This is a genomic window from Ralstonia sp. SET104 (genome assembly GCF_003851545.1).
In the GTDB taxonomy this organism is placed as follows: Bacteria; Pseudomonadota; Gammaproteobacteria; order Burkholderiales; family Burkholderiaceae; genus Ralstonia.
In genome coordinates, this window is the sequence record NZ_BHVX01000021.1 from 1 (window position 1) to 57671 (window position 57671).

A 57671-nucleotide genomic window follows, 5' to 3' on the forward strand; every position below is an offset into this window, starting at 1 on the left:
TGAACGCGAGCTGCAACTTCACACCCTTGATGGCCTTGTTGCCCAAATTCTTGACGCCGATCTCGACGGAGAAGCGGCCGTCGAGTCGACCCGCATCGAAGTTCCGTGGGACGTAGCGTTGCCCCATGAAGGTGAGCACGACCGTCTTGCTGAGTTCGGCAGCCGTGGCCGCCTGCTTGGCCTCAAGCTCGACTTTGAGTCGCTGCGCTGCTACCTTCTTGGCGTCCTGTTCAGCCATCCACTGGCGCTGCGCATCAATGGCCTGCCCAACGGTTGTGCCGACTGGCATGCCTTGCTTGCCGAAGACTTCGCCCAACTGGGTGCGTAGCAAGTAGGCGGCAAGGAGGCCTTTGTCAGCCTCGCTGAGGCTCTTGATCTTCTGTGCAAATTCGCCGTCCCACTGTTTGGGGTCGGTGGGCACGACGGCATCGGTCGGCTTCGAGCACCCGGCAAACGCGGTGCAGAGCACTACCGCCGCGGCCATGGTTCGCCCCCAATGTGTGAGGCCCCTGCGGCTCTTCGTGGGGGCGGAGGTGGTCGCGGCCGCAGCAGCGGGACGGCAGGCCTCGGGCGTAGCAAATTCGGTCATGATGCGCTCCTGGTGGTGTCGCCACGCCAGCCGTGGCGGTGACACCAGTAACGCTCTGAAGTTGAGGCACATCAAGGAGCTTGTGAAGGCGCGCCTCCAACTCGCAGCTCTGCGGGTCCGGTTGCGCACTGAAACACCGCGGCCGCCATCGTCGCTCGCCAGCGGTCAATGCAAACCGCCTATTCCGTCTATGGAAGGCAGGCTCCCTCGGGTGCCCGCCTTCCTTCATTCTCCGCGCCTGAGCCGCTCTTCGCACTTCATGCGGTAGAAACCCGTGATGCCGGGCTCGGGTGGGTTATCCTGAATCCACCCCAACGCCTGCGCCACCGAATCGGCCTGGTCGTCATAGCGCCCGTTCGGGAAGATCGTCAGCTCGTAGATGAATTCGTCCAGCCAGGGCGCGTCGCGCGGGATGCGCACGCGGCCCGTTTCGAACAGACCGGTGATGGCCGCAAAGCGCACCACCTTGTCGCCCTTGGGCTTCCAGGGCTTGACCGTCAGGCCGTAGGCGGCGAGTTCCTGAATGAGCTGGATGCCGCTGGACTGATCCTCCACCAGCACCACCCGTGGACGGTACTGCTCGGCCAGCCGGATCGCGGCGCGCCGCAGATCGGGGAAATCCACCTTGATGCGTTCGACATCGAGCAGGTAGAACAGCTCACCTTTGAGGCCCCAGGTCGTGCAGACGGAGTAGTCGGCCAACTCCGTCGCCTTCGCCGCGGTATCCCAGCTCTGTACGATGTGATCGAACTCGCCGGGCCGCTCGTAGGGCTCGTAATAGCGCATCCAGGGTTGCTTCAACAGCCCGCCATCGCGCGGCGCCGGCCTTTGCTGGTATTGCCCTGCGAAGTGATACTCACCTTGTGCTGCGCGGATCCACGCGAGCGTTTCCAGCGATTCCCTCGCCGGATGCAGCGCTTCACCGGCCCGGCGTCCGAACGTTCGCTGACCGACGGGCGTCTCGACCACATGGGATTCATCCTCTTCCGCAATCGCCGGCAGCCGCACAACTTCCCAGTCGTGCTGCTCGAGCACGTGGCCGACCAGGTCATCTTCGTGCAGCCGCTGCATGATGACCAGCACACCGCCTTTCGCCTTGTCGTTCAGGCGCGAAATCGCGGTGCCGTCGTACCACTCGTTGCAGCGATTGCGCAGCGTGTCCGACAGCGCGTCTTCGGGCTTGAGCGGATCGTCGATGATCATGAAATCGCCGCCCTTGCCGGTCAAGGTGCCACCGACGGACGTCGCCAGCCGCATGCCTTGTTGAGTGGTAAAGAATTCCGCGATCGCCGGCCGGCTGGCGCTCAACTGCGTATGCGGAAACAGGTCGCGGTAGAGCGGCGACTGCATCAGCGCAAGGCAGGCACGCGCGTGGGCATCGGCTAGATCCTGCGAGTAGCTCGCGCACATCACCCGGCAGGCCGGATTCATCGCCAGCAGCCAGGCCGGCAGGCAGATGCTCGCGCAGTGGGACTTAAGACTGCGCGGCGGCATCATGATGACCAGGCGCGTGGTCTTGCCCATCGCAAAATCCGTCAGCTTGGCGGCGAGCAGCTCGATGTGCCAATTGTGCCGGTAGGTTGTGCCCGGATTGAGCACATCGAACGCCGCGGCGATAAAGCTGGCGAAATCGTGGCGTATCAGGCGCAACATGTCCTTATAAGGCAGTTGTGGAGGCGGGCGCTTCATGGTGTGGTCTCCGGTTCGGGAGGGTCCTGCAGTGTCGACAGCCGCGCAAGGAGCGCTTGTGCCAGGCTGCGTTCAAGCTGGGGGTCCGGCGGCGCTTCCCGCTGGGCTTGATCGGCCTCCATCGCGTCGGCCTGACTGATCAGCGGCAGCAAAAGCCGCAGGGCGGCCAGATCGCCCGCCGCCGAACGGTTGGCGAGCTGGCGGCAGATCACGGCGCGTTTGGTTAACCGCAGGCGCTTGCCGTTCTCGACCACCGAAACTTCCTCGTTCAGCGCGAGATGCACTTCGGTGAGCAGGTTGCGCCGCCCCTTGGGGCGCCCCCTCGGATTGCCCGATTCGCCCTTGCGGAACTGGTGTGCCCTGGGCGGCTTGCCGTAGCCGATCTCATACGGCGCCGCGATATCCGGTGCCGGAGGCTCGCGTTTGGAGCGTTTAGCCATGACTTACCCTCCTGGCCGACGTGGTGGCCATCTTTGACTTCCTGGTGCTTGCCGTTCTGCGTTTGCGCTGACAAGCGGCGAAGGTCTGGCCGCTGGCGACGTGGATGGCCGCCTCGCCCGTGTCGCGCTGCCAGCGGCGGATGGCGGCATCGACGTAGCGCGGATCGAGTTCCATACCACGGCAGCGCCGCCCGACGCGTTGGCAGGCCATCAGCGTGGTGCCGCTCCCCAAGAAAGGGTCCAGCACCACATCGCCGCGCGCGGACGCATCCAGGATGGCGTCGGCCACCAGCCGGATCGGTTTGACGGTAGGGTGGAGGGCCAGCAAATCGCCTTCTTCTCCTTTGCGATCGCTGACGATGCTGGGGTAGTGCCAGACGTTGGAGCGGTCACGGCCGTGGCGGCCCAGTTCGACGTTGTTGCGGTGTCGACCTTTGCCGTGCTTGAAGATGAAGATCAGCTCGTGCTGGCTGCGGTAGAGGCTGCCCATGCCGGCGCGATCCTTGACCCAGACGGCCAGGTTCTTGAGGGCATAGGGCTGTTCGGCCGCGGCCAGCAGCTCGTGGGCATGGCGCCAGTCCATGCAGAGGTAGTGGAGAGCGCCGTCCACGCTGTGCGCTGCCATGTACCCAACCACCGTTGCCAGGAAAGCTTGGAACTCACCAGAACTCATCTCGCCAACCGCCATGGCGAATTCCCGGTGCCGGATCCTGCCCTTGCCACCGACGAAACCGTCGATCGGGACGTTGTAGGGTGGATCGGAAAAGACCATCGTGGCCTTGTCGCTGGCCATGAGGGTGCGATAGGACGCTTCCTCCAGCGCGTTCCCACACAGGATGCGATGCTCGCCCAGTTGCCACAGGTCGCCGACCACCGATACGGTTTGTGCCTCCAGCTCGGGCAGGGAGTCGGCGGGATCAGTCGCTTCTGTCTCCGCCAAGCCCTCGATCCGCAGGTCGATTTCGCCCATCGAGAAGCCAGTGGCTTCGATGTTGAATTCGAGATCGACAGCGGCAAGCTCCTGCAACTGCTCGGCGAGGAGTCGCTCGTCCCAGGTGCTGAGGTCGGTTAACCGGTTGTCGGCGATCTGGAAGGCGCGGGCTTGCTCAGGCGACAGGTGCTCCAGGCGAACGGTGGGGACCTGCCGCAGCCCGAGTTCCCGGGCAGCCAGCAGGCGGGCGTGACCGGCCAGGACGCGGTCGTCGGCGTCGATCAGGATCGGGACGTTGAAGCCAAAGGACCGAATGCTCTCGGTCAGGTGCCGGAGCTGGCGCGGGTTGTGCAGCCGTGCGTTGCGTGGGTCACCGCGCAAGGCCTCGGGAGGCCGGTAGCTAATGTCAAGCGGATGCCGTCTGGCGCTCCTCGGGGGCAGCGCCTTGCGAGTGGTGGTTGCCATGTGTCGCTCCTGACGAAGCGTCCGGACAATTCCGGATCACGTGGCAAGCAGTAGGCCTGCATTTTCCGCCCTCGGGCGGGCAGATCATTTTTGGAAATTAGACCGCATCCGAGCGAGGATTCTTCGGAGCGTGCGCTCATCGGGGCAGGGCTTGGTTCGATCTCGTTGCAGGTCAGCAAGCACCGTGGAGACCAATTTTCTAGGAGGGACGCCCTGGTCGAGCAGCGCTAAGAACAGGCGCTCGATTTCTTCGTGGTTGAGGGTCCTTTTGCCAGTACGTAGTACTGGTAACCTAACAAGACGAAAGTACAGGGCCCGCCGCCGTTCGTAGGCTTCGTCGTATTGGGTGCGGAGCGTTTTACGTTTCCTGCCGCGCTTCTTTTGCGTGGACGTGGGTACACCCATGTACACCTGGTCTAGCTTCTCGAGGAGCGCGACCGCTTCGCGCACTGTGAGTGCTCTTCGGCCTCTGGCGTGAATGGCTTTGATCTGCAGGGTAATCACGTCCAGCTTTGCGCCCCTGTTCATGGCGTCGTCTCATCCCAGTAGTGACCTGCCCCGGTAACAGGGCCAGAGGGCTTCTAGTAAAACGGACTCTACTAGCTTCCCGGTGGACCGATTTATTGGGGGCAGGTCAGTAGTTCCCCGGAGCGCAACTCGGGCATTCCAAGTATGCCGTCGCGAGCTACTACCGGGCTCACCATCGCCCTTGCGGATTTACTGCGGCGGGCTCTCCGAGCCGCAGCAAATCACGCAAGCTCTCGCCAGGTTGTCAGCCCAACAGCGCGCTGCGCACCTTTGTGTAGCCGCTGGCTCGCTCATAGGCATAACCAACTTGAAGTACCGAAAGGTCTGCTTGAGCCCGACCCATCACCTGAAGGCCCATGGGCAAGCCAGTGGAACCGAATCCAGCCGGTATGTTGAGAATGGGCAGGCCGGCGAGGGTGCCGCCAACGACGACCTCCATCCAGCGGTGATACGTGTCCATGGTGCCATTGATTTCCTTAGGCCAATGGAGCTTCGCGTCAAACGGAAACACTGGGGTCGAGGATGGAGTCTTCGAAAAGCGCCGATGGTTATAGCACGGGTACTGTTTCTGACCGTGCAGGCCGGATCGGCCCGCGGACTCACTTGTAGTCCCACTGCATCTGCGCGGTAATCGATACGCCTTTCGACGTGTCCATGCAGCGGTCAAGGTAGCAGAGCAGGGAGCGAGGCTGGAAGCCCGTCTCCTTCACTAGCCGCGCGTTGTCGAACACGTAGCTCATGCTGGCGAATTTGGCGTACAGGTGGATGGCACGCGCCACCAGCCGCACGTTGCCGTCACCGGACAGTCGCAGGAACTTACGCGCCAGCGCCTTCTCTTCGATTGTCGGCTGGAAGTGATAGCTTGCTAGTGCCTGGGCATCCTCTTCCGGACCAGCGCACCCCTTGATGCGCGGGTAGAGCGTCTCGATCTGTTCGGAATGCGGGTCGCCCGCGCTGATGTGATACAGGTCGTGCGCGAGCGCAGGTTTGAGCGCCAACTCAACGATGGCCTGTGCGCAGTCGTCGACCGAGAGGATATCTACGCGGTCGCTCAGCCGACAACTGAAGGTCTCCAGCATGGCGACCATGCGCAGCATCCAGAAGATGCTGCCCGAAGGCGCGCAACCCAGCCGGCTATGGCCAACCACAATGGACGGTCGAGCCACTACCAGCGGCAATTCTGGAAGCGCCTCGCGCAGCTTCAGCTCGGCCATGCCCTTGGAATAGGTGTACTTCACCGCATGCTGCTCCAGCGGCGGTACGGTCCAGCTTTCGTGCACGTGGCGATCGGCCAGTTGACCACACGACATGGCCGTGCCGACGTGCAGAAAACGCTTCAACTGCTTGCCCTGGCTGGCCTGTCGGCCCAGCGCCAGCAATCCGTCCACGTTAGTTTGCCATAGCGACGGGTGGTTGGAAAACGTCGCCAGCGCGGCGCAGTTGATGATGATGTCCGGGTCGCCAAGCTTGGCTTCGGCTGCATTGCGCAGGTCAAACGGCACGATCTGGGCTTCGGTGATGCCATCCAGCGTCGATTGGGGCAATTGAAAACGGGCCAGGTTGATCCGCAGGCGAGTGAGCGCCTCGGCAACGGTTGTGCCGCGGATTGCAAAGCGGGTATCGCCCAACAAGCCCTTGTCTGCCAGATTGGCGGCAATCGCGCCGCCGAGAAAACCGGTCGCCCCGGTCAACAGGATGCTCATACCTGGACTCACTAGTTGTCTTGTCTGCGATAGCGCATCCGCGTGGCTGCCAAGTGTGCCGGCAACCAGGATGAGCAACGCCTGCCATCTTTTATCGATTCGAAGCCAAGCTCCCGGTACAGTGCCGCTGCGCGCCGGTTCGTGTTCAGCACATCGAGCACAAGCATCTGGCCGGCTCTGGCGGGAAGCAGTTGGCGTGTCATCGCATGGGCAAAGAGCGAGCGAAAAATGCCGCGGCCCCGCAGGTCGGGGTGTGTAGCACAGTAGGCGATCAGGGTCTGGCGTCGTGTCGGCGCGGGGATTTCGTTTTCAAGGATCAGGCCGCGACGAATAATGCCAGGCACACGGCGTAGGCCAAAATGCTTCAGGAAGTCTCTGACCGCGTAGAAATCATCCAGCCAGTTGTGGCGGCCATCCTGGATCGCGAGGGCTGCGACCGGCTGGTCGTCGAGCGTGGCGATCAGATGGCGAGTCCAAGAAAAGCGGCCGTGTGGGGCGGCAATGGCATGGCGCAAGAAATCCTCGCACGCGTCGGGTGGGGCATTCAGCAGCCAGGCAAATTCCTCGCTGCCCGACGCGAGTACCAGTGGCGCTAGCACTGCGGCATCGTTGGCGTTGGCGCGGCGGAACATAAGCGCTGACAGATCTGCGGATGGGGCAGTCGTCCACGCGGGCAAGGCCATGCACGCCGATTCCGATCTCACACCTTGTCGCGGCTCCATATGCACCTCAACTGCGCGCCAGTTGCGCGACGGATTGCACCGTATACGCAATCTGTTCGGGCGTGTGGGTGGAGCAGATGAAGAAGCGCAGCCGCGCGGCTTTCTCTTCCACCGCCGGGTAGAAGATCGGCTGCGTGTTGATACCTTTTTCGAAGAGCGCATTGGCCCATTGCGCGGCCTTCAGCGAGCTGCCCGTAAGGACAGGTACAACCGAATAACCGGCGCTGAGGCCAATATCGAGGCCCGCCTCGCGCGCGGCGTCAACGAACTGACGCCCGCGTTCGCGCAGAGTGGCCACGCGCTCAGGTTCGTCAAGCATGCGCCGCAATGCAGCCAGCGAGGCGGCAGCCAGCACCGGTGAGATGCCGACGCTGTACAAAAATCCTGGAGCCAGGTGACGCAGGATATCGATCAGCGCCTGCTCCCCGGCGATATAGCCGCCACAGCCCGCCAGCGTCTTGCTGAAGGTTCCCATCCAGATATCGACATCACGACCGGCCAGCCCGAAATGTTCTCGTATGCCCTTGCCGGTGTCGCCCAGCACGCCGAATGAATGCGCTTCGTCAACCATTAGAAAGGCGCCATGGCGGCGCTTAATATCGATGAAGCGTTCCAGCTCAGGGAGGTCTCCATCCATGCTGTAGATGCCTTCCACGGCGATCAGCACGCGTTTGTAGTCGCGCCGCACACGTGTGAGCAGGGCGTCGAGCGCTACCCAGTCGTTGTGCGGGAAGTTCAGTCGTTTGGCACCGCTGAGCTGCGCTCCCTGCACGATACTGTTGTGCGCCAGCGAGTCGTGCACGATCAGGTCGCCTGGGCCAAACAGGCAGCCGATGACGGTGACGTTGGTGGCGTGCCCACTGACAAAGGCGACACAATCGTCGACCTCATAAACGCTTGCCAGTGCCCGCTCCAGCTCGCGCTGGACTGGGCGCTCGCCCGCCACCATGCGGCTTGCCGAGGCAGAGGTGCCGTATTGGTCGATCGCGGCCTTGGCGCTGGCCGATATCTCGGGGTCTCCGGACAACCCGAGGTAGTTGTAGTTGGCGAAGTTGATATACGTATGGCCGTTGATCTGTGTGGTGGCGCCGGCCACGCCCTCGTGGACACGGAAGAAGGGCGAGGCAATGCGCAAGCGCCCGCTCATCTCGCGGATGATCGAGACCTGCTGGTACGCGGGCAGGGTATCGAAGCGGCACAGCGCAGCATAGTCCGCCGGATCGGCCAGGTGTGCCGCCGACGCTGTGCCGGCATGCGCTGCGGCGACAGCCCCTTCGTCTCCCACCTCCATTTCCCTTGTGACCCGATCGAGTTGCCGCTTCAGGGCCTTGGCAGCAAGCTGCTGCCGCAACTGGTCTCCCAGTTTCATACTGCATATTCCTTCGTCAGGTTGTGATGGTTGCCCATTCCCACGCATCGGGTTGTGCGAGCAGGGCGGCGCAGAGCCGGTAATTCATTTCATGGCTGGGGCGCAAGGCCGTGACCTTGCCAAGCAGCGGTGCGCCCAGCAGGGCAAGGTCGCCTACCAGGTCGAGCACGCGGTGCCGCACGAATTCCACAGGCAGGCGCATGCCGCCGATCACGCTGGAGCCGACAATGGCAGCGGTGCATGACGGCCTTGCACCGCGCAAGATCGGTTTGCCGCGCAGATACCCGGACAGGATGGCTGGCAGCGCCCAGCGCAGGCGCCCATAGGAGCGTGCGGGCGCAATGTCGGTGGCGAACGACGCAGGATCAATGATGCCCTGCCAGTTCATTTGACCAAACCCTTTGAGGTCGTTGGTGACGGACACTATGTAGTGGTCGGCCGGTTCGATGGTCGTGCGGTGCATGTGGCCGTCTTCCACCGTGACCGTCTTGCGAATCCGCAGGAAGTGCTTGGGTGCATCCAGCGGGAGACGACCACACGCCTCGATCGCTCGCAGCCAGGGCAGCGCGCTGCCATCCAGGATCGGCACTTCTTCGGCGTCGAGTTCAACGGTGGCGTGGTCGATCTGGCACGCCAGCAAAGCTGCCAGCAGGTGCTCGATTGTGCGTACGCGCCAGCCGTCGGCGTCTTGCAACGCGGTACACAGCGGCTGCCCCAGGTGCAGCGTTACGGACGCGGGCAGCGATGCAAGTGCCCGGCCGCCGCGCATGCGCCGGAACACGATGCCGTGCCCGGCGCTCTCTGGATGCACGCGCACATTGACGCGTCGGCCGGTGTGCAACCCATGGCCGGAGAGTCGCAGTTCGCGCGCCAGCGTTCCCTGGTGATTTGCCCAGCCCGGCTCGGCCGTCATTGCGTAGGCTCCGTGACAACGCTGGCGGCGACTGGACGGGTGGCGGCCATTTCGCCGGCGATCCGGTGCAATTCATCGCGGCTGATTTCGGTGCCGTGGATGGCCGACAGGGAGGTCAACTGCTGTGCGATATCGCTCGCAGCGCCTGTCTCCTGCCCCTCGCTGGCGCCCGCACGTACCGATTCCGCGATTTTCTGCGCCAGCGAGCGGACGGTCGCGCCTTCGGCCAGCATCATGACCGGCAGCTTGACCTCGAAGCATTCCTCGACCGCCATGCCGAGTTCCATGCCCATCAACGAGTCCATGCCCAGGTCGGTCACCGAGCGGTCAGCATCGATCTTGGCGGCAGACAGGTGGAGGATCCGGGCGATCTGTGCCTGAAGGGTCTCGATCACCAATTGCACGGCTTCCGCTGGTGCAAGGGCGCGAATCTCGACCTGCAAGCAGGCGCCATCGGCACGTTGGGATTCTTGTCCGATACCGCCCTGCATTTCCAGATAGCGCAGCGAGCGTGCCGCCGGCATGACGCGCGAGATGGCTTTCCAGTCTAGCCACAGCACCGCTTCGCCAGCGTCGCCGCGCTGCAGCGCTTGTTCGAGCGCGGCCATCGCCTGTGCCGAGGTGATCGCGCGGCCGCCAATGCGGCCTTGCAGCGCTTCGAGCGTCTGGCTGTTGCGGGCGAGGAAGCCCACATCCTCGAGTGGGCCCCAAGCCATATAGGTACCCGGCAGGCCGTGCGCGCGGCGCTTGTGAATCAGCGCTTCGAGAAAGGCATTGGCGGCAACGTAGTTGGACTGACCTGGGTTACCAAGCAAGGTCGTGGCCGATGAATACACCACGAAGAAGTCCAGGGCGAGTTCACGCGTGGCCCGATGCAGGTTCCAGGCCCCAGCGACCTTGGGCGCCAGCACGTCGCGCATCCTGGCGTCGTCCAGGTTGGCGATCAGGCCGTCGGCGATGGACATCGCCGAATGCACGACGCCCTTGAGCGGTGTGCTGCGGCTGGTCAGTCCGTCGACCAGAGCCCGCACCGCCACGTCATCAATGAGGTCGCAGGACATCACCGTTGTATCCACATGCAGTGTGTCACGCCAATGCGCAGCTTCCTCGGCCAGTTCGGGTGCGAGCGTGCCGCGCCGGCTTGCAAGCACAAGATGGCGTGCACCGCACTCGACCAGCCAGCGTGCTGTGGCAAAGCCCAGGCCGCCGGTGCCCCCCGCAATGAGATACGCGGCTGACGGATCCAGCGCGAGACGCGGCGTGCTGGCTGCCTGCGGCGCGGGCACACCGCCCGTAAAGGTGACCACAATCTTGCCGATCTGGCGCGCCTGCTGCATGTAGCGGAAAGCTTCCTCGATACGCGAGGCGGGAAAGGCTCGGTATGGCAGCGGATCGAGCACGCCTTGCTCGAGCAGGGCCATCACCTGCTCGAACAGCGATGCCGTGAGTTGCGGTGACGCATCCATCAACTGGTCTGCATCGATGCCGAAGTAGCTGATGTTGTTGCGGAACGGGCGCAGGCCGATGCGGCTGTTCTCGTAGAAATCGCGCTTGCCGAGTTCGAGGAAGCGGCCGAAGGGGCGCAGTACGTCGATGCTGCGCACCATCGCTTCACCGGCAAGCGAGTTGAGCACGATGTCCACACCTTCGCCTGCCGTCACACGCCGGATCTCATCGGCGAATGCCAGGCTACGCGAGTCGAATACGCGGCTCGCGCCGAGCAGACGCACAAACTCCCGCTTTTCATTGTTGCTTGCCGTGGCGAATACCTCGGCGCCCAAGTGGCGTGCCAACTGGATTGCAGCGATGCCGACGCCGCCGGCCGCGCCGTGCACCAGCACGCGCTCGCCCTTGCGGACACGCGCCAGTTCGTTCAATGCGTAATAGGCGGTGAAGAACGTGCTCGGGATCGTGGCGGCTTCCTCGAAGCTCAGCCGAGCGGGCTTGTGCGCCAGCGCTGTCACGCGGGTACGCAGCCGACTCGCAAAGCAGGCGGGGGCAAAGCCGAGCACCAGATCGCCGTTGGTGAAGTTCGTGACTGCGCTGCCCACGCGTGTGACGCGGCCGGAGAACTCCATGCCGATGGTCGGACCGGCAAAGCCGTTCTCGACGGCTTCGTCGGACAACAGGCCCATCGCGTACATCACGTCGCGGAAATTCAGGCCCACGGCCATCGGCTCCACTTCGACTTCGTCGGGCGCCAGCTGGAACGCGGGCAACGGGAACCACTGCAGATGGCTCAGTGAACCTGATGACTCAAAGCCCAGCACGGCGGGTGCGGCCTGCTCGCCTGCTGCGGCCTGCACGGCGCGTTCGCGCAGTTCGCTGACTTCAGCGGACAGCATGCGCGACACGTAGCGCTCCTCAAGGCCGAGCACCACTTCATCTTCCGCATCGCCGGACAGCAACTCTTGCACGAGCGCCGGCACAGGTTGTGCCTGGCGCGGGTCGATATCGATCAGCCTGCAATGCAATTCGGCATGCTCGTTCATCAGCACACGGCCAAGACCCCACAGCGTGGCCTGCGGCGGCTGCAATGCCATTGCGGGCGTGCCCGGTGCGGCCACTGGCGCGCCACCGCGGGTGACGATCGTCAGGCGCACGTTGGCGCGCTTGCGGCCTAGACCGCGCACCAGCCGCGCGAGCGCGACCGAGGTGGAGTCCTGTGCCGCCATCAGCGTAGCCGCGTTGGCGCTATCGTCCAGCAGCGGGGCGTCAGCGGCCAGGAAGACGATGTGGCATGCCGTACCGGCCGCGTCCAGCGCCGTATGTGCCAGCGCCGCCTCGGGAGACTCCACCACCGCGACACGCGGTGTGCGCTCGCCCGGGCCAATGCTGGCGCACGCCTCGTCGAGCGCGGCTGCCAGCCGGGTGGCAAGCGCCGCCGGCGTATCAGGACATACCACCAGCCAGTTTGTGGCCTGGGCGCCAACCGTGCCGCCGATTTCGTCTCCAATGGCTTGGTCAAGATCGCGTGAATCGGCCGGGCGCCCGGCCTCACGGCGCGCCAGCAAGAGTACCGGTGCGCCTTCGATCTGCAGGTCGGCTTCAACGTGGCGCGCCTGTGTCTGGAAACCCTGGGCGAGCAGCATCGTTTCGATGGCCGGGGCGGGCAGCATGTCGCCGCGGCTTGTGATCCACCATTCGGGCGACAAGCCGAACACGATGTCCGAGAAACGGCTGGCTTGGCTATCGCTCAGCACCAGCAAGGCACCGGGGCTCATCCACATGCGCACGGCGGCCAGCAGCCGGTCCGGCTTGCCCGATGTGCGCAGCAGGTTGTTGATCACCACCACATCGAACGTGTGGCTGCGGCCCGCTTCAACCGTCAGTTCAGGCTGGTCGCCCAGCTGCAGCGCCGCAGTGCGGATCAGCGGATGACGGCCGGTATCGAACGCACCAAGCTGCTCGGCACTGCCAGCGATGGTGTAGTCGCACCGGCCTTGCAGATGTGTGCCGATCGGCTGGAACAGATTGGCGCCGGGCGTGATGACCTCCAGCACGCGCATGCGGCGGCGCTCTCCCCAGCCTTCGATGGCGGCTGCCAGGCAGGCACTGGCCATCGCATTGACATGGGACCATGTTGGCGAGGCCTCGAACAGATGGTCCAGCAGGCTGCTGCGCCCTGGCGGCAGGACATCGTTCGCCTCCCGTTCTCCGCTCAAGATGGCAGGCAGCGAAGCCCCGCAATGGGCCAGGAGCGTGAGTTCGGCAACATGGCCAGGCGACAGCGATAGCAGGCCACGCCAGATGCTCTCGATGGACGGCGGCGCTTCTTCGCCGCGCACCAGCAGACCGTCGTGGCGCGCCAGCACGCCGTCTTCCAGCAGCATGTCGACCAGTCGCGCGAGTAGCGCCGGATTCGCACAAGCCGGCAACTCGGCCTTGCCAAGAAGCTGCAGCGATTCGACGGCGCGCAACGCGTAGGCCGCGGCCAGCACGTCGATCAGCGGCATCACTTCGGCGAGGTGTGTATGGCGATGCGCGGCATCCTCGGTGCCGGCGACGCTTGCGGCTGCCTTGGCTAGCAGGCTGGCCGGCGACGGCGCCGCCGAGATGGCTTCGCTTGCCGGCGTCGCTTCCAATGCGAAGACATAGCGGCCAGGGCCACCGTGGCGTCGGCCGAGCAGATCGACGCGGCGGAATCGACAGGTGGAGAGCTTCAGCACCGTACCGCCCGCGCTATCCAGATAATGGAAACTGGCCACCAGCGAATGGGGGCTGCGGCGTTCGACCCGTGCCACAACGCGCGCGGGCATGCCGCCGTAATAGTCCATGCGGCCGAACTGCACCGGCACATAGGCGGCTTGGTCAGTGCCGGGCTGGCCGGCGGCCATCAGTGCCAGCAGCGGATGCAGGCCACTGTCGAGCGCGCCCGGATGCATCGCATAGCGCCCGAGCCGGTCTTGCTGCGAGGCGGGCGCCGCAAGCTCGGCTAATGCAACGTCGCCATCAATGCGGACCGATTGCACCCAGCGGAACGCATCACCAAACTCCAGGCCGATCTCGCGCGCCGCCTTGTACAGCGTATTGCCGGCAATGAGGGGCTGGGCTTCCAGCGCGGCCAGGGTTTGCGGCTCGACTGCCGGCCTTGTCTGCGGCGGGCCGCCAACCAGCAGGCGGCCAACAACGTTGATGGTCCAGGGATCATCGCTTACGCGTGGCCGCGTCTCAATCACAAAGCCTGCTGTGCGGGGGTCCAGCGTGAAGCGGAACAGGCGGCCTTGCTGCGCCTGGAACACCACCGGGGTGCGGATCTCCAGGTTCTCCACCGCGCAACTTGTGGTGCCGTAGTAGCTGTGTGCCGCGGCCAGCGCCATTTCGGCATAACCGGCACCAGGGAACGTGATCGCGCCATCCACCACATGGCTGGCGAGTTCCGGGAGCTTGACGGGGTCGACCTGGTTTTCCCAGGCGGCCGCGCATTCTTTCAACCGGTAGCCCAGCAGCGGATGCTCGCGGCTGCGGTGCACCAGGTCATAGCCCTCGGCGGTGATGGGCGCCCAGTATGGCGTGCGCTGCCACGGATAGGTCGGCAGCACGACATCGCGGTGGGCATCGGGATAGACGGCATCGAGGTCCAGCCGCGCGCCATGCGCGAGCGCCGCACAGAAGGCATTGCGCAGTTGGCTGGCCTGGTCGTGGTTGCGTTTGAGCGTGGGCAGGGCAACGCCGCTCGCGTGCGCCTTCTCCAGCGATTGCGACACATAGGTGCGCAGGATCGAGTGCGGCCCGATTTCCAAGAAGAGCCGCATGCCCTCTCCGATCAACTGGCGCGTGGCCGCCTCGAAGCTGACCGGCTCGCGGATATTGCGCCACCAGTAGCTTGCATCCAACTGCGTGCCGGAGAGCGGCGTGCCAGTCACCGTGGAGACGAAGGTGCCGTGCGAGGCCCGCGGTTGCAGACCGCGCAGACCTCCGACCACCACATCGCGGATGGCCTCCATGTGTCGGCTGTGGAAGGCGTAGTCGAGGTCCAGCATCTGGAAGAACTGGCCTGCCTGTACCGCGCGGGCCTGGATGGCTTCCAGTGCCGCAGCGGGGCCGGCCAGTGTGACGGCACCTGGGCTGTTGATGCCAGCAATTTCCAGCGCATCGCTCAGCCCCAGCTCGGCGATGAGGCTGCGCGCAGTGGCTTCATCCATGCCTGCGGCGGCCATCTTGCCCTTGCCGGCAGTCAGCGCCTGCGCGCGGCTGCGCACCTTGATGACAAGCACGGCCTGCTCGAGCGACAACGCTCCGGCGGCATACGCCGCTGCCACTTCGCCCACGCTATGGCCGTAGCACGCATCAAAACGCAAGCCCTGTGCGAGCAGCGATTGGACGATGCCCGCCTGCATGGCAAAAAGCAGCGGCTGCGCGTTCTCGGTGCGATTCAGCCATTCGGCCGTGGCGCCGGCGCGCATCACATCGAGCAGCGATGCACTGCCGTCGGCGCACCACAAGGCATCAATCTGCTCCATGGTTTCCCGGAAGACGCGGTCCTCCTGCACCAGGCGTTGTCCCATGCCAGCCCACTGGGAGCCGTTGCCCGAGAAGACCAGCGCGAGCTTGCCGTCGTTGGCAACAGCTTCGCCGGTCACTACAGCGGGACAGGTTTCGCCTTGCGCCAGCGCCGCCAGCGCCGCGGCACCTTCTGTGGCAAGCGCCGCAGCGTCGGCCGGGGCAATGACGGCGCGGTAGCGCAGGGGCTGGCGACGATGGGCAGTCGCCCCCGCCAGCGCCTGCCATGACACGCCCGCGCTGAGGTGTTCCCGATACGCAGCGGCCAGCGCCTGCAGTGCTTGCGTTGAGCGTGCGCTGAGCATCAGCGGGACAGGGTGGTCTTGCCCTGCGCGGGGCACCTTGTCGGCGTTCGCGGCTTTGGGCGCTGGCGCCGCTTCGCGCAGCAGCACATGCGCATTGGTGCCACCAAAACCAAACGAATTCACGCCGATTAGCAGGGGCTCGCCCTTGGCCGGCAACGGCATGTAGCGATCCACCACGCGCAGGTTGCCGCCCTTGAAGTCGATATTGGGATTCGGTGTGCGGAAGTGAATCGACGCCGGCACGGCACGATGCTTCAGGCACAGGATTGCCTTGAGCAAGCCGGCCATGCCGGAGGCGGTTTCCAGATGCCCCACGTTGGTTTTGGCCGAGCCGATCAGCAATGGCGCATCTGGCCGGCGCAACTTTCCAATGACATCGATCAGCGCGCGCGTCTCGATCGGGTCGCCGACCGCGGTGCCGGTGCCGTGCGCCTCCACATAGTCCAGTTCGCGCGGATCGATGCCGGCGCGGGCGTAAACGTTCTCCAGCAGGGCAGCTTGCGTGGCCGACGCCGGCACGTTAATGCCGCCTTGCGAGTGGCCATCGGAGTTGACGCCCGACGATGCGATCACAGCGTGGATGGTGTCGCCATCGGCCAGCGCTTTGGATAGCGGCTTGAGCAGCACCAGCGCGCCGCCTTCGGCTCGCACGTAGCCGTCACCCGAGGCATCAAAGGCCCGGCAGCGGCCGGTGGGCGACAGCATCGATGCCTTGGCGAAGCTGACAAACGGAAACGGGTGCAGCAGCAGATTGACGCCACCTGCCAGCGCCGTACCCACTTCCCCGGCGCGGATCGCGTTGCATGCCTGGTGCAAAGCCACCAGCGACGACGAACACGCCGTGTCGATCGACATGCTGGGCCCGCGCAGGTCGAACAAATAGGAGATGCGGTTGGAGGCAATGCTCAGCGTATTGCCCGTGGCCGAATACGCGTCCACCACGCTGAGGTCATCGACACCCCGGTCGCCATAGTCTTGCGCCGCCACGCCCACGAACACCGCGCAGTCCTGGCCGGCCATCTTCTGGGGGTGGTGTCCTGCGTGCTCGAAGGCTTCCCAGGCCAGTTCAAGCAGCAGGCGCTGCTGAGGATCCATCTGCTGCGCTTCGCGCGGCGAGATGCCGAAGAAATCTGCGTCGAAGCCGGCAACGTCGTCCATGACGCCGGCTGCGAAGGTATAGCTCTTACCGGGTTCGCGCTTGGAGGGGTGTTGGTAAAACTCGGTGCTGAAGCGGTCGGGCGGCACTTCGGTCACGGCATCGGTTTCTGCAACCAGCAGTTTCCAATAATCTTCCGGACTACGGACGCCCCCCGGAAACCGACACGACATCCCGACAACGGCTATTGCATCTTTCATGTAGTTACACCTGCTCGATTTCTTCTCTGCTCGCGACTTCACTTGCGGCCTCTGCGCATGCCCAAAGCTGGCCCTGGGCTACTGCTGCTGTTGGCGCTCAGTGTTTGCTGCGGTTGTTTCAGTCATTTTTGCTTGCGTGGCCAGTTGCTGCGCGCTGACGCAATCGACCAGCAACTGGCCCAGTGATTCGGCCCGCACCCGTACGGGCTCCTGTTGGCGTGACGACGCTATTGCAGTATCGCTACGCCAAAGCAGGTAGTCGCTATGGACGGGTAGGTGGCCGGTCTGCCCGTAGACGGCCGGCAACGCGGGCACGTGGTCGCCATAGAAGCACAGGATCGCGGGGCGGTTGCGCGCAGCCAGATAACGCGTCAACTGGCCGATCATGGCGTCTGCGTTTGCCAGATGGCGCAGGTAGGCAGTCAGGTCATCCCACGGCTTGCCTTCGCCAAACGCATGGTAGGCGGCCGCCTCACCGGGTGCTACGCGTTCCAGGTGCAGCGGCCCGTGGTTCTCGATGGTCATCGCCATGATGAATGCCGGCGCGTCGCCGGCGGCTTCCAGTTCAGTCTGAATGGCATCGGCCACGGCAACATCGGCCACGTACGGGCCGGCACGCTGCGCGCTGCTGAAATGGCGGATATCGAGGAAGCGATCGAAATGCATCAGTCGGAGAACGCGGTGTCTGCCGAAGAAGTCACCGTAGTACGGATGCATGGCGACTGTACGGTAGCCCGCGCGGCGGAACCACCCCGCCAACGTGGTACATGGCTTGCGTACATACGCGTAGGGATAGAACTGGGCGTAGCCTTGCGCGTCGGAATCCAGCCCAGAGAGCACGGCAAATTCCGTGCGCATGGTGTTGGCACCCCAGGCGGGCACTTCCAACTGGCCGTACTGCATTGCCCCGGCGCAGGCTGCGTCGAAGTTTGCAAGCAGATCCGCATGCACCTCGGGCCCGAGCCGCCGGGCATCGAAGAACGATTCGCTCTGGATGACGATGACGTCTGGCCGCACGGTTGGTTCTGCCTGGCGCGAGAACGGCCCGCGGCTCATCGCGGCGCGCAGCACCGCCGCCGTTGCGGGCCGCAGGCCGTTCATCAGATATGCCACGAACACGGTGTAGAAACCATGCCGGCGCTGATCGGCCTCGGGTTGCATTGCAAGTGGCAGGACGCGCGCGGCAGCCATATTCAGGAGGGCGCAGGCCGCCGCGCCAACCAAAAGCAGCTCTCGCGGCGCATCGGGCAACGGCGCGCTCAGCGCGATGACGCCAGCAAAGAGCGCCGCACCGGCGCAAAGCGCCAGCGTATTGGCGGGGCTGAGGTACGGCAGATACATCCGCGGATGCCGGAAGAGCTGGCTGAACAGGCTCAGATCCGTAAAGACCAGCGGCTCGCGCAACGACGCATATTTGGCATTGCTGACCACGGCCAGCAGCCCTGCGAGCGATACGGCCACGAAACCTGCGAACAGCGGGCGTGCCGATACCGCCAGCGTCAGGAGGAATACGGTCACCACCGAAGACACGTGGGTGGCAAGCGCCGCTGCGCTGCGCCGCCACGGCGGCGCGGAATGCGGCACAGCGATGGCGTCCGGCAGGAGCGACATCACCAGAGCGGCGAAGAAACAGGTCGCGACCGACACGCTGCGCTACCGCTCCGCCCGGGGCAGATAAGACAGCCGATCAAGAATCTGGTCGCCCAACCGCGGTGGCAGCAAGGCCAGAAGCCGCATCCCCAACGCCAGCAACGCCGGAAAGGCAATCTCGGCACGCCCGGATGTCAGCTTCGCCTGGATATGGCGCGCGGCTTTCTCGGCCGACCACAGGAAGGGCTTATCACCCGGGAACACATCGCTCATCGCTGTTTTGACGAAGCCGGGAAACACCAGCGACAAACGCACGCCGTCCGCCGCCAGCAAGGGCCGCACCGATTCGCCGTAGGCCTTGATTGCTGACTTGCTTGCACAGTAGGCCGGTGAGATTGCCATGCCGCGAATGGCCGCCAGCGAACTGATTACCGCGACATGGCCGCGCTTGCGCGCGCGCAAGCGATCCAGCACGGGCAGCAGCGTGTGCAGCGCGCCGTAGAAGTTGGTGTCGAAGACCTCCCGCGTGCGCGCAAGGTCTTCCCAATCGCCGGCCGAGGCCAATGTGCTGGCGACGCCAGCGTTTGCGATCAACAGATCAATTGAGTGAGCATCGTCGAATGCCGTCAGCCAGTGGGTCAGGGCGCCAGCATCGCGCACGTCCATCTGCGCGCAGACGACCGTCGCGCCTTGCTGCCGACACTGCTCCGCGCAAGCTTGAAGCCGTGCTGCGTCACGCGCGACCAAGCCAAGCGTGACGCCGGGCGCCGCGTAGGCGCGGGCGAGCGCTTGGCCAATACCTGCGCTGGCGCCGGTGATAACGATGCAACGGGGGAGGTGATCAGTCATGGGTTGTTGCCTCCAGCCGCTTCACCACACCGGCCACGGCCATGGCGATGCCGGTGCGCGTATAAAAATCGCCATTGATTTGCGTGTGATGCACCAGATAGTCCAGGAACGCCTGATACAAGGTCATGTCCGGCTCTTCCGCTTCGCGCCAGAAGGTATCCAGGCTGCCGTGCCAGGTCATGCCTTCCAAGTCGTAAATCGCCGTGCCCAATGCCTTGAGCGGCCGGCGGTGGTGCAGGGCGGAAAGCCCGACCGTACTGTTGACCACCACCACGCCACGTGCACGGTCGAGCAAGGTCGGCAGGTGGCCGGCGTCGATGAACTCAAGACGGTCTGCCACGCCCAGCGTTTTGGCTGCCGATTTGGCGTAGTTGCGATATTCAATCAACCCGGTGTCAAGGGGATGATTCTTGATGACAAGCAGCGCGTCAGCAGGGGCATGCGCCGCGAAGGAGGTGAGTACGTGGTCGATGGCCTGTCGGATGCTGTCAAACGGCGAATGGACCTGGATCTGGGAGTCCGAATTGAGCTGGAGCGGGAAGAGGTAGTAGGGCAGCTTCTTTGCCAGAAGACGTTCCGTGAGCCGTTTCGCCTCTGCCCGATACTGGCGCTCCAGCAGTAGGCGTCTGGCCAATCCGGCGTATTCGCGGTACCCGTTGTGAGGCCGGTGACTTTCGTAATGCGGAAAGCGGCTCGCGTAAATGGCGTTCGCCGCGCGATAACGGATATCGTGGTAAGCGCGTTCGTAGAGGTTGTAGCCGGTGGTCTGGCCAGTTGGGGAGGGCGGCGTCATGGTGCGTTGCTCGCGATACCACGCGGGGTCGCGCGGCAGCCTCGAACGGCCATTAACACCATGCAGCTCCATGGTGAGCCAGTGTGGCCGGACATAACCCTCTTCGAATACGTTAACGCGAATATTATTTTGTTCGGCAGTGGCGTGTACCGGTTGGTGGATTTTGCGGCAATCCCCAAAGAGTAGGGTGTCGGTGAAATCGCCCGAACCGAAAATCTCCGAATACCAATCTGGAAGCGCATGCGCTTCTGCGGAGAAGTTGCTTACATTTTCCCTGCCTGCATATGCCAAGTCACCACCGCAAAAATTGACGCGATGCACCCGATGGCCGCGTTCGACAAGTGCTGTGGCTAGCTGGTTGAAAAAGGGCGATGCCGTGCCTTGCAAGGCGAGAAACGATCGGCGCATCAATAGCGGTGCAGCGGTCTAAGTGTTGGGGTTGAAGGGGGGGCGGAATGCTTGGACTCGCATGGCATGACCAGGCCAGCAATGGGGCGCCTCAGGAGCATTTGAAGGATACCGTAGGTAAGGGCACCTGATAAGGAGGCGCCGCAGGATCGTTGTTAATCCGATGCATGCGGTGATGGCATGCAATAGCGCCGGCACGAAGCGCTGGCTATAATTGACACCGTTAACTTGGTGATTTGCAGCCACTTCACGGGGTTGTCATATTACGCTGGTATAGCGCGGGTTGAATCTGCGTTTTCTAATGAATTGCCCGGCTTTGGGTATTTGCTCATCGGTGGCGGCGCCGGGCTGCACTGCTTTGGAAGATACGTTGGATACGGTACTGAGGGAAGACACGACGGCGCAGTCGGCCGGAAGCAGGCGCGGGCTTTGGCAGCGGTTGAAGGGCGTTAACCGGCTCTTTCTCGGCACGGTGGTGGTGCCAACCGTTCTTGCGACGCTTTATTTTGGTGTTGTTGCATCGGACGTCTATGTTTCCGAAGCGCGCTTTGTGGTTCGGAGCCCGCAGCGTCAGAGTCAGACGAGCACGCTTGGCGCGCTGCTGCAAGGCACGAGCTTCTCTCGCGCGCAGGACGACACCTACGCGGTCATCGACTACATCCAGTCGCGCGATGCTCTGGCCGAACTCAATCGCGGCAACTACATCCTTGACGCCTACGGCAACCATGGCGACGTTCTGAGCCGCTTTGGCAAGTATTTCGACGATAGCTTGGAAGCCCTGTGGAAGTACTACACCAAGCATGTCGTCACGGTCGATTTCGATTCCACGTCGGCTATCGCCACCATCCAGATTCGTTCGTTCTCGGCACAGGACGCCCACAAGATCAACGAATCATTGCTGGAAATGAGCGAGCGTCTGATCAACCGGATGAATGAACGCGCAGCCCGTGACATGGTGCAGTTTGCTCGGAGCGAGGTGGATGCTGCGACAGCCAAGGCGAAGGATGCCGCCGCCGCACTCGCCGCCTATCGCAAGTCATACACCGTATTCGATCCGGACAAGCAATCGGCGCTGCAATTGCAGCAGGTCACTGCTCTGCAGGCGCAACTTTTCAATGCGCAGACGCAGTTGGCTCAGCTCCAGGCGCTTGCGCCTCAGAACCCGCAAATTGCCAGTCTTAAGACGAACATCGTTGCGCTGGAAAAGCAGATCCATGAAGCAACGGGTGGCGTGATTGGCAGCAAAGGCTCATTGTCGGACAAGGCCGTGCAATATACGCGCCTGCAGCTTGATGCTCAATTTGCTGATAAACAGCTCGCTTCGGCCATGACTGCACTGGAGAATGCGCGAGCCGAGGCTCAGCGCAAGCAACTTTATCTCGAGCGGCTGGTTCAGCCAAATGAGCCAGATGCGGCAGTAGAGCCGCGTCGCCTGCGTGCGATTCTCGCTACTTTGGTACTGGGCATGATTTCATGGGGCATCCTGACAATTCTGATTGCCGGGGTTCGAGAGCATCGGGATTGAGTTGTCATATGGGGACGCATGCGACGTTTAGCCGATCCTTACGGATTCAAGCGAGAGTTATCGGTGCGCTATTAATGCGGGAAATTCTTACGCGTTATGGTCGGCATAATATCGGCTTCATGTGGCTGTTTGTTGAGCCCATGATATTTACTTTGGGCATCACTGCTTTGTGGTCAATGGTAAAGGTAACCCATGGTACGTCTTTGCCAATTACAGAATTCGCCTTGACAGGTTATTCCACTGTGCTGTTGTGGCGTAATGCAGTGAATCGCTGCAATTTGGCTATTGCGCCAAATCTCAGTTTGCTGTTCCATCGCAATGTCAGGGTGATTGATTTATTCGCGGCTCGTCTGCTGTTGGAATTTGCGGGCGCGACTATTTCATTTTTTGTGCTGTCGATAATTTTTATATCGGTAGGTTGGGCTACTCCTCCTAAGGATATTCTAAAAATACTGGAAGCCTGGGGATTGCTCATGTGGTACGCCGTAGGCTTGGGGTTGATTATCGGTTCTCTATCCGAGCGATCTGAAACTGTCGATCGCGTGTGGCACACAATTACGTATCTTATATTCCCGCTCTCGGGAGCTGCTTTTATGGTTGATTGGATACCAAAAACCGCGCAGCAACTGGTTTTGCTATTGCCAATGGTGCACGGCGTGGAGTTGCTGCGAGAGGGATACTTTGGGAGCACTTTCCACTTTCATTACAATTTGACTTATTTCGCGACGATGAATCTGATTCTGCTGTTTGTCGGTCTGGCACTTGCTCGAGAAACGGGGAGAAGGGTGGAGCCGGAATGATCGTCCTCGAAAGCGTTTGTAAAAGCTACAGTACGCGGAAAGGCCCAAAGACCGTCCTTTCTGATGTTAATTTGAGCGTGAGAAAGGGGCAAAAGGTTGGAATTCTTGGTCGCAATGGCGCGGGTAAGTCCACGCTAATTCGTCTAGTGAGTGGAGCCGAACTGCCGTCAGGCGGGAATATACATCGTGGTATGAGTATTTCGTGGCCACTGGCATTCGGGGGGGCTTTCCAGGGAAGCTTGACTGGATTGGATAATTTACGCTTCATTTGCCGAATTTACGGTGTCCCAATCGAGCCGGCTATTCCGTTTGTGGAGGAGTTCTCCGAATTGGGCATATATCTGAATGAGCCCGTAAAGAAATACTCGTCCGGGATGCGCGCTCGTTTGGCGTTTGCTATCTCAATGGCCGTTGATTTCGATTGCTTTCTGATTGATGAAATTGTTGCTGTTGGTGATAGTCGATTTCATGAAAAATGTCATCGTGAGCTCTTTGAGAAGAGACGGGATCGGGCGATGATCATTGTATCGCACGAGCCGTCTTATATTCGATCGCATTGTGATAGCGCCGCTGTATTGGTGGCGGGAAAACTTAATCATTTTTCCGATGTCGAGCAGGCCTATTCGTTTTACCAATCTTACTGATTTCTGCTATGGTAACAAATAACAAAGTTAGTCAGGTTAGGGGAAAATTGTTGCCATTGGCGCCGTTCGTGGAAAGGCTCGAACGCCTCTTGATGCTGTTGCCAAGAACTTTCCAAGATCTGGGGTTGACTCCATCGGCAGGTGTGAAGGTGCTGGCCGATAATGAAAGCGGGGACACAGAGTTCGATGCAACGGACTCCGATCCACAATTTGATTTGCGTTTTTCCGAACATCCTCCACGTGGTGGTTGGTATTATCTTGAGGCTGCGCTAACTCGCCATAGTGGCAATCGTACAGCTAAAATTTATATCGATGTCGGTAATGGCTACAATGAGACCGACTGTATATTTGTCCCCTCTAATCTCCGAGGGTCAATACGTGAGGTATTGTATTTTCCGAAAGGGATACAGCGCTTGCGTTGGGATCCAATGGAGACTTCAGGGCGTTTTTCTCAAAGCGCACTGATTTTTCATCGAATCACGGGAATTGAGAGTTATTGCAGAAGAGCGTGGCGGGTTTTTGAAGACCTCTGGCGGGTTCGTAAACAACCCGCAAAAATGAGAAGAGGCGTTCACTTTGGAAATGCATTGCTAAATTTGTCTAAGGCCTATGAATGGAGCGCAAATCTAAGGTACAAGCGATCTGATGGCATTGACTACGATACGTTTGTCAATCGCAATGACACTCTCAGTTCTAGTGATTACCGGGAGATAGAGGCTCACATTCAAAAGCTGGCACACAGACCGCTTATTTCGATAGTGATGCCTGTGTACAATCCGCCAGAAGATTTCTTTTGTCAGGCGCTGGATTCGATTATTGGTCAATATTACCAGAATTGGGAGTTGTGTTTGGCGGATGATGCCTCTACAAATCCTAAGGTGAGGGAGATTATTGAAGCATACGCGCGAAAAGATTCCAGAATTAAAGTCGTTTTTCGCGTTGCCAACGGACATATTTCGGCTGCGTCTAATAGTGCGCTCGAATTGGTGGCCGGTGATTTCACGGCTTTGATGGATCAAGATGATTTACTTCCGTCGCATGCACTCTACCATGTGGCTGTGGAGATAAATCGTTATCCGAATGCGAAAATCATATACTCTGATGAGGATAAGATTGACGAGTTTGGCAATCGGATGGATCCCTATTTTAAGTCAAATTGGAATGCCGATCTTTTCCTTTCCCAAAATATGATATCCCATTTGGGTGTATACTCGACTGGGTTGGTAAGAGATGCGGGCGGATTTAGATTGGGTTTCGAAGGTAGTCAGGATTATGATTTGGCGTTGCGGTGCATAAAACGAATAAATGGTAGCGAAATTAGACACATTCCTCGTGTCTTATATCATTGGCGGATTCACGCTGGTTCGACGGCGGCCTCTCATGGAGAAAAGAATTACGCGCACAAGGCTGGTCTGATGGCACTGCAAGAACATGTGGCGGCTATCGGAGCGTCCGTTGTGGACGGCCCGGATCCGGGAACGTATCGGGTTGTATATCCCGTGCCTAAGGCTGAGCCGTTGGTGAGTCTGATTATTCCAACGCGCGACATGATTGATGTATTGCGCGTTTGCATTGAGAGTATCCTTCGCAAGACAACATACAAGAATTTTGAAATTATTGTTGTTGACAATCAATCTTCTACTGTTGCTGCGGCTAAGTATTTTGCCGAGATAGCACGGAATAAGCGCGTGCGAGTCATAAAATTCGATGCACCATTCAATTATTCTGCTATAAATAATTTTGCTGTGCGCCACACGCAAGGGGAAATCGTTGGTTTGGTTAACAATGATATCGAAGTCATTGAAGGTAACTGGCTAACGGAGATGGTGGGCCACGCTTTACGACCTGAAGTTGGGTGTGTGGGCGCAAAACTTTTGTATGCGGATGGTCGTATTCAGCATGCTGGTGTTGTGCTTGGCATTGGTGGTGTCGCGGGGCACGCTCACAAGTTTTTCCCGTCTGATGTTCCCGGATACTTTGGACGTGCTTCGCTAAATCAAAATTATTCCGCCGTGACTGCGGCTTGCCTCTTGGTTAGACGATCAATTTATGATCAAGTAGCCGGTTTGGATGAAGAATCGCTGACAGTTGCTTTTAATGATGTTGACTTCTGTCTAAAAGTTGGAAGCGCGGGTTATCGTAATGTGTATTCTGCATATGCTCGCCTATATCATCATGAGTCCATTAGCAGAGGTGGCGAAACTACGCCAGAAAAGCAGCGGAGATTTATGGCGGAGGTGAACTGCATGAAAGATAGATGGTCTGCGCTGCTTGATGTGGATCATTATTACAACCCTAATCTTTCACTTACGCATGAAGATTTTTCATTGGCAACGCATGTCATTAAATCGCCGCATCACGGCTATCCTCTGAAAATCGTGAATTCATAGCTGTGCTTGCTGATTTTTTTTGGGAGAGGTAATTGGGATTCAAACCGGATCAAGATGGCTCTGATCTAGTTTGGGTGGTTTCTTTTTCTATATTCCAGTAAAGCAGCCTTACTTGCGATGCCTGGCCTCCGCTCGGGTGTTGCTGCATGAATCCGGTAACCCCGCGACGTACTGATGTCTGACCCATGCCTTCAATGAACGAACGCTCCACCAACCCTCTTGATTCGGAGTGTTAATGTGGCCAAATATTGTCGGTGGCAAAGCTACTCGGAAGCATTAAAAGGCGTGTTTCTCGAACCTCTATTCTCAGTGCCAGCTGGGTCTGCGGGTTGTGTAAAATGTTATCAAAGCTCATTGCTGAGCTTGGCTCGATTGAGCCAAGCAAACCATTTGTATCCCCGGCAGCCGCGAATTTTGATCAGCAATGACTCAAGCTCGGTAATTTTCCGGCTTTTTACTTCGATAGCAATTGCATGTTCGTTCCTAAGAGTAGTGTTTAAATTATCTTGCTCCTCTATGAGCGAGGCCTCGCGCTCCATTGCCCTAGCTCGATCCGATACCTGTTCTTTGGTAATGGTTAGGAAGCGCTGTTCGTAAGCAGTATGCTGTTTCATATTCAGCCCCTCTAGCGCATTGATAGCTGAGGTATGCTCTTCTCGGAGCGCACAAACTAGCTTTTCTTGTTCGCTCTTGAGGGCTGCTTCACGCTCCTTTATTTCAACCAGCGCTGAGGCAAGTTGTGTAGTGAGCGATTTAAGCTGCTGTTCGTAAGCGGCGTTCTGATGCGCATTTAGCGTCTCCAGCGCATTGATAGCTGAAGCATGTTCCTCTCGGAGCGTAAAAATTAGCTTTTCTTGCTCGCTCTTGAGAGATGTCTCTCGCTCCTTTGCCTCGCGCAGAGTTGAGGCGTGCTGTCCAATGAGTGATTCGAGGTGCTGTTGCTGGTGTGCGTTCTGCTCCGACAACCCGTTGATTGCTAAGGCATGTGCATCTTGAAGTGCGCGGACTAAGGTTTCATGCTCGTTCCTGAGAGAAGCCTCGCGTTGCTTTGCCTCAACCAGGGTCGATGCATGCTGCTCGGTGAGAAGCTGAAGACTTTGTTTGTAAATTGCTTTCTGGTGTGCATGAGTGTCAGCGGCTTCCTTTGCGGCTGCCTCATGGCTTTCTGCGATGATCTGCAGTGCTCTTCTTTGTTCTACCCGCGAATCCCTTAATTTATGAAGGGCGAAACTCAATTGCCACATTGTTGAGCAAAGGAGTTCATTATGCTTGAGTTTTTCGGCAACGGTTTGCTGGCGAGATGCAGATCTTGCTTCTTGACCCACCATCAAGAATTCGATCTCCACAATCAATTCTGTTGCTGCAGATAGGAGATCGGAGGTGAGATTGTCAAAATATATTATTGGATCTTTGTTTTCAAAGAAAAGTACGTTCTCTATCTTTGCATCGCAATTTGTTATTGTGTGTGGAAGTAAGTCAAATTCTCCCAAGGAGGTGGAGAGCAAAACTTTATTGATCGAGAGAATGGCAGAATCGTTAATTGGATCAAGGCGCAGCGCTTGAATTTTATCTTTACCCGTCAGATCAAACTTGCGGTGCTCGATTCCTAGTGTGGCGTGCAGAGGGAAAGTGATACTTTCCGATTCTGAGTACCCGAGGCCACTGTCTATGAATAACTGAATCTTGAGGTCACGGTTCGCCAGCGTACGTGTTTCGGGGGAGGTTGCTGCGAACATAGACTCAAGCGGTGCAGTCCTCTCTTGTTCTTCCCGAGACGATGCGGGGCCTACTAACGATCCACTTTCTTGCTGAGGCGGGCATGGCAGAGGGGTCGCATGCAATTGCCTGATGCCTTCTGTTACCGTCTCCAGGTCGCCGGCGACAACGCGGGGGCCGAGAGTGTTGTGTTCCGGCGAGGCTTTACGGATCAGGCAGAGAGAATTTTGGAACTCGACGGAGTGAATTTCGGCGAGCAATTGCTCGTTGAAGACCGTGGCGTATCGATTTGCAAAACGAGAGAGGTGCTCGCTGCGGGTTTTGTCAATTCCCCAATGCTCATAATTAACGATGTCAGTAAGTCGTTGCAGAAATGACATCGATGAGTAAGGGTGGGGGAGGCCTCCCTCATACTCACGCCAATAACTGCAATGGAGGTCCTCCACGACATAAAGGCCACCATGCTTTAGATGCGAAAAATAGCGAGCGAATGAACGGATGATGTCAGTCGAGGTATGCGAGCCATCATCGATGATGATGTCGAATGCGTCGGAGTGTGTCAGAATCCTTCGCTCACATTCATCCGAGTTTGCATCGCCAACCACCACGGTAATGCGGGGATCATCGTAATGAAGTTTCGCACATTCTGGATTGATGTCGCAGCCAATCAACTTCTTCGCCTCCGGAAAGTATTCCCTCCAAATTTCCAGTGAGCCACCATTCTGGATACCAATTTCCAGTAGCCGTATCTCCTGTTGGCGGTATGGGTTAAATTGCGCATCATAGCCAGAGAGGTAAGCATCCCATTTGTCGGAAACTTTGCCCCGGTGCTTCTGGTAAAGCTGTCTAAGTGTGCTCATTTCTTGCGTTATAACCGGGTTTGTGAGGGAAATGAACGTGAAGACTGGCGCATATGAGGATAAGAGTCGACTGCCTCAGTCAGAGTGAAATCAAGCATCGCGTGATGGAGCGTTTTCGTCAACTTCGGGCGGCACAAGTACGTCGAGATGCTGGCTTGTGCGCTTGTCAGGAGATCCGCTGCGTTTGCCCCTCTTCTTGGGGGTGAACTGTACTGGACTTGGCCTTGTTCCATATCGAACAAAAGAGCCCTAATCGTGGCTTACTTCAGGGCGTTTGAGCCCTGCGAGAGGGAGGGGGCGGGTCGAATGCCCGCCCGCGCTTTACTTGAATGTATTAACCGTAGTCACCACCGGATATGCCACCGAGAACACCACGTTCAAGAATTTCTGCAGTTCCGCAATCGGCGCGTTCGACACGTACAGCAGATCCTTGTTATCCATCGCGAAAGTCTGGGCGACGAAGAAGCTGCCAGGGTCTTTCAGATTGACGCGGTAGACCACCGGCACCTTGCCGTTCTGGGTGGTGCGTACGGGCTGGCGAGGCCAGGGGAGGGCGTTGGCATCTTCAAAGCGGAAGATGAACACGCCTCGCGCATCGGAGCGGGAATCTTCCAGGCCGCCGGTACGAGCAATGGCTTGGGCCAGGGTAATGCCCTGTGCTTCGAAATTGATTTCCTGATTCTTGCCGGTGGCGCCCAGCGAGGTGAAGCTGAGAGGCTGAAACAGCGCGGTGACCACGTCACCGGCGCGTAGCGGAACGTTTTGCTGAGGGTCGCGGATGATGGTTTGCAGCGGCAGGGCCTGCACCTTGTTACCGCGCGTGACCTGGATGGTCATCTTGTCCACAGGTTGGCGCACGCCGCCGGCGCTGGCCACTGCATCCAGAAGTCGTTCGCCGCGCGCGGTCAGTTGCATGCGGGTGCTTGTCGCCACATCGCCCACCACTGTCACGTAAGACGTGACGTTCTTAGACAAGCGCACGAGCACCTGGGGTTGATTGGCCTTGCCTTTGAGGGCTGCCGTGATATCCCGTTCCAACTGTGTAGGGGTGCGGCCGGCTGCTTTGATTTGTCCGGCAAACGGAACGTTGATATAGCCGTCGCTGTTGACCATTTGCTCAGGCAGGACAGTGACGCGCGCATTGCTCGGCGCAAGGCGTGGATCCACTACGGTGGCCCCAAACAGCATGGCGGGCGGAGCTTCCCACACAGAGACTTCAATGGTGTCGCCTACGCCAAGTTGTTGCCGGAACTGTGTGTCATTGCCCAGGAGTTGGGCAAAATTACTGGGTTGGCGTTCGGCCAGCAGGCGTTGGGCTACCTCTTCCGTAACGTCGACGATCTGGATGCCCGCGGTAACCGAGGCTTCCATTGAGTCTTGTACCTGGGCTCTGGTCGGGCCGGATGAGGGAACTGAAGAACAAGCGGTAAGGCTGACCGTGCAAATTGCTGACAAGGTCGCCAAAAAGGCGGACAAACTGCGCATTCTTGGAAAGGTTCCGAGGCTAGGCGAATCTTTACAAGTATCGCACGCCCATCGCTAGAATACGTGGCTTGTTGGCCAATATCGTCCAACGGGCGTCGGCTTATTTTCACAGCATCGGTCGCGGCGCTTACGCGGATAACAAAACTGTGCTTCCAATTTTCCTGGACATCACCCGACTGCTGGATCGCTTCGCCAAGCGCATGCTCCCCACCGGGGTAGACCGCGTCGGGCTAGCCTATATCCAGCACTACGCGCATCGCGCGCGTGCAGTCTTGAGCGAGCGTGGCTTTCACGTTGTCTTGTCAGAATGCGAGTCGGCACTGGCATTTGATCTGTTGCTAAATCAAGACTTCACCCGTTCGTGGGGGGCGAATGCCATCATGGTCCGCGCTATCCTCGGTGCTTTGCGGCGCGACCGAGTTCCCGACAATGGGGTGCTCTTGCATACAAGTCATTCCGGTATGGAATTCGATCGATATTTCCGCGCAATGGGGAAAAAAAATATCCGATCGGTATTCATGGTGCACGACTTGATTCCGCTGACGCATGCTGAGTACTGCCGGCCCGGCGTACGTGAAACCCATCACAATCGGATGCGTGTCGCGCTCGGCCATGCTGCTGGGATCATCGCCAATTCGCAGGCTACGCTGGACTCGTTGACGGAAGCGGCTGGGCGCGCCGGTTGGCCATTGCCCAGAACCGTAGTTGCCCGCCTGGCGTCTGGCGTGCCTGTTGCGGCGAAAGGAGACCGGCCGCTCGCGCAGCCTTACTTCGTCATGCTGGGCACCATCGAGCCTCGCAAGAACCACTGGTTTGCGCTCCACGTCTGGCGCCGCTTGATCGAGAATCTGGGAGACCGTGCGCCAACGTTGGTGGTGATCGGACGGCGTGGATGGGAATGTGAGAATGCGGTGGACATGCTGGAGCGCTGTGAGCCGTTGCGGGGCAAGGTCATAGAAGAGGCCAACTGCTCGGACGCGCGCCTGCACAATTACTTGCTGCACGCCCAGGCACTTCTTTTTCCATCGTTCGTGGAAGGCTATGGCATGCCCCTGGCCGAGGCTCTGGCGTTAGGTGTGCCGGTGATCGCCAGCGATCTGCCGGTGTTCCGCGAAATCGCGGACGATATTCCGGAGTATCTGGATCCGCTCGATGGCCCGGGCTGGATGGCGCACATCATGCAATACGCCAACGCGGCAAGCCCGCAGCGCGCTGCCCAGCTCGCGCGCATCGAAAGTTTTCGCGAGCCGACCTGGCAAGAACATTTCGAGGTTGTCGACAACTTCATCGAGGCATTGGCCTAGATGTGTAGCCAAGGGGCGCTCGCGGGGCCTTTGCAGCAGGCCACTTTCCGGCTGCGCAGCGTCACACGCGGCTGGCGCACGCTTGCTTCATTCTGCGGTTCCGCCAGAAACGGTATCTGGGCCGACCATCTGCCGGGCCGGGTTGCCCTCCAGTTAGCGCGACTAGGCGGGGCTACACCAGCCGCTTTGCTGCCTGGCCCCGTCTGGTCGGAATGCGGCATTGGCGTGCCGATGCTGTCCTGGTTTGTTTTACGTGATACCGGCAAGGGCGGCGATCTTATAGCGGGGGCGCTGTCAGCGGTGTTCGCCAATGACCCCCATCTTGGTACGTCGCCGACGCTGCCGGGCATGATGGCTCGCGTGATCGGCGCTTGCGCAGATCCCTTGCGTGCGGCTGTGCCGACCCGCCCGCCGGAGCTGGCTCTGCCGCGCGAGCGGCCGCGCGTGATGCTGGTCGATCAGCGTAGCGGCAGTCGTGAGCATGCCGCTGCTTTCAAGAGAATGGTGTCGGCGGCACAGGCAGAGCACCCTACGGCGGAGTTTTATATTTGGCCAGTCGCCAATGGCGGGAGGGGATGTCTGTCCCGCATGCGCGAGTTGTCTGTGCACGCGCAGCGTATTGCTCCCGGCTTCAGCTTTTTCGCATCGCTGTCACAGATTGACCATATATATACGGTAAGCGCGCCGGAAGGCATGCAGGCGCTGCTTGCCGGAGTGCCAGTGAGGGTGTTTGGCCGTCCGTACTACGCTGGCTGGGGGCTGACCGTCGACAATTTGCCGATGCCGGAACGTCAATGTCGACCGACGCTCGCGGCGCTGTTCGAGGCAGTCTATCTGCGCCTTGCGCGCTATCTCGATCCGCAAACCCACGGTGCTGGCTCGCTGGAGCAGGTGCTGGACTGTATTGAGATGCAGCGTGCTGTACGAGCACGCTATGCAGATTACCAACGAGTGACTGGCGTGCGTTTCCAGTTATGGAAGCGGCTCTTTGCCACGCCGTTCCTAACCGCTGGCGGTGGCGCGTTGCGCTGGGCCGGCACGCCAGAAGAGATAGCGCAAGGGGAGCGTGTGGTGTTGTGGGGAGGCAAGAGCGCTGCAGGCATTCCTGCTGATGCGCCAATATTGCGGATGGAGGATGGTTTCTTCCATTCGGTGGGGCTCGGTTCTGACATGAGCCGGCCTTGCAGCCAGGTGTTAGATCGGAAGGGGCTGTATTTTGATGCACGCAGTCCGAACGAGCTGACGCACATTCTGAATGGTGCGCAGTTCGATGCGACAGAACTGGCCCGCGCGGCGGCCTTGCGCGAACTGGTGTCCCAGTTGGGCGTCACGAAATACAACCTGGGCCGGCGAGCGCCGGCTTGGCGAGCGCCAGCCGGCAAGACAGTCATCCTGGTGGCGGGCCAGGTGGCCGATGATGCGTCGATTCGCTTCGGCACGGGGGCACTGGGTACAGCCGAGGCACTCTTGGAAGCGGTGCGCCGACGCAATCCGGATGGCTTCATCGTCTATAAGCCGCACCCGGATGTGCTGTCCGGCAATCGGGCCGGGTTAGTGCACGCCCGCGAACTGGCGGACGTTGTCGATGCCGAAGCCGACCTGCTTTCGCTGGTGGATCGTGCCGACGAGGTGCATGTGCTGTCGTCGCTTGCGGGGTTCGATGCTCTGCTGCGGGGCAAGCGCGTTTTTACTTATGGGCTGCCGTTCTATGCCGGTTGGGGGCTGACGCAGGACGCGCTGGTGCAACCGTGGCGGGAGCGCACGCTGACGGCGGACATGCTGGTGGCCGGTGCCTTGCTGCGCTACCCGCTCTATTGGGACTGGAGTACCCGATTATTCACCACGCCGGAGGCGGTCGTTCGCAAGCTCGGCTTGACGGCGGGTCGCCCACTTGAGCGGATCACGCATGATTGGGGGCGGCCAATTCGCAAGGCGTGGCGCTGGAGCCGGAATGCGGTGTGGTACGGCTATTGGGCTTGGACGCAAGGTCGGCAGGTGCGCCCAGGCCGAAGTCTGTAGTGAGCGCCGAAGAAGGCTGCATTTGAACAAACGCATCGATTGAGCGAGTTGGAATTGCTGTGGGAATTGGCATGAGCATTTATCCCGTCATCCTTTGTGGCGGAACTGGCGCGCGGCTGTGGCCGATGTCACGGGGCGGCTATCCGAAGCAGTACCTTAAGCTCGCCGGCGAACACACGCTGGTGCAGCAGACGGCACTCCGGCTGAGCGGCATCGCCGATGTGGCAGCTCCGATGGTGATCACCAATGAGGAGCAACGTTTCTTGGTGGCCGAGCAATTGCGGAGCATCGACGCGAAGCCATCTGCGATTGTGCTCGAACCGGTCGGCCGCAACACCGCACCCGCCGTGGCGACGGCGGCCTTGCTAGCGATGCAGACGACGCCCGATGCGTTGCTGCTTGTGCTGCCATCAGACCATGTTATTCAGGACAATGCACTTTTCTGCAAGCTGGTCAAGGTTGCCGCAGGGGTGGCGAGGGACAATTTCTTGGTGACCTTTGGAGTCGAGCCCACCGAGCCGCATACGGGCTACGGCTATATCCGCGCGGGCGAAAGCCTCAGCTCCAGCGCTGGCGCGTACTGTGTAGAGCGTTTTGTGGAAAAGCCGGATGTTGCCACGGCGGCACTCTTCCTGGAGGAGGGCAGTTACTACTGGAACAGCGGCATGTTTATGTTGAAAGCCACTGCCTATCTGGATGAACTGCGCCAGCACGCGCCGGGAGTTCTGCATCAGGCGGAGCTTGCGTTGGCAGCCGCAAAGCGCGACATGGATTTCGTTCGGCTCGATGCCGAAGCGTTCAGCGCCAGCCCCAATATATCGATTGATTACGCAGTCATGGAAAGGACCGCGCAAGTCGCAATGGTGACAGCGGCGGGCCTCGGCTGGAATGACATCGGGTCATGGACAACGTTGGCCGATATGGCTGGCGCCGATGAAAACGGCAACGGGCTGCTTGGTGATGTCTTGGTTGAGGAGGCGAGCAATACGTACGTGCGGGCCGAACATCGCATGGTAGCGGCTGTGGGCGTCAAGGACCTGGTGATTGTCGAAACCGCTGACGCCGTCTTGGTATCTCACCGGGACAAGGCGCAGGACGTGAAGAGGATCGTCGAGCGTCTGGACAAGTCAGGTCGGCATGAGTCAGTTACGCACCGCAAAGTGTTTCGGCCCTGGGGCTCATACGAGCGCATCGATCAGGGCGATCGTTTCCAGGTTAAGCGCATCATCGTTAATCCGGGCTCGTCGCTTAGCCTGCAAATGCATCACCATCGCGCCGAGCACTGGATTGTCGTGCGCGGCACCGCCAAGGTCTTTAACGGCGACCAAGTAATGTTGCTATCAGAAAACCAGTCGACCTATATCCCGTTGGGCGTGACCCACCGCCTGGAAAACCCAGGAAAAATCCCGCTGGAACTGATCGAGGTGCAATCTGGATCGTATCTCGGTGAAGACGATATCGTGCGGTTTGACGATCAATATGGGCGGATTGCTGCAAGAGATGTACCCCCAAACATAGAGTGAGTGGCTTAGTACCGTGCCTTCAGCGTGAGGGTTCGGATTCCGAGATTCAAAAGAAAGGGAGCAAGGGGTTGTCTTATATTCTCGTCACCGGCGGTGCCGGCTTCATCGGCGCGAACTTCGTTCTGAATTGGCTGCATCAAGATAACGTTGACGGCATCATCAACGTCGACAAGCTGACCTATGCGGGTAACCGCAAGACCTTGGCCTCGCTGGAAGGCGACGTTCGCCACGTCTTTTCTCAAACGGATATTTGCGACCGCGAAGCGCTGGACACGTTGCTGGCCACCTACAAGCCGCGAGCCGTGGTCCATTTCGCCGCAGAGAGCCATGTGGACCGATCCATCCACTGCCCGGGCGAATTCATCCAGACCAACATCGTCGGTGCATTCACGCTGCTGGAGGCCGTGCGCGCCTATTGGGGTGGGCTGGAGGACCCCGCCAAGGCGTCGTTCCGCTTCCTGCATGTCTCCACCGACGAGGTGTTCGGCTCGCTTGGTCCCACCGACCCGCAGTTCTCCGAAACCACGCCGTACCAGCCGAACAGCCCGTACTCCGCGTCCAAGGCCGCTTCAGATCATCTGGTGCGGGCATACCACCATACCTACGGGCTGCCGGTCCTGACGACCAACTGCTCGAACAACTATGGCCCGTATCACTTTCCGGAAAAGCTGATCCCGCTGATGATCGCCAATGCGTTGGCGGGTAAGCCGCTGCCGGTCTACGGCGACGGCCAGAACGTGCGCGACTGGCTCTACGTGGGTGACCACTGCGCGGCGATCCGCGAAGTGCTGGCCCGCGGTCGCCTGGGCGAGACTTACAACGTGGGCGGCTGGAACGAGAAGACGAATCTCGAAGTCGTGCATACCCTATGCGACTTGCTGGACGAACTCAAGCCGAAGACCGCCGGTTCGTACCACGACCAGATCAATTTCGTGAAGGATCGTCCCGGTCACGACCGGCGCTATGCCATTGATGCCCGCAAGCTCGAGCGCGAGCTCGGCTGGAAGCCCGCCGAGACGTTCGAGACCGGCCTGCGCAAGACCGTGCAGTGGTACCTGGATAACCAGGCCTGGGTGCAGGATGTGATGTCCGGCGAGTACCGGAACTGGGTGGCGAAGCAATATGCAGCCTGAGGCGCGCAATGTTCCAACGCTTCTGGTCACCGGAAGCAATGGTCAGGTCGGATTTGAACTGCGCCGGAGTTTGGCGTCGCTCGGGCGCGTGGTGGCCTTGGATCGCCGAGGTTGCGATTTGGGCAATCCCGATGCCATTCGTGAGGTCATCCGGGCAGTGCAGCCAGATGTTATCGTCAACCCGGCTGCTTATACGGCCGTCGACAAGGCGGAATCCGAGCCGGAGTTGGCATTTGCCATCAATGGTGTGGCGCCCGGCGTCCTCGCGGAAGAAGCGCGCGCGCTCGGCAGCTTGTTGGTTCATTACTCGACCGATTACGTCTTTGCTGGTACTGGCAGTAAGCCCTATGTCGAAACAGATGCGGTTGGACCGCTATCGGTGTATGGCAAGAGCAAACTGGCCGGCGAGCAGGCGATTGCTCAAAGCGGTGCGCGGGCGATCATTCTGCGCACCTGCTGGGTTGCCGGAGCGCATGGCGGAAATTTTGCGAAGACGATGCTGAAGCTGGGCCGCGAGCGCGACAGCCTGCGCGTCATTGCCGACCAGTTCGGCGCACCGACGACAGCATCGCTGATTGCCGACGTGACGGCGCGTATCATCGATCGCAACTGGTTGCAGGGCGACCGCGAGACGTTTGCCGATGGCATCTACCATCTCGCGGCGGCAGGAGAAACCTCGTGGTACGGCTATGCCGCCGAGGTACTGCGCTACGCCGCGGAGAAGGGCGTGGCGTTGAAGGTGGATTCGTCGGCGATTGAGGCGATCCCCGCCACGGCCTATCCGCTGCCCGCGCCACGCCCGGCTAACTCGCGTCTTGATACTAGCAAGCTGCGCGAAACGTTCGACATCCATCTTCCCGACTGGCAGCAGGGGCTGCATTTTCTGCTGGATCAAACTCTTTCCTGAGTCTATTCATCATGCGCAAAGGCATTATCTTGGCCGGGGGTTCCGGCACGCGGCTCTACCCGATTACGCGATCGGTATCGAAGCAACTGCTGCCTGTGTACGACAAGCCGATGATCTACTATCCGCTGTCCACGCTGATGCTGGCGGGGATTCGCGACGTCCTGATCATTTCGACGCCGGAAGACACGCCGCGCTTTACCGACATGCTCGGCGATGGCAGCAAGTGGGGGATGAACCTGCAGTACGCGGTGCAGCCGTCGCCGGATGGTCTGGCGCAGGCGTTTATCATCGGCCGCGACTTCGTTGGCAACGATCCGTCTACCCTGATCCTCGGCGACAACATTTTCCATGGGCACGACCTCGTCAGCCAGCTGTCCCGTTCGGGCAAGCAGAAGGAAGGGGCGACGGTTTTTGCCTATCACGTGCATGACCCCGAGCGTTATGGCGTGGTGGAGTTCGATGAGAACTTCCGCGCGCTGTCCCTGGAAGAGAAGCCGCTGAAGCCGCGCTCCAACTATGCTGTTACCGGCCTGTATTTTTACGACAACCAGGTCTGCGACATTGCAGCCGAAATCAAGCCATCGGCGCGGGGTGAGTTGGAGATCACGGATGTCAACAAGCGCTATCTGGAGATGGCGCAGCTGGATGTCGAGATCATGGGCCGCGGGTATGCGTGGCTGGATACGGGCACGCACGACTCTTTGCTGGAGGCGGCCAGCTTTATTGCCACGTTGCAGAGCCGACAGGGCCTGATGGTTGCATGCCCCGAGGAGATTGCGTATCGGAGCAAATGGATCAGCGCCGAGCAGGTCGCAGCACTCGCCGCGCCTCTTTCCAAGAACGGTTATGGCAAATACCTTCAGCAGATTCTCTTGGAATCGATCAAATGAACTTGAACGTTATTCAAACGGAAATTCCCGAGGTGCTAATCATCGAACCGAAGGTGTTCGGTGATGACCGCGGTTTTTTTTATGAGAGCTTCAATGAGCGCCTGTTTGAGGAAGCGACGGGCGTGAACCGAACCTTTGTGCAAGACAATCATTCGCGCTCTGCGCGCAATGTATTGCGCGGACTGCATTATCAGATCCAGCATCCCCAGGGTAAGCTGGTGCGCGTGGTGGTGGGCGAAGTGTTCGATGTTGTGGTGGACCTGCGCAAGAGTTCCCCGACCTTTGGCAAATGGATTGGCGTTACGTTGTCGGCAAAAAACAAGCTCCAATTGTGGGTGCCGGAAGGATTTGCCCATGGCTTTGTAGTGACATCTGAATATGCAGAGTTCCTTTATAAGACGACTGACTATTGGTATCCGGAGCATGAGCGCAGCTTGCTCTGGAACGATGGGCAGGTAGGCATTGTTTGGCCGATTCAGGGTGAGCCTATTCTCGCCGCCAAGGATGCCGCCGCAAAGACAATGGAAGACGCGGAGATGTTTGTGTAGGGGCGGCGCTGCGCCTGCGCGGTACCGACAACGTAGCCGCCCAATCGTTTATCGCCAACGAGGTACTGGCCGGACTGGCCTTGCATGCAGGCTGGTCACGCGTGCCCGAAAAAATACGCTGCCATCGCAAACATAAGAAAACAACAAGGTAACAGCAGACATCTTGCGAATGCGTCAGCGGCGCATTCGCAATGCTGCACAATTTTCGAGTCTCAGGATGAGTATTCTGCTGACCGGTGCGACGGCTTTGTCGGGGGAGCGATTGCAGCCAACTTGGCGGCCAGGGGTTTATTTGGCGATACCCGATTTGCAGTGCGCGGCGAAACCGCTGCCGAGGGCCTCGCACGCCTGCGAGCCAATCTGGGCCGCTTTCGATTACCTAAGCCGATGCTGGACAGCATCACTGAGGCGCAGATCGTGCGATTTGACCTGCGCAATGCGGCGCAAGCCAAGCTCGGCGAGCCGGAAATTCTGATCAACTGCGCCGCGCTTGCGACGTTTTCCAACCACCCGTCGCTGTGGGAAACCAACGTGGACGGCGTGCTGGCGCTGGGCTGACAAGCCAGCCAAAGCAAGCGCTTGAAACGCTTTCTGCAGGTCGGCACGGCCATGTCTTGCGGCCAACTGGTTAATCGCCACGTGCACGCGAACTGGAATCTGCCCTCGCCGGAGCACCACGCTGTGAAGTACACGTATTCCAAGGGCATGGCCGAGCTGAAAACTGCGCGAGGCGTTTCCGGAGCTGCCACTGGTCTCTGATGCGACCATCTATGGTCACTTAGCTGGTGAGCACACGATCGGCGTTTCCCCCTTGCTGGAGGACGATACCTGCCATTTTCTAGCGGTCGACTTCGACGAGGCTGAGTGGCGGGAGGATAGCCGCGTGAGTCCTAACCCCCATGCGTTGTCGATAGATACCAATGCCCTATGGCTGTGGGCTTCCAGGGCGATCTTCTCCATATCCTGGATCTCCATCGTGTAGGAGCCCGGGGACTCGAGAATGACCAAACGAGTCGCTCGCGTGATCCACGGCAGAATCGAATCGGCATCGGCCGGAACAACGGTATGAGCGATACCCATACGAGTGAGGAACTGTTGACAAAATTCGCGGGTGGTTCCGTATCTGCACGCTGTTCGCAAGCAAAGCGGCGTGGAAGCGGACGTTGTCGACCAGGACTTTACCGGCTACGAGACTGTGCCACGCTGGATGCCCTTGAAGAAAAGTGACATTGCCATTCGCGCGGTTGATGAGGGCTTTCGTGTGCAGATTCCGAGTTCGGTCGATGACGATACGGTGAGCGCGGCGCTCACCGCGCATGGCGCCACCCGAGTCAATGACCAATGGGTGCTTGCGATCCCTCAGGTGTCTTTATCTGACGCCGCCGTCGACACGGTTGATCGTGTGCAGTGGGGAGCGAAGTTGGTACGTGCGCTCGTGGAGGCAGGTTACTAGGGCCTGTTTACATTTGCTGAGATGTGTTTACATCCTGTTTTTTGCGCGAGCCAAACAGGATGGTCCGAACGCTGCTGAGTGACGAGGCATCGAAGAAGGTCGAAGCAATCTTGCCGGGCAAGGAAGGCGACCGAGGTCGAACGGCGCTGGACAACCGCTGGTTCCTCGAAGCTGTGTTGTGGATCGGCCGCACGGGCAGCCCTTGGCGCGACCTGCCAGTCGAGTTCGGGCGCTGGCATACCGTGTACATGCGCTTCTCGCGCTGGCGGCGCAAAGGTGTCTGGCAGCGCGTCGTGCTCGCAATAGCTGGCGAGACGGAAATCGAACACATCCTGATCGATTCGACCATCGTCCGAGCACACCAACATTCGGCCGGAGCGTCAAAAAAAGTGGACCGCAAGCGCTCGGACGCTCCAGAGGTGGGTTGAGCACCAAGTTGCATCTAGCAGTGGACTCGACGGGCAGGCCTTTGCGATTGATCGTGACCGAAGGACAGGTGCATGACATCTCGTGCGCAAACGAACTTGTCGAACATCTGCGCGCCAAGGCCGTCATTGCTGACAAGGGTTACGACTCCGATGCCTTTGTGCAAGCCGTTCGCACCACCGGCGCCAAGGTCGTCATCCCACCACGCTCGAACCGAAAGACGAAGCGCCGCTACAGCCGCGCGCTCTACCGTACACGCAATCTCGTCGAGCGCTTCTTCAACCGCATCAAGCAATTTCGTCGCGTCTCAACTCGTTACGACAAGCTCGCTGACAGCTACCTCGTGTTCGCGTCGCTTGCCTGCGCGTTCGGGCCCTTCGTGAAAATGTGAACAGACCCTAGATGCTCTTGTTTGGAATGGGAGCCTTCCCCATATTTGACCTCGACGAGTCCGATGTGCAGATTCTCGATGGATTTGCCCCCGTATTCCCGGACACCGCCTCACACTTGAGTTGATGATTCCGTTCTGCGCCTGAACTCGCGTGGCGAGCGATATTTCAGTGCGCTATGGGGATGCTGCTCGTTGTAGTGCTCGAACGCGATGGCGAGGTTGCGCACGGCCGTCGCGGCATCCGGCTTGGGCATGAAGGCGACGTAGTCGCGCTTCATCGTCTTCACGAAGCTCTCGGCCATGCCGTTACTCTGCGGGCTGCAAACCGGCGTCGTCAACGGCTTTAGGCCAATGTCCGTGGCAAACTCGCGGGTCTTCCCGGCAATGTAGCCCGAACCGTTGTCCGTCAGCCATTCAATTTCCGCCGGCGCCTTCGGGACGTCACCGAAGCGCTGCTCGACGGCCGCCAGCATCACGTCGCGCACAACGTCGCCGCTGTAGCCACCGGTCGTCGCTACCCAGCTCATCGCCTCACGGTCGCAGCAATCCAGTGCGAACGTCACGCGTAACGGCTCGCCATTGTCGCAGCGGAACTCGAAGCCATCGGAACACCAGCGTTGGTTGCTCTTGGCCACGGCGACTTTGCCGTCATGTCGGCGCTGCGGACGAGGTGGCGTCAGCCTACGCTCAAGCAGCAGACCGTGCACGCGCATGACCCGATAGACTCGCTTGGCATTGACCGGCGCTTCGCATCGATGCTCCCGTGCGCGCCGCAATCGGCCCCAGACGCGCCGGTAGCCGTAGCTCGGCAAGTCGGCGATGACGTGCCGGATTTCGTCCACCAGGCCGGCGTCGTCGGTTTGCCGAGCCGTGCGCCCATCATGCCAGTCAGCCGGCCGGGCACGCTTGGCTGCCACATTTGAGCGCGCTACGCCGAGGACCTCGCAAACCTGCTTCACTGGTCGTCCCCTGGCAACGATGGCGAGCGCGCTATCCACTTTTTTGCCCGACCGTATTCCACGGCTTCCCGCAGAATCTCGTTCTCCATCGTCTTCTTGCCGAGCATGCGCTGCAGTTCACGGACTTGCTTGAGCGCTTCGGCCAGCTCCGAGGCAGGCACCACTTCCTCGCCCGCACTCACTGCCGACAGGCTCCCGTCCTGGTACAGCTTGCGCCACTGGAACACCTGATTCGGATTCACGCCGTGCTGGCGTGCCACCATCGAGACCGTCTTGCCCGGCTCGAAGCTCTCCCTGACCATCCCTAGCTTCTCTTCCACCGACCACCGCCGGCGGCGCTCCGGGCCCGTCAACACTTCCATCACTTCTTGGTTGCTGCTAGTCATAATCTATGGTCGCCCCCAATTTTGCAATGCAGGCTCTTGATGTCGTTGCGGGCTTGCTCAAATCTATCCGGCGTCGTATTGGGAACTTAGTCCCGCGCCACGATGAGAGTCGCGCCTGACGATCCTAAAAAACACATCGGCTTCAGAAGCCTTTATGACTATCGGGTTGTTCGTTCAGGCCGGTATGCCGTTTACGTCATCAAATTTCCTGCGATCGCAAAACCAGATGGTTGATCCAGACAGTGACTTCTCTTATTTCAAGCGGGCAGCAGTTGGCGGTTGGAAGCGATGAAGGTGGTGTGCTTCGCAGCGATAGCCCATGCGACTCGGGCTAGCTTGTTGGCCAAGGCGCAAGCCACAACGCTTGAGTGTCTCCGTGCCAATAGAGCTCGAACCCATTCAGCCAGTGCACCGACTCGCTTATCGACGTCTCGCATATACGACCGCGCACATTGCACAAGCAGCCGTCGGATGTTCTTGTCTCCTCGCTTGCTGATCCCCAGCAGATTGGCTCTCCCGCCTGTGCTGTACTGACGTGGCACAAGGCCAATCGATGCCGCGAAGTCTCGGCTGTTGCGATACTGCTTTCCGTCACCCACTTCGGCCGATAGCACGCTCGCGGTAACAGGCCCAACGCCAGGAATCGTCATTAGACGCTGCCCAAGATCGTCGACGGCAAGCTGACGTGCTAGTTCCTTGTCGATCTCCGCGATCTGTGCATCGAGATACTTGTAGTGGGTGTGGAGGCGCTCGAGGATCGCGACGAGCTGCGGTGGAAGCGGGTGTTCTGCAATGACGGCTGGCAGGCGCTTCATCGCGGTGCTGCCCACCGGCAGGCTGACGCCGAACTCTAGAAGGAATGCATGCACCTGGTTTCCAGTGCCCACCCTATCGCGAACAAACGAATCCCGAACACGGTGCAATGCCAATAGAACTTGTTGCGACTCCGTTCTCGGCGTGACAAACCGCATAGAGGGTCGGGACGCCGCTTCGCAGATCGCCTCGGCATCAGCGAAGTCGTTCTTGTTGCTCTTCACGAAGGGCCGAACGAAGTGTGGGGCAATCAATCGAACCTTGTGGCCAAAACTGCTCAGTGTGCGTGCCATGAAATGAGCGCCAGCACACGCTTCCATCGCAATCGTGCACGTCGGGAAATTGGCAAGCAACTGAACCAGTTGCTTGCGCGTCACCTTCCGGTGGAACACTTCCTTACCGTTCTTGTCCTGGCCGTGCAGATGGAACGAATGCTTGCCAAGGTCGATACCTACCAGCGCTACGTCTTCCATGATGGTTCCCCTTCGGTAAAGGCCTCCGTAGCGTACGCGCTTCGCGGTGGCGGGGGCGACCATCCCATTAACACAGTCGTATGCCTACCCGTAGTTTAAGTGGGTGACTGTGTCCGGGGATTCAGGGGGCTGTTCCACTCGAAGTCCAAGTAGACCGCCACTGGGCACCTGTTTCTGTGCGTCTAGGCTCAATGCTCTGGGTCAAACACTGCGCTGGTGTCGGACCCAGCATGCAATATGCAACCAGGTGGCCGGCGATGAGGCAGGCGCAGGCCAGCGCGACCCAGCCTAGTACAAGCCTATTGCGGCTCCGGTTCTCCACTTCTTCGTATGCAGTCAGCTTGTCTATGCGGCCAGGTAAGATTCTGACGCAGAGGATCAGCGCGAAGACCGCGCACCCAACATAGACGGTGCCTCGGTTCGGTCGAAGCGTTTGAAATATTTCTGCTGCGCTGAGGGGTGACGCTACCCGAGCAGAGCGCCCTGCGTGGGCGCCGTGCTTGTTGCCAGTAGGTGGCGCCGGAATCCAGCGATTCCCGCGATGGGAGAGCAGTTCGCCTTGATGGAAGTGATTGTCCTGGCCCTACCGCTTTTTCGGTGGGACGCATTCAAAGGACGTTGACGTCTAGACGCCTCCCATGCTGTCGAAGCTATTTGGCTACATTTCGATGGCGTGCTACAACCCCGCCTCTGCCAGTAACTCCGATGGTTTGCAGTCGAGTGCCTGCGCAATTCTCAGTACGTTGAGCAGCGTCACATTGCGCTCGCCGCGTTCGATCTTGCCCATATGCGATCGATCGATTTCGGCGCGGTCGGCAAGGGTTTCCTGCGAGAGCAGGGCTGCTTTGCGCCGTGCGCGCACGGCTGCGCCGAGCAGCGCGAGCTGACCGTCCTTGTCTGTTTTGAATGACACCCTTGGCATACTGCAATCGTCACGTTATGATTGCTTTACAGCCACGGTATTTACGACCCATTTTTTCTTGGGAAGTGCCTTCCTTTGGCTCCGTTTCGACCCCGCACCCACTCTCTTTGTCCGTCACCAATCCACATGACAACTGCCCTGGCACATAAGAAGACGCGTTTCCTGACCCTTCCCGGCGCACTCGCCATCGCGGCGGCGCTTGCCGTGACAGCATGTGGCGGTGGGGCCGATGGCAGCAGCAAATCCCCGGCTGGCAGCGGCTCGCCGTCCGGGCCGGCGCCGCAGGACGCGGTCAGCCAGTCTTCCGCCGCGCTGGTCGCCCAGATGGGCGCCACCACCGTGCCCGGTACGAACGAGACCGCGCAGGCATTCGATCTCACCGCAGACATCGGCGACACGTGGCGTCTGGTGCTGAACCAGAACGGCACGTTCACGATCAAAGTGCTGTCCACTCAGCACAACCTGACGGGCACCTCGGGCACGTTCACGCAATCGACCAGCGGCAACATCATTACGTTCACCGGGGCAAACGGTAGCTTCGCGCTCAAGCTCGACACGCGCACCCAGACTATTTCCGGCACCGTCACACTGGGTTCTCGCACGTCCGGCGTGGCGGGCTCGGGCTACACCGTGCCGACCGATACCACCAAGCTCGCGGGCGACTACTTCTACATTGGTGCTACCCGTAACGCGGCGAATGGTTCGTCGCCGTCGTTTGTGGGCGGCACGTTCCGCATTGCCGCCAACGGTACCGACATGACGCTCTGCGACAGCGGCCTGATCAACGCATCGGGTTCGTGCGATGCCGTAGCGGGCAGTAACTCCCCTGCCCAGTCCGCGCTCAAGCTGGTGAAGAACACCACGGACGGACTGACGCACGTTCAACTCGCGGGTTCGGATTTCGGCCTGCTGAGCTTCCAGGCCGGCGATCGCGGTCCGGTTCTGCTGATCGACCGCTTCGGTTACAACCAGGCCACGCCACCGGTACTGCGCACCGGTGCCGTGTATGCGGCCAAGCAACAGATGCTGGCCGGAACCGAAGCCAACGGCACGTGGGAATGCATGGATCGCGGCACGCTGGTCGGTACGGCGACGTTCAACGGCACGACCGTGCAGACTGCGGACACTACTGGGCAGTCGACGGCGGAAACGCTGTACTACAACAACATCAGCACGAACACCGGGCTGGTGCCGGTCAACGGTGCGGCGACCTCGGTGGTAAATGGCCAGGCCGCCAGCGCGGGGGTGATCGTTCTGCCGCTGTCGTCCAGCATGCTCGTGGTGGAGCGCGACGCGGCGCAATCGGTGGCTGTCTGTCACCTCAAGGGCTGATCGCGTGAGCCGCCTCGCGCGGTGGTAACGGAAACGCTCATGGTGCCGCGGGTGCCATGAGCGCTTTTCTATTGGGCACGCTGGCGCAGGCCCACCGCTGTCAATCCCGCAGATAGCGGGCATACGCTGCCCGCACGCCTGGGCTTTCAGCAAGGATAGCCTCGCAGAGGCTGGGGAACTGTTCAAGCAACGCGAGCAGCGGATAGCTATCTTGCGCTGCAAGAAAGCCGTCCTGCCGGCAATCGACGGTGCATTGGCTGCGGCCATCCCGGATCAGGATCTGCGGATACACCAGCGCGATAAAGACATCGCCGATGTCGGCATTGCTATCGCCCTTAAACGGCTCGGGGATGGCGTTTTGAAAGAACCGCAGCGGTGTTTTCCGGATGGCGTTCACGATCGTGGCGAACCTGCGGTAGTCATGAAAAGAAGCACGGCGCCCGCTCAGCGGGCAGGGCGAACCGCACCCTTGGCCGCCGAGTGCGGCGGAGGGGGCGATTCTTCCGGGCACCGTGCTACTGCGCCGCCAGCACGGTGCCCTGCTTGTCAACCAGGGCGACCTTGATGATCTGCGCGGTGACGATCTTCTGCGCGGTGTCGGCGTTTTGGTAGTAGCCGTATACCGTGAGCTTGACCGAGTCATAGCGGGCACGCTGGGCTTCGATCGAACGCGCGGTGGCCTCGCTGCCGACGCCCAGGTAACGGAATGCATCGCCGTTGCTGAAGCCGAGCTTGTACTCACCGTTGTCGAAAAAGTAGCGGTAGGCGCCGGCCTCCCACAGCGAGTTGTCCAGCGGGAAGCCCTTCTGTTCAAAGCTGTATTTCCTGATGGGGTTGGGGATCGTCATCTTGAAATAGCGGCGCGACTTGGCGGCGGCGATGTCCGCATCAATCTTGGGCGTGAGCGCGGCGAGCAGGTCGTGCTTACGGAACTCGTCGGTCGCGCGGGCATAGTCCTTGGAGACGCTGTTTGCGACTTGCGCATAGTCGGGCGGCATGCCCGTGAGTGCCAGGTACGTGTACATGAGCTGATTGCCGCTATCGAGCGTGACGTAGTTGCCGTCGGGCGTGGCTTTGTCTGCCTTCGGCAACGCTTCGCGTGCAGCAGAGGCCTGCGCATCACGCGCGGCCTGCGGCGAGGTGGCCTGCGCCAGGTTGGGCGTGGTCGGGGCAGCAGTCTGAGCCTTGGTAGCGTCGGTTGCCTTGTCACCACAGGCGGCCAGGTTCAGGGTGCCGAAGAGTGCAAACAACAGCGCGCAGGCGCGGGTGATGTGGCGGGTGGAGCGGATCGTCAGCATGGTGGATTCCAGGAGTGGGTAGCAGGGATGCGTGAAACGTCGGGCTGGGATCAGCCGCGCTTGGCGAAGAACTTCAACACGCCGGTGATTGCGAAATACAGGCTCACCGCACAGCCGAGATAGCCGCCCGCGCTAATCGAGATCGCACGCATGACCTCGCGCGTCATGGCCCCGACGACGTCGGCCGCACCATTGCCACCAAACGCCATGGCTGCGCCCTGCGCTTGCGACAGGCCGCTGCTGATGCCTGAGTAGAAGGCCAAGGCAATGCCAAGCAGGAACAGCAGCGGCAGGCAATTGGCCAGCTGCGCGCGCGCATCGTGCACGAAGTACGAAGCAGCGGGACCCGCCAGCGCCACGATGGCCAGCACGCCATACATGCCGGCGCTGCCGCCGTTACCGCTGAGCGCCGCCATGGCATCGCCGGAAGCATTGAGTACGCCCAGCAGCTTCCAGAGGCTCATGCCCATCTTCATGCCCGGCGTCAGTTGCACCGACACCGTGTTCAGCGCGAACCAGGCCACTGTCAGCAGGCCAGTCCCTACCAGCGTGCCCGTGCCCACCCGCGCTGCCAGTTGGCCGCCGCGGGCCTTGACCGCAGCCATGGCTTCGTCGGCTTTCTCACGTGCGAGTTGGGCGTCGGGTACCACCAAGAGCGCGGTGAGCGCGCCGGCCTCGTCAAAGTGCACATCGACCGTCATATTCACGGCAGGCGCTTCACTTGAGCGCCAGATGCCTTCAAGCGTGAACGGATATTGGTGGCCGTCGACGATGACCAGGCCAGGGCCGGTGCGCGTATCGCGCAAGATCTTTCCGCGTTGCTGCATGGTGTGTTCTTCCTGTTGGAGGTTGCCGTGAAGTGGTGATTCCACAGGCGTTGGGTATCTCGCGGTCGCGCTGCGGGTACCCTCTATTCGCAGGGACGATGCGAAACCGGAAGACATTTTTTTTGAGGCAGGCGGCCGAGCAGGCGCACACGGGAACACGCTCGGCAGCAGCGGCTGCCAGGCCGAGGTGTGAGACGCAGAGAAAAGGCTGGGGGCGGTTACTGGGCCTTGCGGGTGGCGGCGCTGAACATGTTCATCAGCGATTGCGGCGTGACTTGCCCGGCTTCCGCCTGCATCTGGAAGAGGTTGAGCCGCGCGGGCATGTAGCCCTGCGCAGCAGCGGCCTCGTAATAACGGCGGGCTTTTGCTACATCGCGTGTGGTGCCGTGCCCGAGGTAGAACATTTCGCCCAGCTCATTGAGTGCATAGGGCATGTCCTGTGCGGCAGCCTGTCGAAACCAGCGCATTGCGATGGTGTTACTGCGTGTGATCTGTGTACCCGCGACAAAGCCATTGCGGTAGGCCGTGCCCAGTACCGAGGCCGCTACCACGTTGCCGCCGCGCGCCTGGCGTTCCAGGCGGGGCAGGTCGTCGCGATTGACGCCCTTGGCTTCGCGCTCGATCTGCTGGGTCAGCATCATCTGCTCGTCCTGGCCGGCGGTCTGGAACCACTGCAGCAGGGGTTTGCCATCGGCGGTGCTGACGGGTGCCGCATCGCTGGATGCAGGCACGGCGCTGCGGGCGGGCGTGCCATCCACGTTGCGGCCTGGGCGCGCCAGCATCAGGCGGGCCTGGGTGTTGGGCGCAGGCACGAGTGCAAAGTCGCCGACCAGCGAGGTGGCGATCCACGGCCGTTGCTCGTCGCGCGTGCTGGCGCGTACGTCGGTCATGACGTGCTTCATGACGTCTTCGATGGACATGCCCGGGCGTGTGAGCCAGTTCGACAGTGCCTGTGCGAACGGGCCATTGGTGCCGCGTCCGTCCAGTGCGCGCTCGCCGGGTTGCGTGGCGTAGGCCACCAGCATGCCGTTGGCGGGCTTTTGCGCCACGAAGCCGGCCGGCGCACCACTACCGCGATAGGCACCGCTGAAGCCGCCTTCATCAGGGTCGTTGCGGCAGGCGTCGAGCATGAGCAGCGACAGATGTGCGCCGCTGTCTTTCAGGCGCGTGATCAGGTAGTCAACGGGCATGGCCGTTTGCGACAACGCATCGGGGCGATCCAGGGGGGCGCCGACCGGAATCAGATAGTTGCGCCCCCGGATCTGCATGCCATGGCCGGCGTAGTAGAACGCAGCGGCGCCGCCGGCATTCATGTGCTCTGCCAATCTGCCGAGCGCCTGGTAAAGCGTGTCGCGATCGGCATTGACGAACAGTTCGGTGGCGTAGCCGGCCTGCTTGAGGCGGGCGGCAATCAGGCGGGCGTCGTTCTCGGCGTTGTGCAATGCGTACCGGCCGGGGTAGCGCGTGTTGCCGATTACCACTGCAAACTTGGGCGCGCTGCGATAGTCGATGGATTCGGCCTGCGTAGACGCGGATGCAACCGGCGCCGGTGTGCCGGCAGTTGCCGGCGCGGCGCTCGAACACAGCAGCCAGGTAGCGATGGCCGTGACGGCAAGCCACATACCGCTGCTTGATCGGGTGTGCGGCCCGTTCATGGCCGGGGTCTGGTGATGTGCGCGTCGAGCACGATGCCTGTTGCCTTGAGTCTGTCGAGCGCCTGCTGGGCGTCACCCTCGCGCACGGTAATCCACAGCATGCCTTGCGCATCGGGGCCTCGAACGATCTCGAGCTTGAGCGCCGCCAGCGTCTTGCGCAGCTCACCCAACGTCACGCCATCGGCAAACACGGCCTGGATGAGCGGGGAAGAGGTTGCCGAGTTGCCTTCCGTGCCGCGGAAGACCGGTGCGTTGGCATCGGAGTTCAATTGTTCCAGGCGCATGGTCTGCACGCCGGCCAGCAATGCCAGCGCCACAATCGACGCAAATGCCCAGGCACCGGCTGCCGGCCGTTGCCACCAATCCATCATGCGTTGCCACCACGGCTGTGCGGGCGTGCGCTGCCGGTTCTTGGCGGTCTGCAGCTTGGGCAGCGCCTCGAACGGCACCAGCGGTTCGGTGTGCGCAGCGGCGCGGGCATGCACGGCCGCACGGGTGTGCTCGACGAGCACGCGATCCGCATGGGCGGCCTCCGCCAGTTCGGGGTGCGCGGCAATCATGTTGGTCATCCAGGCCTGCTCTGCGGCGTCGAGCTTGCCGCAAGCGAACAGGAACGATTGCGCTTCAAAGCGCGCTACGTCTACGCTCTTCATTTGGTGGTCTCCTTGCCCATGCCGAGCTTGCGGCCCAGGCACGTGCGCATGCGTTTGGCCGCCTCGCGTACCCAACCGCGCACCCGTTCGGTATTGAGCAGCTTGTCCTCGGGCATGTGGGCCTGCAGCACCGCCATCATGCCGTCGTAGGTCAGGTCTGTGTCGACCGCCAATTCCATCGCCAGTCGATAGTTCGGGTCGTTGCCAGCCGGCAGTGTTTCCAGGCATGCCTGGGCCGCTGCAACGACTTGCTGCTGGTATACGGCGTCGACCACTTCATCATGCGGTAGCATTGGGCACACCAGGCTGCTGAGCACGTCGCTAGGGCGGTCTTCATCGGCAGAGGCGTCGCTGGTATCGACGGTGGTGCCGCCGTTGCGCAGGGCATCGCGAACGCGCACTTCCTTGTAGTACTTACGCAGTTCGGTGAGCGTGCAGTACCGGGTGATGCCTTGCACCCAGGTCTTGACCGAGGCGCGCTTCGGGTCGTACTTGTGTGCGGTGTTCAGGATCTGCAGCCACGTCTCCTGCACCGCCACGACGGCGATCTCCTGATTGAACTTCGCTGTTTGCAAGGCGCACAGGTCAATGGTCTTGTAAATCCGGTGATAGAACTCCCGCTGTGCACGTTCTACGGCGCGGCCGTTGGCACCAGAGTCGGCGAACTTGCGCAGCAAGTGTGCAAGCTCTTGGTTTTCGAAATCGTCGCGAATCATTCCCGAGGTTCCCGCGTGGTGTTCGTCCAAGCCCAGCCCGAGGATAGGGTCCGTGTCGGGCAGGCGCAACCGGCGCTACGTGGACGTGCATGAATCTTGTTCAGTTCAGGGTGATACTGGCCACTCCAGTAGTACGTGCGTGCTGCATGGTATCGGCAAACATCGTGACAGAACGCATGATTGTCCGCACTGCGCGAGACAAGCGGCGCTCCCACGCCGTCTGGTCATCGAACAAGAGCTCGACGGTGAACCACACCGAGCCTGCCTGTGTATGGGCTTTGACCAGCTTCATGCGGCGATTGACCTCGTCGAGCGCTGCCAGTGCCTGTTGCATCTCCAGTTCGGAGTCGATGCTCCAGACGTTGGGCAGGATCAGTTTGGCGAAGTCAGGGTCGTCGTTGTCAAAGCACAATGCGTAGTTCATGCCTTCACGCTTGAAGCGGATATCGCCGTCTTCATCAAGTTCGGCCGGATAGCCTTCGGCACGTAGGTAATCAAGCAGATGAGTGGCGTGGTCTTGCATGGTTTTCTCCAGGGTGAACGAATGCTTGCCGGCGGCCGTGGCGCGGTCGATGCGCCACGGGGTTGGCAGATACCCTTCATTCGTTGCGAGGCGAGAAAACCGGAAGAGAATTTTTTGAGCTCAGTGGATTGTCCGGTGGAACAGCTGCGCGCTGCCGCACCTGCGCTAGCGCAGGTGTGTCGCCTGCCTGACCAGCGCGCAGAAGTTATCGGCACGTCCGTCGATGATGGCGCCGCTTGGCAGCCGGTTCGTGCGGGCATGCGCCCGACCGATCGCGCCTGCCAGCGCGGTATCGCCATCCACGGCGTAGGCGAACACGGCCAGCCCGGTGGCGGCGGCGTCTTCCAGCAGCATGGGGTTGGCATCCATTGTCTTGGCATCCACGTGCACGCCCACGGGGTTGCCCAGTTCAGCCACCACGTCCAGCATCCAGGCGCGGGTCAGGCGGGGCGAGCTTGCGTGCTGTGCGACCAGGCGTGTCCAGCGGTTGGAAGCTGCAGCCTCGGCGTTGCGCCCGTCGAAGACGATCAGGCCGAGATAGCCCTGGCGGTCGGCGCCGCGCGCACAACGCAGCGCGGTGCGCAGCCCGGAGGTCAGAAACCAGTTGCCATGCGGGATGGCCTGGTGCAGTTGCGTGACCAGCGCCTGTACCGGCTGGCAGTTGCCGACCACTTCCTTGATCTCGGCATTGAAGGTCTTGCCCGGATACGCCGCGGCAATGGCGGCGGCGTCGGCCAGGAACGGCGGCGCTTCATTGGTGGCGCGGCCGTGCAGCGTCATGCGGGCGCGTTGCCAATCGGCCGGGGTCAGCTTGGCGACGGGCAGCGAGCCGCCGGTCAGCACGGCGCGGCCCGTGGTCAGATCGTGGTGCAGCACCCAGGTGCCGTCGGCCAGTTGTTGCATGTCGATCTCCACCCCATCCCAGTCGCCGGCGTAGGCGCTGCGCAGCGCGCTGGCGGAGTTCTCGGGCGATTCGGCCGAACCCCGGTGGGCGTGGATCTTCATTCCCAGGCATCCCGCCAGCGCCGGTGCGGCCGGCAGTACCCATGCCAGCGCGGCGCCCAGCGCCACGCATGCGCGCGCGAGGTCAGCTGCCCGCAGGGTGATAGCCATAGGAAAGCCCTTGCAAGACGCGGGCGCGGATGGATTCGTTGATCGGGTAGCCGTAGCCTTGCCCCACCGCGACCACGTGCGCGATGTTGGTGAGCATGCCGCGGCCGGTGCTTGCGGATGCGCCATCGGCGCCGTTCGCCCCACGTGCCCATTGCAGCATCTGCGTGAACAGGGGGCTGCGCGTGACGGCGTTGTCGGTATAGGACAGCGACACCCACACGCCGCACAGCGTGGCCAGCAGCACGCCGGTGGCGATCAGTGCGGCGCCGCGCGTGAGCTTGCCGTCGGCCGGTGCCCGCAGCAGCAACAGCGTCTTGGCGAGCAGGTAGAGCAGCTTGGAGAAGTGCCCGATGGCACCCAGCAGCGAGAAGAACAGCGCGATGGCCGGCACGACGGCAGCCCGCGTGGCATCGATCCCGGCTTGCGCGTACTTGCCGCCGTTGGCGAAGTCGCTGGCCGAGGCCTCGTACTTGATCAACTCTTGCCGCACCTTGCCATCGACGAAGGCGTCGTACACCGGAGTGAATTCGGCCGGCGAACCGTAGGACGTCGCGACGCGCACCTGCGGCGGCAGCTTGAGCGTCTGACGCAGTTCCCGCTGCACGCCGGGGCGGGCAACAAAGGCTTCGTACGACAGGCCGGGCGGGATATGGTCATTGCCCACCTTGACGCTGCGCGCGCTGGTCGACATCTGTTGGTGGTAGCGCTGTTCAACCGCCGCGCGGAACGTCGCTTCGTCTGCCGGATTCCAGTCCGCAGGCACCGGCACGCTGCGCCGCACGTGCTTGACGACAGCGCTGCGCGCCCGGGCCGGTACGGTGGAGGGCTGCCACCCGCGCCGCGCAAGCTGGTTGCGGTAATCGTTCCAGGCGCGATCCTGCTGGTTGCGCAACCCTTCGTCCGAGGCGGTCGGGATGCGGGCGTACTGGCGCCATTTGTCGCCCAGCGCTTTCATCGCCTCCTGATAATCCTTGTAGTAGGCCTGCGGCGGTTCGGAACGGCGCACGGCCGTGCGGATGAGCGCTTCCTTCACCGCGCGGGTCTTCTCGTCGAGTCGGTCGACCGAGACCGCCAGAAAGGGGAACAGCGCGAGAAACGCCTTGCCTTCGGGGCGCGCGAACAGCGCATCGTCTTCCACCAGCCCATCGAGCTTCAGCCGGCCCTGCACCAAAGAGCGCTGCAGCAGCACGGAGTTGACGGCAATGCGCCGGAACTCCGCATCGCGCGTGAAGACGATGCCGTCAACAAGCGTCTTGATGGCGAAGTAGACCACCAGCACGGTCACGCCAAAGCACACCGCGATGACCTGGTAGCTTGGCTTGCCGGCCCCCTTCTTGGCGCGGTGCGTCAGCATGAGCTGGAGCACCACCAGCGCCGCGGCGATACCCGACAGCGTGCGGCCGTAGAACTCGATGCGGTGCACATCGTCGATGCTGGTATCGCCGCCAACCACATCGAGCAGGCGCGCATTGAACCCCAGCTCGAAGGTCAGGTAGAGCAACGTCAGGCAGATTAGAAAGAGGCCCTGCCGGAGCAGGACAGATCGCGTGGAGGGGCCGCGGGCGGCGCCAGCGGCGGCCTGTGCAGTGGCAGAAAGGGTATTCATTTGAGCAGGTCGACGCGCACCGGTTTGATTTCCTCGGCGGGGAAGGACATGGGTGCCGGGCCGCGCGCGATAGGAGGCGTGCCGCCACCCGTGCCGGTACTGGTGCTGCTGCGCTTGCGATGGCCGGTGCTGAGCGTTCCGCCTGTACTAGCCGTGCTGGTCGGCGCGCTGGTGGTTGGGGTGCCGGCGCCTGCGGTGGTTTGCGGGAGTCCGGGGACATAGCGATTGCCGTCGCCAGCGGGGGCGTTGCCAGCGCTGCCTTCAGGCGCACGCAGTGAAGCATCGGCAAACGGCTTGGTGTTCAGGTCGGTTCCAGGCGGCACCGGCACGGTAGACTGCAGCATGCGGCTGTCGGCATAGGTGTACCGCACAAGGCGCCCATAGCCAGGCATGTCAAAGGTCAGCGCGTTGTTCTTGGTGCCGAGGTTGGCGCGCGGGCGGTCCTTGCAATTGCTGAACTCCCAGTGCAGCACGTCGCTGCCCTGCACGGCCAGCAGCACGTACTTATACGGGCAGTTGCGCTCCTGTGTCTCGATGGTCAGCACAGTGCGCTCACCGATGTTGTCCACGCGGGCCACCCGGGCGGTGAGGGCGTTCTGCAGCGGGATCACACGCATGTAGCGCGCCAGCTTGAGCGAGTACCCGCTGCTGTCCTTGCGCAGCGTACCGTCCGAGCCATCTTGCAGGTGGAATGTGTCCACCACCGTGCCAAACAACTCGGTGGTATCGACGCCGAATTGCATGCCGCCGCGGCCGTTGGGGTTGATTGCGCAACCGGCCAGCAACGCCGCTGCGCCAATCGCCATGCAGAGCCGGCGTGCTGCTATGTATGGGAAGAAGGAGGGCCGGGAGCTCGGCGTGGCGCGCTGTAACGTAGCTGTATGAGTCATGTGTCTGGATTGGGCTTCTTGCAAAGTCGTGGGGCTCATCTCTTAAGAAAGATAAACACTGCCCCCGCGCCCGTGGTTGCTCTTGTCTCGATGCTTGTGCTGCTTCTCTTTCTGGCTTGGCGATGCCTGGGAGTCCCCCTCCGCCTGCGGTGTCGTGTTCTCGTTGGCGGGAATCACCACTTGCTTCTCGGTGGGCTTGCCGGCAGCCGTCAGCGCCTTGATCAGGCCGCCCAGTGGGTCATCCAGTTGCTCGCCGGCGGGCTTGCTCAGGTCGATGTTCCATGCCTTGAGGAGGCCCTGATCTTGCGGTGCCGCTCCGATGCCCATCAGGTAAGCGTAGGTTTCCGGATCGAGAAACAGGCTGGTCAGCAGCTTCTCGGTCTTCGTGTCTTCCACGTCCTTGCCATTGATCCGGACGATGTACGTCAGGTATTGCGTCACCACCTTGGCGTTCTCCGGGGTGCGCTGATCTGAATACGTATTGACCGCCTGCATCAAGCGCTTGTATCGCCTGATCCCGTTGACCCCAACCTTCGAGGTCAGCAACAACAACGCGTTCTGCTGATGTTCCGGCAGCGTCTTGTATCCGCTGATCTGCTCGACCAGCGGTTTCTCCAGTTCGGGGCGGATGCCGTCCAGAAGCTGAGCCAGCATCATGTTGGTCTTGTCGAGCTTGGCGCTGTTGTCGGCCGTCTGCTTCTTGATGAGTTCGGTGTCCTGCTTGATGTCGGTCAGGTATTGGTCTTGCCAGGTTTTGATCCGGTGGCTGACCGAGGCGAGCAGGCCGCCTTCGTCCGCATGCTTGGCACTGGCAATGGCCCCCACACTGAACGCCGCCGCGCACACTCCCGCGCAGACCACCAGGCTGGAATGCAATTGGGCACCTCTCGGTAGACCCCGTATTTTCATGACCAGCAGCACGAGAAACAGCATCACCGCCACAGCAGCCACGTAGCTGATGTAGGGAAAGTAGGGCCGCAGGAAATCCAGCACGGGTAGGAGAGTCGCCGTGGAAAGCGTTATGACTGCATTGATCGGGCCAATATGGTCCGTGACCCACTTCCCCCGTTCTACATAGGCGTCTGTTTTCATTGATGTCTCAATACGAAAGGGACCAGCCATGTGCAGCGCATGGTGTTCGTCGGGTCCTGCGGGGCGGTGTACCGTGCGCTGCGGCTCGTGATTGATACGGCAACCCATTGTTTGGCGGCACCCTTCCTTAGAGGGGTCTTCGGCCAAGTGTTCGGTCTCACCGCCTTTGCGGACGGGCATTCCATTGTGCGACGAAGCTTCCTTGCGCATGAGTTTCTCCGGGGCGATATCTCCTATTCGTTAGGTGTGTAGAAAACCGGAAAGATAATTCGCCGGATGCTCCCAATCTGGCGCGTAAGACCTGCGCCGCGCGCAATATGTACTGCTAGAATTTGCCGGTCATGTCCCAGATCGCGTAGCAATCCAATTCAACACATATTGGGACAGCTGCCAGACGCGTCCCATGCCGATAGTTGGTAGTTGGTAGTGGGTAGCTGGGACTAAAGCAGCCAGCCAGGCGCTCTCAATAGTCGATGCGCTCTTGGCAACATCAATTCCGCAAGATTTCAGGTCGCAAACATGATTGCCTTCATTCTGCTCGCGCTGCTCACGGTACCCGCGGCCCGGTTGATCGGGGCCAGGGAGAGTGCTCCCATGCGATGGCTCTGGCTCCAAATTGCCGCGATACAGGTGTATGTGGTGCTGGCGATCGTCCTGCGGGAGGCTGGCGCCGGGCTCCGCGACGGGGTGCTGTTTGGGGCGGGGTCCGGAGGCAGCGGGCGCGGTTGGTTCCTGGCCTTCTGCATGAGCGTGGCGACAACGACCGTGGTGCAGCTTTGCCGCCGTGCTACGCGGCCATCTTCAGCTGCGGTCCTCGTCTTTCAACTGGCCGTGGCCGGGTTCGTCTTCTATTGGGCGACGGCCTGGGCCGGTATCCAGGCATTCTGGCTGGCGCTTCCGTTGGTGTTCATCCTGCGCAGGGTGAATTTCGGGCGCCGTTGGCAGGACGTGACAGGGGAGGTAGATGCGACGCACTATGCCTCGTCGCTTCTCGAACTGTCATACACGCCAGGCAGCGATGTGTTCGACATCGTGTTCAAGAAAAGCAAACGGGTCCAATTGTTTTCCTTGCCCTCCAGCGAGCAAGGTGTCTTGAGACAATCCCCTATGGACCAGCAGCGCGCTGGATTCCAGAAGGAGCATGTCAAGCCGGTCAAGCTGCCGTTTGCCGCACAAGGCGTGCCCCTGATGCACAAGGTGATGAACGGATACATGGCTTATGCCAATGCCAATTCCTGTTTTGACGATCCGTGTCCGAATCTCTATATCCGGTACCACGAGGAGGAGACGGCTTTTACGCCCACGTCCACTCAGACCACTTATGTTCCTGGCTCAACTAGTACCGGATGGACGAACGACGGACAGATGGTTGTGCTCGATACTCCGGGCAAGACCATCACCACGGAAGTCCAGACGGGGCCTGCATCCTGGGTGCCCTCGGGGTACTGCACCGTGCTGGTTGAAGTAAACCTCAACGACGTTTGCTACAGCTGCACCATAACCACCGTCCCGAAGAAGGAAGCGGAACTGATTGCATCGGTCGGTCGGGCCATCAATGAAAAGGTATTTGCTGCGATCCAGGCAAAGCACGACGCGGACCGCACCCGGGACCAAGAGGCCGCAAAGATGCGGCGGGAAGCGTCACAGCAGAAGGCCGCCGAAGCGGTTCGGCAGGCGCTGGAAGGTGCCGGTTTTTCCAAGCCAGTTGAAGGCGTTTTTTCATGGTATCGCCATGATCCGAACGGT

44 protein-coding genes and 4 pseudogenes (1 of these 48 running past the window's edge) are annotated in these 57671 nt (G+C 60.7%); 17 read left to right on the top strand and 31 right to left on the bottom strand.

What is annotated here, in order from left to right; translation table 11 throughout:
• From PSUB009319_RS20410 to PSUB009319_RS20475, 14 genes and pseudogenes are all read right to left on the bottom strand, one after another.
• Positions 1-589 (bottom strand): annotated as a pseudogene (locus tag PSUB009319_RS20410) (hypothetical protein); the annotation flags it as partial.
• A gap of 225 nt (positions 590-814) precedes the next feature.
• Positions 815-2278: a phage terminase large subunit gene (gene terL, locus PSUB009319_RS20415; protein ID WP_124384006.1), complete on the bottom strand. Its 1464-nt coding sequence runs from the start codon at positions 2276-2278 to the stop codon at positions 815-817.
• Entirely contained in the window at positions 2275-2718 is a 444-nt protein-coding gene (locus PSUB009319_RS20420) for a DUF5681 domain-containing protein (RefSeq protein WP_124384007.1), read from the bottom strand. The genes terL and PSUB009319_RS20420 overlap by 4 nt, the downstream gene beginning before the upstream one ends.
• Positions 2711-4114 carry a site-specific DNA-methyltransferase gene (locus PSUB009319_RS20425; protein ID WP_124384008.1) on the bottom strand — a complete coding sequence of 468 codons (1404 nt, stop codon included), beginning with the start codon at positions 4112-4114 and terminating at the stop codon, positions 2711-2713. The genes PSUB009319_RS20420 and PSUB009319_RS20425 overlap by 8 nt, the downstream gene beginning before the upstream one ends.
• An 84-nt stretch (positions 4115-4198) precedes the next feature.
• Positions 4199-4642, bottom strand: a complete 444-nt coding sequence (locus PSUB009319_RS20430) for a hypothetical protein (protein ID WP_124384009.1) — start codon at positions 4640-4642, stop codon at positions 4199-4201.
• Between the two features lie 244 nt (positions 4643-4886).
• Positions 4887-5162: pseudogene (locus PSUB009319_RS20435) on the bottom strand (amidase family protein); the annotation flags it as partial.
• A 79-nt stretch (positions 5163-5241) separates the two neighbouring features.
• Entirely contained in the window at positions 5242-6345 is a 1104-nt protein-coding gene (locus PSUB009319_RS20440) for an SDR family oxidoreductase (RefSeq protein ID WP_124384011.1), read from the bottom strand.
• Positions 6346-6356: 11 nt separating this feature from the next.
• Complete coding sequence (locus tag PSUB009319_RS20445) at positions 6357-6977, bottom strand: GNAT family N-acetyltransferase (RefSeq protein ID WP_260393069.1); 621 nt, start codon at positions 6975-6977, stop codon at positions 6357-6359.
• Positions 6978-7074: 97 nt separating this feature from the next.
• Positions 7075-8436, bottom strand: a complete 1362-nt coding sequence (locus PSUB009319_RS20450) for an aminotransferase class I/II-fold pyridoxal phosphate-dependent enzyme (protein WP_124384013.1) — start codon at positions 8434-8436, stop codon at positions 7075-7077.
• 16 nt (positions 8437-8452) lie between these two features.
• A complete protein-coding gene (locus tag PSUB009319_RS20455) occupies positions 8453-9349 on the bottom strand; it encodes a UDP-3-O-acyl N-acetylglycosamine deacetylase (RefSeq protein ID WP_124384014.1) in 897 nt (298 codons plus the stop codon).
• Complete coding sequence (locus tag PSUB009319_RS20460; protein ID WP_124384015.1) at positions 9346-17013, bottom strand: type I polyketide synthase; 7668 nt, start codon at positions 17011-17013, stop codon at positions 9346-9348. The genes PSUB009319_RS20455 and PSUB009319_RS20460 overlap by 4 nt, the downstream gene beginning before the upstream one ends.
• 78 nt (positions 17014-17091) lie before the next feature.
• On the bottom strand, positions 17092-18624 hold the full coding sequence (locus tag PSUB009319_RS20465) for an LTA synthase family protein (RefSeq protein WP_124384016.1): 1533 nt from the start codon (positions 18622-18624) through the stop codon (positions 17092-17094).
• Positions 18625-18666: 42 nt separating this feature from the next.
• Positions 18667-19452 (bottom strand): SDR family oxidoreductase, encoded by a 786-nt coding sequence (locus PSUB009319_RS20470; protein WP_124384017.1) that lies wholly within the window; start codon positions 19450-19452, stop codon positions 18667-18669.
• Positions 19445-20653 (bottom strand): capsule biosynthesis protein, encoded by a 1209-nt coding sequence (locus tag PSUB009319_RS20475; protein ID WP_124384018.1) that lies wholly within the window; start codon positions 20651-20653, stop codon positions 19445-19447. The genes PSUB009319_RS20470 and PSUB009319_RS20475 overlap by 8 nt, the downstream gene beginning before the upstream one ends.
• 358 nt (positions 20654-21011) lie before the next feature.
• Between PSUB009319_RS20475 and PSUB009319_RS20480 the strand changes: the two genes are divergently transcribed.
• From PSUB009319_RS20480 to PSUB009319_RS20495, 4 genes are all read left to right on the top strand, one after another.
• Positions 21012-22178: a hypothetical protein gene (locus PSUB009319_RS20480; RefSeq protein WP_124384046.1), complete on the top strand. Its 1167-nt coding sequence runs from the start codon at positions 21012-21014 to the stop codon at positions 22176-22178.
• A gap of 8 nt (positions 22179-22186) precedes the next feature.
• On the top strand, positions 22187-22978 hold the full coding sequence (locus tag PSUB009319_RS20485) for an ABC transporter permease (protein ID WP_124384019.1): 792 nt from the start codon (positions 22187-22189) through the stop codon (positions 22976-22978).
• Positions 22975-23622 (top strand): ABC transporter ATP-binding protein, encoded by a 648-nt coding sequence (locus tag PSUB009319_RS20490; RefSeq protein ID WP_124384020.1) that lies wholly within the window; start codon positions 22975-22977, stop codon positions 23620-23622. The genes PSUB009319_RS20485 and PSUB009319_RS20490 overlap by 4 nt, the downstream gene beginning before the upstream one ends.
• 68 nt (positions 23623-23690) lie before the next feature.
• Positions 23691-26012, top strand: a complete 2322-nt coding sequence (locus PSUB009319_RS20495; protein WP_260393072.1) for a glycosyltransferase family 2 protein — start codon at positions 23691-23693, stop codon at positions 26010-26012.
• A 344-nt stretch (positions 26013-26356) separates the two neighbouring features.
• Here PSUB009319_RS20495 and PSUB009319_RS20500 read toward each other — a convergent pair whose 3' ends face one another.
• Together PSUB009319_RS20500 and PSUB009319_RS20505 are read right to left on the bottom strand one after the other, a co-directional pair.
• Entirely contained in the window at positions 26357-28588 is a 2232-nt protein-coding gene (locus PSUB009319_RS20500; protein ID WP_124384021.1) for a class I SAM-dependent methyltransferase, read from the bottom strand.
• A 321-nt stretch (positions 28589-28909) separates the two neighbouring features.
• Positions 28910-30073 carry a polysaccharide biosynthesis/export family protein gene (locus PSUB009319_RS20505; RefSeq protein WP_124384022.1) on the bottom strand — a complete coding sequence of 388 codons (1164 nt, stop codon included), beginning with the start codon at positions 30071-30073 and terminating at the stop codon, positions 28910-28912.
• Between the two features lie 200 nt (positions 30074-30273).
• Here PSUB009319_RS20505 and PSUB009319_RS20510 point away from each other — a divergent pair, with 200 nt between their 5' ends.
• The 9 genes and pseudogenes from PSUB009319_RS20510 (at position 30274) to PSUB009319_RS23485 (ending at position 39379) form a co-directional block, all read left to right on the top strand.
• Positions 30274-31377, top strand: a complete 1104-nt coding sequence (locus PSUB009319_RS20510) for a glycosyltransferase family 4 protein (protein WP_374704218.1) — start codon at positions 30274-30276, stop codon at positions 31375-31377.
• Positions 31378-33396, top strand: coding sequence for a capsular polysaccharide biosynthesis protein (locus tag PSUB009319_RS20515; protein ID WP_124384023.1), 2019 nt, complete (start codon positions 31378-31380; stop codon positions 33394-33396).
• 71 nt (positions 33397-33467) lie between these two features.
• On the top strand, positions 33468-34919 hold the full coding sequence (locus tag PSUB009319_RS20520) for a mannose-1-phosphate guanylyltransferase/mannose-6-phosphate isomerase (protein WP_124384024.1): 1452 nt from the start codon (positions 33468-33470) through the stop codon (positions 34917-34919).
• Positions 34920-34987: 68 nt separating this feature from the next.
• The gene (gene rfbB, locus PSUB009319_RS20525) at positions 34988-36052 is read left to right on the top strand and encodes a dTDP-glucose 4,6-dehydratase (RefSeq protein ID WP_124384025.1); all 1065 of its coding nucleotides are present in this window, start codon (positions 34988-34990) and stop codon (positions 36050-36052) included.
• Positions 36042-36959 carry a dTDP-4-dehydrorhamnose reductase gene (rfbD, locus tag PSUB009319_RS20530; RefSeq protein WP_124384026.1) on the top strand — a complete coding sequence of 306 codons (918 nt, stop codon included), beginning with the start codon at positions 36042-36044 and terminating at the stop codon, positions 36957-36959. The genes rfbB and rfbD overlap by 11 nt, the downstream gene beginning before the upstream one ends.
• Positions 36960-36970: 11 nt before the next feature.
• Positions 36971-37849, top strand: a complete 879-nt coding sequence (rfbA, locus tag PSUB009319_RS20535) for a glucose-1-phosphate thymidylyltransferase RfbA (RefSeq protein WP_124384027.1) — start codon at positions 36971-36973, stop codon at positions 37847-37849.
• Complete coding sequence (gene rfbC, locus PSUB009319_RS20540; protein ID WP_124384028.1) at positions 37846-38397, top strand: dTDP-4-dehydrorhamnose 3,5-epimerase; 552 nt, start codon at positions 37846-37848, stop codon at positions 38395-38397. The genes rfbA and rfbC overlap by 4 nt, the downstream gene beginning before the upstream one ends.
• Positions 38398-38614: 217 nt before the next feature.
• Positions 38615-39175 (top strand): annotated as a pseudogene (locus PSUB009319_RS23425) (SDR family oxidoreductase); the annotation flags it as partial.
• A gap of 33 nt (positions 39176-39208) precedes the next feature.
• Positions 39209-39379: a hypothetical protein gene (locus PSUB009319_RS23485; RefSeq protein ID WP_374704219.1), complete on the top strand. Its 171-nt coding sequence runs from the start codon at positions 39209-39211 to the stop codon at positions 39377-39379.
• Here PSUB009319_RS23485 and PSUB009319_RS23490 read toward each other — a convergent pair.
• A pseudogene (locus PSUB009319_RS23490) lies at positions 39298-39537 on the bottom strand (PLP-dependent transferase); the annotation flags it as partial. The gene PSUB009319_RS23485 and the pseudogene PSUB009319_RS23490 overlap by 82 nt on opposite strands.
• A 10-nt stretch (positions 39538-39547) precedes the next feature.
• On the opposite strand from PSUB009319_RS23490, the gene PSUB009319_RS20555 reads away from it, so the two are divergent.
• Complete coding sequence (locus tag PSUB009319_RS20555; protein WP_124384030.1) at positions 39548-39850, top strand: hypothetical protein; 303 nt, start codon at positions 39548-39550, stop codon at positions 39848-39850.
• Positions 39851-39909: 59 nt separating this feature from the next.
• Positions 39910-40667, top strand: a protein-coding gene (locus tag PSUB009319_RS20560) for an IS5 family transposase (RefSeq protein ID WP_124384031.1) whose coding sequence is annotated in 2 segments (ribosomal slippage) — positions 39910-40231 and positions 40231-40667 — 759 coding nt in all. Because the reading frame shifts where the segments join, the coding sequence is not laid out codon by codon here.
• Between the two features lie 110 nt (positions 40668-40777).
• Here the strand turns inward: PSUB009319_RS20560 and PSUB009319_RS20565 are convergent.
• From PSUB009319_RS20565 to PSUB009319_RS20575, 3 genes are all read right to left on the bottom strand, one after another.
• A protein-coding gene (locus PSUB009319_RS20565) for an IS3 family transposase (protein WP_124384049.1) occupies positions 40778-41988 on the bottom strand; the annotation gives its coding sequence in 2 pieces (ribosomal slippage) (positions 40778-41664 and positions 41664-41988; 1212 coding nt in all).
• Between the two features lie 281 nt (positions 41989-42269).
• On the bottom strand, positions 42270-43298 hold the full coding sequence (locus PSUB009319_RS20570) for an IS110 family transposase (protein WP_124384032.1): 1029 nt from the start codon (positions 43296-43298) through the stop codon (positions 42270-42272).
• Positions 43299-43974: 676 nt separating this feature from the next.
• On the bottom strand, positions 43975-44220 hold the full coding sequence (locus tag PSUB009319_RS20575) for a helix-turn-helix domain-containing protein (protein ID WP_124384033.1): 246 nt from the start codon (positions 44218-44220) through the stop codon (positions 43975-43977).
• A gap of 126 nt (positions 44221-44346) precedes the next feature.
• Here PSUB009319_RS20575 and PSUB009319_RS20580 point away from each other — a divergent pair, with 126 nt between their 5' ends.
• Positions 44347-45552 (top strand): hypothetical protein, encoded by a 1206-nt coding sequence (locus PSUB009319_RS20580; RefSeq protein WP_124384034.1) that lies wholly within the window; start codon positions 44347-44349, stop codon positions 45550-45552.
• A gap of 100 nt (positions 45553-45652) precedes the next feature.
• On the opposite strand, the gene PSUB009319_RS20585 is transcribed toward PSUB009319_RS20580, so the two are convergent.
• The 11 genes from PSUB009319_RS20585 to PSUB009319_RS23315 all read right to left on the bottom strand — a co-directional run bounded on the left by PSUB009319_RS20585 (position 45653) and on the right by PSUB009319_RS23315 (position 56135).
• Entirely contained in the window at positions 45653-45949 is a 297-nt protein-coding gene (locus PSUB009319_RS20585) for a hypothetical protein (protein WP_124384035.1), read from the bottom strand.
• Positions 45950-46067: 118 nt separating this feature from the next.
• A complete protein-coding gene (locus PSUB009319_RS20590; protein WP_124384036.1) occupies positions 46068-46850 on the bottom strand; it encodes a hypothetical protein in 783 nt (260 codons plus the stop codon).
• Between the two features lie 50 nt (positions 46851-46900).
• Entirely contained in the window at positions 46901-47677 is a 777-nt protein-coding gene (locus PSUB009319_RS20595; RefSeq protein ID WP_124384037.1) for a hypothetical protein, read from the bottom strand.
• A 218-nt stretch (positions 47678-47895) separates the two neighbouring features.
• Positions 47896-49332, bottom strand: coding sequence for a caspase family protein (locus PSUB009319_RS20600; RefSeq protein WP_124384038.1), 1437 nt, complete (start codon positions 49330-49332; stop codon positions 47896-47898).
• Positions 49329-49985, bottom strand: coding sequence for a hypothetical protein (locus PSUB009319_RS20605; protein ID WP_124384039.1), 657 nt, complete (start codon positions 49983-49985; stop codon positions 49329-49331). The genes PSUB009319_RS20600 and PSUB009319_RS20605 overlap by 4 nt, the downstream gene beginning before the upstream one ends.
• The gene (locus tag PSUB009319_RS20610; protein WP_124384040.1) at positions 49982-50701 is read right to left on the bottom strand and encodes an RNA polymerase sigma factor; all 720 of its coding nucleotides are present in this window, start codon (positions 50699-50701) and stop codon (positions 49982-49984) included. The genes PSUB009319_RS20605 and PSUB009319_RS20610 overlap by 4 nt, the downstream gene beginning before the upstream one ends.
• Before the next feature lie 100 nt (positions 50702-50801).
• Positions 50802-51224: a YbjN domain-containing protein gene (locus PSUB009319_RS20615; protein WP_124384041.1), complete on the bottom strand. Its 423-nt coding sequence runs from the start codon at positions 51222-51224 to the stop codon at positions 50802-50804.
• Between the two features lie 165 nt (positions 51225-51389).
• Positions 51390-52337 carry a glycerophosphodiester phosphodiesterase gene (locus PSUB009319_RS20620; RefSeq protein ID WP_124384042.1) on the bottom strand — a complete coding sequence of 316 codons (948 nt, stop codon included), beginning with the start codon at positions 52335-52337 and terminating at the stop codon, positions 51390-51392.
• Positions 52312-53943, bottom strand: coding sequence for a hypothetical protein (locus tag PSUB009319_RS20625; protein WP_260393087.1), 1632 nt, complete (start codon positions 53941-53943; stop codon positions 52312-52314). The genes PSUB009319_RS20620 and PSUB009319_RS20625 overlap by 26 nt, the downstream gene beginning before the upstream one ends.
• Positions 53940-54749, bottom strand: coding sequence for a hypothetical protein (locus PSUB009319_RS20630; RefSeq protein WP_124384043.1), 810 nt, complete (start codon positions 54747-54749; stop codon positions 53940-53942). Before PSUB009319_RS20630 ends, PSUB009319_RS20625 begins: the two co-directional genes overlap by 4 nt.
• Positions 54750-54875: 126 nt before the next feature.
• The gene (locus PSUB009319_RS23315) at positions 54876-56135 is read right to left on the bottom strand and encodes a hypothetical protein (protein ID WP_260393088.1); all 1260 of its coding nucleotides are present in this window, start codon (positions 56133-56135) and stop codon (positions 54876-54878) included.
• A gap of 309 nt (positions 56136-56444) precedes the next feature.
• Here PSUB009319_RS23315 and PSUB009319_RS20640 point away from each other — a divergent pair, with 309 nt between their 5' ends.
• Positions 56445-57671, top strand: partial view of a hypothetical protein gene (locus tag PSUB009319_RS20640; protein ID WP_124384044.1) — the 5' portion only. The gene runs 267 nt beyond the window's last position; the window shows 1227 of its 1494 coding nt (coding positions 1-1227); the start codon lies at positions 56445-56447; the stop codon falls past the right edge of the window.

Bases quoted from the DNA above. Each gene is read 5' to 3' on its own strand.
- PSUB009319_RS20440 (WP_124384011.1), bottom strand. From the start codon at position 6,345: ATGAGCATCCTGTTGACCGGGGCGACCGGTTTTCTCGGCGGCGCGATT.
- rfbC (WP_124384028.1), top strand. From the start codon at position 37,846: ATGAACTTGAACGTTATTCAAACGGAAATTCCCGAGGTGCTAATCATC.
- PSUB009319_RS20490 (WP_124384020.1), top strand. From the start codon at position 22,975: ATGATCGTCCTCGAAAGCGTTTGTAAAAGCTACAGTACGCGGAAAGGC.
- PSUB009319_RS20460 (WP_124384015.1), bottom strand. From the start codon at position 17,013: ATGAAAGATGCAATAGCCGTTGTCGGGATGTCGTGTCGGTTTCCGGGG.
- PSUB009319_RS20450 (WP_124384013.1), bottom strand. From the start codon at position 8,436: ATGAAACTGGGAGACCAGTTGCGGCAGCAGCTTGCTGCCAAGGCCCTG.
- PSUB009319_RS20500 (WP_124384021.1), bottom strand. From the start codon at position 28,588: ATGAGCACACTTAGACAGCTTTACCAGAAGCACCGGGGCAAAGTTTCC.
- PSUB009319_RS20455 (WP_124384014.1), bottom strand. From the start codon at position 9,349: ATGACGGCCGAGCCGGGCTGGGCAAATCACCAGGGAACGCTGGCGCGC.
- PSUB009319_RS20485 (WP_124384019.1), top strand. From the start codon at position 22,187: ATGGGGACGCATGCGACGTTTAGCCGATCCTTACGGATTCAAGCGAGA.
- PSUB009319_RS20470 (WP_124384017.1), bottom strand. From the start codon at position 19,452: ATGACTGATCACCTCCCCCGTTGCATCGTTATCACCGGCGCCAGCGCA.
- PSUB009319_RS20575 (WP_124384033.1), bottom strand. From the start codon at position 44,220: ATGCCAAGGGTGTCATTCAAAACAGACAAGGACGGTCAGCTCGCGCTG.
- PSUB009319_RS20570 (WP_124384032.1), bottom strand. From the start codon at position 43,298: ATGGAAGACGTAGCGCTGGTAGGTATCGACCTTGGCAAGCATTCGTTC.
- PSUB009319_RS23315 (WP_260393088.1), bottom strand. From the start codon at position 56,135: ATGCGCAAGGAAGCTTCGTCGCACAATGGAATGCCCGTCCGCAAAGGC.
- PSUB009319_RS20515 (WP_124384023.1), top strand. From the start codon at position 31,378: ATGTGTAGCCAAGGGGCGCTCGCGGGGCCTTTGCAGCAGGCCACTTTC.
- PSUB009319_RS20420 (WP_124384007.1), bottom strand. From the start codon at position 2,718: ATGGCTAAACGCTCCAAACGCGAGCCTCCGGCACCGGATATCGCGGCG.
- PSUB009319_RS20615 (WP_124384041.1), bottom strand. From the start codon at position 51,224: ATGCAAGACCACGCCACTCATCTGCTTGATTACCTACGTGCCGAAGGC.
- PSUB009319_RS20520 (WP_124384024.1), top strand. From the start codon at position 33,468: ATGAGCATTTATCCCGTCATCCTTTGTGGCGGAACTGGCGCGCGGCTG.
- PSUB009319_RS20605 (WP_124384039.1), bottom strand. From the start codon at position 49,985: ATGAAGAGCGTAGACGTAGCGCGCTTTGAAGCGCAATCGTTCCTGTTC.
- PSUB009319_RS20505 (WP_124384022.1), bottom strand. From the start codon at position 30,073: ATGCGCAGTTTGTCCGCCTTTTTGGCGACCTTGTCAGCAATTTGCACG.
- PSUB009319_RS20425 (WP_124384008.1), bottom strand. From the start codon at position 4,114: ATGGCAACCACCACTCGCAAGGCGCTGCCCCCGAGGAGCGCCAGACGG.
- PSUB009319_RS20610 (WP_124384040.1), bottom strand. From the start codon at position 50,701: ATGATTCGCGACGATTTCGAAAACCAAGAGCTTGCACACTTGCTGCGC.
- PSUB009319_RS20625 (WP_260393087.1), bottom strand. From the start codon at position 53,943: ATGAATACCCTTTCTGCCACTGCACAGGCCGCCGCTGGCGCCGCCCGC.
- rfbA (WP_124384027.1), top strand. From the start codon at position 36,971: ATGCGCAAAGGCATTATCTTGGCCGGGGGTTCCGGCACGCGGCTCTAC.
- PSUB009319_RS20620 (WP_124384042.1), bottom strand. From the start codon at position 52,337: ATGGCTATCACCCTGCGGGCAGCTGACCTCGCGCGCGCATGCGTGGCG.
- PSUB009319_RS20465 (WP_124384016.1), bottom strand. From the start codon at position 18,624: ATGTCGCTCCTGCCGGACGCCATCGCTGTGCCGCATTCCGCGCCGCCG.
- PSUB009319_RS20590 (WP_124384036.1), bottom strand. From the start codon at position 46,850: ATGCTGACGATCCGCTCCACCCGCCACATCACCCGCGCCTGCGCGCTG.
- terL (WP_124384006.1), bottom strand. From the start codon at position 2,278: ATGAAGCGCCCGCCTCCACAACTGCCTTATAAGGACATGTTGCGCCTG.
- PSUB009319_RS20600 (WP_124384038.1), bottom strand. From the start codon at position 49,332: ATGAACGGGCCGCACACCCGATCAAGCAGCGGTATGTGGCTTGCCGTC.
- PSUB009319_RS20445 (WP_260393069.1), bottom strand. From the start codon at position 6,977: ATGTTCCGCCGCGCCAACGCCAACGATGCCGCAGTGCTAGCGCCACTG.
- rfbD (WP_124384026.1), top strand. From the start codon at position 36,042: ATGCAGCCTGAGGCGCGCAATGTTCCAACGCTTCTGGTCACCGGAAGC.
- PSUB009319_RS20595 (WP_124384037.1), bottom strand. From the start codon at position 47,677: ATGCAGCAACGCGGAAAGATCTTGCGCGATACGCGCACCGGCCCTGGC.
- PSUB009319_RS20510 (WP_374704218.1), top strand. From the start codon at position 30,274: ATGCTCCCCACCGGGGTAGACCGCGTCGGGCTAGCCTATATCCAGCAC.
- PSUB009319_RS20630 (WP_124384043.1), bottom strand. From the start codon at position 54,749: ATGGCGATTGGCGCAGCGGCGTTGCTGGCCGGTTGCGCAATCAACCCC.
- PSUB009319_RS20430 (WP_124384009.1), bottom strand. From the start codon at position 4,642: ATGAACAGGGGCGCAAAGCTGGACGTGATTACCCTGCAGATCAAAGCC.
- PSUB009319_RS20475 (WP_124384018.1), bottom strand. From the start codon at position 20,653: ATGCGCCGATCGTTTCTCGCCTTGCAAGGCACGGCATCGCCCTTTTTC.
- PSUB009319_RS20580 (WP_124384034.1), top strand. From the start codon at position 44,347: ATGACAACTGCCCTGGCACATAAGAAGACGCGTTTCCTGACCCTTCCC.